Annotated in this window: 39 protein-coding genes, 2 pseudogenes and 2 riboswitches (2 of these 43 only partly in view); of the genes and pseudogenes, 24 read left to right on the forward strand and 17 right to left on the reverse strand. The window is 67.3% G+C overall.

Annotation, left to right across the window (positions count from 1 at the left end; all coding sequences use genetic code 11):
* Positions 1-773 carry the 3' portion of an exonuclease domain-containing protein gene (locus ASE88_RS03945; RefSeq protein WP_055876269.1) on the forward strand. It extends 94 nt beyond the left edge of the window, so the window shows 773 of its 867 coding nt (coding positions 95-867); the start codon falls outside the window, past its left edge; the stop codon is at positions 771-773.
* 72 nt (positions 774-845) lie between these two features.
* Here ASE88_RS03945 and putA read toward each other — a convergent pair whose 3' ends face one another.
* Entirely contained in the window at positions 846-4454 is a 3609-nt protein-coding gene (gene putA, locus ASE88_RS03950) for a trifunctional transcriptional regulator/proline dehydrogenase/L-glutamate gamma-semialdehyde dehydrogenase (protein WP_056475600.1), read from the reverse strand.
* A 117-nt stretch (positions 4455-4571) separates the two neighbouring features.
* Here putA and ASE88_RS03955 point away from each other — a divergent pair, with 117 nt between their 5' ends.
* Positions 4572-5045, forward strand: coding sequence for an Lrp/AsnC family transcriptional regulator (locus tag ASE88_RS03955; protein ID WP_056475603.1), 474 nt, complete (start codon positions 4572-4574; stop codon positions 5043-5045).
* Between the two features lie 41 nt (positions 5046-5086).
* Here ASE88_RS03955 and ASE88_RS03960 read toward each other — a convergent pair whose 3' ends face one another.
* From ASE88_RS03960 to ASE88_RS03980, 5 genes are all read right to left on the reverse strand, one after another.
* On the reverse strand, positions 5087-5884 hold the full coding sequence (locus tag ASE88_RS03960; RefSeq protein WP_055876278.1) for a formate/nitrite transporter family protein: 798 nt from the start codon (positions 5882-5884) through the stop codon (positions 5087-5089).
* Positions 5881-8250, reverse strand: coding sequence for an FdhF/YdeP family oxidoreductase (locus tag ASE88_RS03965; RefSeq protein ID WP_056475606.1), 2370 nt, complete (start codon positions 8248-8250; stop codon positions 5881-5883). Before ASE88_RS03965 ends, ASE88_RS03960 begins: the two co-directional genes overlap by 4 nt.
* Before the next feature lie 166 nt (positions 8251-8416).
* Positions 8417-9460, reverse strand: a complete 1044-nt coding sequence (locus ASE88_RS03970) for a rod shape-determining protein (protein WP_055876284.1) — start codon at positions 9458-9460, stop codon at positions 8417-8419.
* Between the two features lie 173 nt (positions 9461-9633).
* Positions 9634-12081 carry a TonB-dependent receptor plug domain-containing protein gene (locus ASE88_RS03975; protein ID WP_056475609.1) on the reverse strand — a complete coding sequence of 816 codons (2448 nt, stop codon included), beginning with the start codon at positions 12079-12081 and terminating at the stop codon, positions 9634-9636.
* 65 nt (positions 12082-12146) lie between these two features.
* Positions 12147-12941 carry a gamma-glutamyl-gamma-aminobutyrate hydrolase family protein gene (locus tag ASE88_RS03980; protein WP_321163395.1) on the reverse strand — a complete coding sequence of 265 codons (795 nt, stop codon included), beginning with the start codon at positions 12939-12941 and terminating at the stop codon, positions 12147-12149.
* A gap of 617 nt (positions 12942-13558) precedes the next feature.
* Here ASE88_RS03980 and ASE88_RS19365 point away from each other — a divergent pair.
* Together ASE88_RS19365 and ASE88_RS19830 are read left to right on the forward strand one after the other, a co-directional pair.
* Positions 13559-14005, forward strand: a pseudogene (locus tag ASE88_RS19365) (glycoside hydrolase family 3 N-terminal domain-containing protein); the annotation flags it as partial.
* 10 nt (positions 14006-14015) lie between these two features.
* Positions 14016-14102, forward strand: a pseudogene (locus tag ASE88_RS19830) (hypothetical protein); the annotation flags it as partial.
* A gap of 166 nt (positions 14103-14268) precedes the next feature.
* On the opposite strand, the gene ASE88_RS03990 reads toward ASE88_RS19830, so the two are convergent.
* Both ASE88_RS03990 and ASE88_RS03995 read right to left on the reverse strand, forming a co-directional pair.
* The gene (locus ASE88_RS03990) at positions 14269-15936 is read right to left on the reverse strand and encodes an MFS transporter (RefSeq protein ID WP_056475616.1); all 1668 of its coding nucleotides are present in this window, start codon (positions 15934-15936) and stop codon (positions 14269-14271) included.
* Positions 15937-15985: 49 nt separating this feature from the next.
* Entirely contained in the window at positions 15986-17443 is a 1458-nt protein-coding gene (locus tag ASE88_RS03995; protein WP_056475619.1) for a DcaP family trimeric outer membrane transporter, read from the reverse strand.
* 145 nt (positions 17444-17588) lie between these two features.
* Here ASE88_RS03995 and acs point away from each other — a divergent pair, with 145 nt between their 5' ends.
* Positions 17589-19544, forward strand: a complete 1956-nt coding sequence (gene acs / locus ASE88_RS04000; RefSeq protein WP_056475621.1) for an acetate--CoA ligase — start codon at positions 17589-17591, stop codon at positions 19542-19544.
* Positions 19541-20164 carry a response regulator transcription factor gene (locus ASE88_RS04005; protein WP_056475624.1) on the forward strand — a complete coding sequence of 208 codons (624 nt, stop codon included), beginning with the start codon at positions 19541-19543 and terminating at the stop codon, positions 20162-20164. The genes acs and ASE88_RS04005 overlap by 4 nt, the downstream gene beginning before the upstream one ends.
* 256 nt (positions 20165-20420) lie before the next feature.
* Here the strand turns inward: ASE88_RS04005 and ASE88_RS04010 are convergent, their stop codons facing one another.
* The 5 genes from ASE88_RS04010 to ASE88_RS04030 form a co-directional block, all read right to left on the reverse strand.
* Positions 20421-23738: a PAS-domain containing protein gene (locus ASE88_RS04010; protein ID WP_056475626.1), complete on the reverse strand. Its 3318-nt coding sequence runs from the start codon at positions 23736-23738 to the stop codon at positions 20421-20423.
* A gap of 205 nt (positions 23739-23943) precedes the next feature.
* Positions 23944-26292 (reverse strand): xanthine dehydrogenase family protein molybdopterin-binding subunit, encoded by a 2349-nt coding sequence (locus ASE88_RS04015; protein WP_056475629.1) that lies wholly within the window; start codon positions 26290-26292, stop codon positions 23944-23946.
* Complete coding sequence (locus ASE88_RS04020) at positions 26289-27275, reverse strand: FAD binding domain-containing protein (protein ID WP_056475632.1); 987 nt, start codon at positions 27273-27275, stop codon at positions 26289-26291. The genes ASE88_RS04015 and ASE88_RS04020 overlap by 4 nt, the downstream gene beginning before the upstream one ends.
* Positions 27272-27778 (reverse strand): 2Fe-2S iron-sulfur cluster-binding protein, encoded by a 507-nt coding sequence (locus ASE88_RS04025; protein ID WP_056475635.1) that lies wholly within the window; start codon positions 27776-27778, stop codon positions 27272-27274. The genes ASE88_RS04020 and ASE88_RS04025 overlap by 4 nt, the downstream gene beginning before the upstream one ends.
* A gap of 167 nt (positions 27779-27945) precedes the next feature.
* A complete protein-coding gene (locus ASE88_RS04030) occupies positions 27946-30012 on the reverse strand; it encodes a catalase (RefSeq protein WP_056475637.1) in 2067 nt (688 codons plus the stop codon).
* A 165-nt stretch (positions 30013-30177) separates the two neighbouring features.
* Here ASE88_RS04030 and ASE88_RS04035 point away from each other — a divergent pair, with 165 nt between their 5' ends.
* The 10 genes from ASE88_RS04035 (at position 30178) to cobJ (ending at position 43325) form a co-directional block, all read left to right on the forward strand.
* The gene (locus ASE88_RS04035) at positions 30178-30624 is read left to right on the forward strand and encodes a hypothetical protein (RefSeq protein ID WP_056475639.1); all 447 of its coding nucleotides are present in this window, start codon (positions 30178-30180) and stop codon (positions 30622-30624) included.
* 120 nt (positions 30625-30744) lie between these two features.
* Complete coding sequence (locus ASE88_RS04040; RefSeq protein WP_082466187.1) at positions 30745-32772, forward strand: TonB-dependent receptor; 2028 nt, start codon at positions 30745-30747, stop codon at positions 32770-32772.
* Positions 32773-32810: 38 nt separating this feature from the next.
* Positions 32811-33929 (forward strand): PepSY-associated TM helix domain-containing protein, encoded by a 1119-nt coding sequence (locus tag ASE88_RS04045; RefSeq protein ID WP_200910141.1) that lies wholly within the window; start codon positions 32811-32813, stop codon positions 33927-33929.
* A 30-nt stretch (positions 33930-33959) separates the two neighbouring features.
* Positions 33960-34179, forward strand: a riboswitch (cobalamin riboswitch).
* A gap of 250 nt (positions 34180-34429) precedes the next feature.
* Positions 34430-35419, forward strand: a complete 990-nt coding sequence (locus tag ASE88_RS04050; protein WP_055877191.1) for a HoxN/HupN/NixA family nickel/cobalt transporter — start codon at positions 34430-34432, stop codon at positions 35417-35419.
* A gap of 55 nt (positions 35420-35474) precedes the next feature.
* A riboswitch (cobalamin riboswitch) is annotated at positions 35475-35692 on the forward strand.
* A 103-nt stretch (positions 35693-35795) separates the two neighbouring features.
* Complete coding sequence (cobW, locus tag ASE88_RS04055) at positions 35796-36845, forward strand: cobalamin biosynthesis protein CobW (protein ID WP_056475647.1); 1050 nt, start codon at positions 35796-35798, stop codon at positions 36843-36845.
* 9 nt (positions 36846-36854) lie between these two features.
* Positions 36855-40085 carry a cobaltochelatase subunit CobN gene (gene cobN / locus ASE88_RS04060; RefSeq protein WP_056475650.1) on the forward strand — a complete coding sequence of 1077 codons (3231 nt, stop codon included), beginning with the start codon at positions 36855-36857 and terminating at the stop codon, positions 40083-40085.
* Entirely contained in the window at positions 40082-41215 is a 1134-nt protein-coding gene (locus ASE88_RS04065) for a cobalamin biosynthesis protein CobG (RefSeq protein WP_056475655.1), read from the forward strand. Before cobN ends, ASE88_RS04065 begins: the two co-directional genes overlap by 4 nt.
* Positions 41216-41845, forward strand: a complete 630-nt coding sequence (locus ASE88_RS04070; RefSeq protein WP_056475659.1) for a precorrin-8X methylmutase — start codon at positions 41216-41218, stop codon at positions 41843-41845. It abuts the gene before it with no gap.
* Positions 41842-42579, forward strand: coding sequence for a precorrin-2 C(20)-methyltransferase (gene cobI, locus ASE88_RS04075; protein WP_056475662.1), 738 nt, complete (start codon positions 41842-41844; stop codon positions 42577-42579). Before ASE88_RS04070 ends, cobI begins: the two co-directional genes overlap by 4 nt.
* Positions 42576-43325 carry a precorrin-3B C(17)-methyltransferase gene (cobJ, locus tag ASE88_RS04080; protein ID WP_055876341.1) on the forward strand — a complete coding sequence of 250 codons (750 nt, stop codon included), beginning with the start codon at positions 42576-42578 and terminating at the stop codon, positions 43323-43325. Before cobI ends, cobJ begins: the two co-directional genes overlap by 4 nt.
* On the opposite strand, the gene ASE88_RS04085 is transcribed toward cobJ, so the two are convergent.
* Positions 43301-44050 carry a cobalt-precorrin-6A reductase gene (locus ASE88_RS04085; protein WP_056475665.1) on the reverse strand — a complete coding sequence of 250 codons (750 nt, stop codon included), beginning with the start codon at positions 44048-44050 and terminating at the stop codon, positions 43301-43303. The genes cobJ and ASE88_RS04085 overlap by 25 nt on opposite strands.
* Here ASE88_RS04085 and ASE88_RS04090 point away from each other — a divergent pair.
* From ASE88_RS04090 to bluB, 7 genes are read left to right on the forward strand one after another with little or no spacing between them, the layout of a single operon-like run.
* The gene (locus ASE88_RS04090) at positions 44049-45248 is read left to right on the forward strand and encodes a bifunctional cobalt-precorrin-7 (C(5))-methyltransferase/cobalt-precorrin-6B (C(15))-methyltransferase (RefSeq protein WP_056475667.1); all 1200 of its coding nucleotides are present in this window, start codon (positions 44049-44051) and stop codon (positions 45246-45248) included. The genes ASE88_RS04085 and ASE88_RS04090 overlap by 2 nt on opposite strands.
* Positions 45245-45622 (forward strand): cobalamin biosynthesis protein, encoded by a 378-nt coding sequence (locus ASE88_RS04095; protein WP_056475670.1) that lies wholly within the window; start codon positions 45245-45247, stop codon positions 45620-45622. Before ASE88_RS04090 ends, ASE88_RS04095 begins: the two co-directional genes overlap by 4 nt.
* Positions 45619-46404 (forward strand): precorrin-4 C(11)-methyltransferase, encoded by a 786-nt coding sequence (gene cobM, locus ASE88_RS04100; protein ID WP_056475673.1) that lies wholly within the window; start codon positions 45619-45621, stop codon positions 46402-46404. The genes ASE88_RS04095 and cobM overlap by 4 nt, the downstream gene beginning before the upstream one ends.
* Positions 46401-47708: a cobyrinate a,c-diamide synthase gene (locus ASE88_RS04105; RefSeq protein ID WP_056475676.1), complete on the forward strand. Its 1308-nt coding sequence runs from the start codon at positions 46401-46403 to the stop codon at positions 47706-47708. The genes cobM and ASE88_RS04105 overlap by 4 nt, the downstream gene beginning before the upstream one ends.
* Complete coding sequence (gene cobA / locus ASE88_RS04110; RefSeq protein ID WP_056475679.1) at positions 47705-48424, forward strand: uroporphyrinogen-III C-methyltransferase; 720 nt, start codon at positions 47705-47707, stop codon at positions 48422-48424. Before ASE88_RS04105 ends, cobA begins: the two co-directional genes overlap by 4 nt.
* Entirely contained in the window at positions 48421-49182 is a 762-nt protein-coding gene (gene cobF, locus ASE88_RS04115) for a precorrin-6A synthase (deacetylating) (RefSeq protein WP_056475681.1), read from the forward strand. Before cobA ends, cobF begins: the two co-directional genes overlap by 4 nt.
* Positions 49179-49829 (forward strand): 5,6-dimethylbenzimidazole synthase, encoded by a 651-nt coding sequence (gene bluB, locus ASE88_RS04120; RefSeq protein ID WP_056475683.1) that lies wholly within the window; start codon positions 49179-49181, stop codon positions 49827-49829. The genes cobF and bluB overlap by 4 nt, the downstream gene beginning before the upstream one ends.
* Before the next feature lie 27 nt (positions 49830-49856).
* Here bluB and ASE88_RS04125 read toward each other — a convergent pair whose 3' ends face one another.
* From ASE88_RS04125 to ASE88_RS04135, 3 genes are all read right to left on the reverse strand, one after another.
* Positions 49857-52154 (reverse strand): TonB-dependent receptor, encoded by a 2298-nt coding sequence (locus ASE88_RS04125; RefSeq protein WP_082466189.1) that lies wholly within the window; start codon positions 52152-52154, stop codon positions 49857-49859.
* Between the two features lie 166 nt (positions 52155-52320).
* Positions 52321-53445: a nucleoside hydrolase gene (locus ASE88_RS04130; RefSeq protein ID WP_082466191.1), complete on the reverse strand. Its 1125-nt coding sequence runs from the start codon at positions 53443-53445 to the stop codon at positions 52321-52323.
* 103 nt (positions 53446-53548) lie between these two features.
* Positions 53549-55711 (reverse strand): ATP-binding protein, encoded by a 2163-nt coding sequence (locus ASE88_RS04135; RefSeq protein ID WP_056475686.1) that lies wholly within the window; start codon positions 55709-55711, stop codon positions 53549-53551.
* Positions 55712-55851: 140 nt separating this feature from the next.
* Here ASE88_RS04135 and htpG point away from each other — a divergent pair, with 140 nt between their 5' ends.
* Positions 55852-57671 carry the 5' portion of a molecular chaperone HtpG gene (gene htpG, locus ASE88_RS04140; protein WP_082466193.1) on the forward strand. Its footprint extends 127 nt past the window's final position, so 1820 of the gene's 1947 nt are visible here — the first part of the coding sequence; it begins with the start codon at positions 55852-55854; the stop codon falls past the right edge of the window.

Consider the following 57671-nt stretch of genomic DNA (forward strand, 5'->3'; position numbering starts at 1 on the left):
TCTGCCAGATCGGGATCGTGGGTTTCAAGGGCGGGCGCGAGATCTTCGAATATGAAACGCTGATCGACCCGCGTGACGTGTTCGAGGTGTTCAACACACGGATCCACGGAATTGCCGCGCATCACGTCGTCGGCCGACCGACCTTTGCCGATGTCCACGCGACCGTCCACGGCCATTTGTCGGGGCGGACGACGGTCGCGCATTCCTATTTCGACAAAGGCGCGCTGGCCGCCGCCTGCCGCGTTCATGACCGCGCGATGATCGAGACGACCTGGCTCGACAGCGTGCGCGTTGCCAAGCGCGCCTGGCCCGATCTCGAAAGCCACCGGCTCGGGCTGCTCGCGCGATATCTCGGGATCGCGCACAAGCATCACGACGCGCTGAGCGATGCGCGCGCAGCAGGCTGGGTGATCGTCAAGGCGAGCGAACATACCGGGCTGTCGCTCCACGACTGGCTCGCCCCGCCCCGCGTCGCCGGCGCTGCGCCGCGCGCCGCGCCCGACGGTCCGCTGAAGGAGGACCGCGTCGTAATTTTGGGCGAGCCGCGCGATGGCCGGCTTGCGCACATCGCCGCCGGGCTCGGCGCGCGCGTGATGACCGGGGTCGGCAGCTCGACGACGCTGCTGGTGGTCGCCGGTCGCGAGCCGTTCGGCCGCGCGACCCGCTCGAGCGTCGCTTACCTGCGGGCGCAAGCGCTGCGGGCAGAGGGTGCACCGATCCGGATCATCGCCAGCGATGCGCTGAAGGCGATCGCCGCCAGCCGCTCCGCGTAATCCTCCCCCGCCACGGGGGAGAGTTTCGATCGCGCTTGATGCCAATCGGCTCGCTGGCTCAGGCCATCGCCATCAGGCCATCGCCATCAGGCTCGCATTGCCCCCGGCGGCGGTGGTGTTGATCGAGGTCGATACCTCCTCGACCAGCCAGTCGAGGCGATAGCCTGCGCCACCGGCCTGCGTCAGGACAATCGGCCCAGGCAGCGCGGCAATCGCCTGGTTGAGACTGCGAACGCGCGCGGCATCGCCCTCGATCAGTGCGCCCGCATACGGCCCGGCGGCAGCCCAATCGTCCGTCCAGCGCACCCGGGCGGCGACCGGCTTTGGCAGATCGAGCGCGAGCGCTGAAGCCCCACCAACGACGAGATCGTTACCCGTCGCAAGCCCTGCGGCCAGTTGGGCGATCAAACCCTCCCGCGTCTCGGGCAGCAGCAGCACAGTCCCGCGCGGATGAATCGCGTACAGGTTGGTCTCGCCGACCGGCCCAGCCAGTTCGGTCGTGCCCCCCAGCGACGACGCGCGCGCGCGGTCCCGCACCATCGCCGCCGCAGCCGTGTCGCCGGCATCGTCGAGCCAGGATGCCAGTGCGCCGACTGCGGCGTCACCCGATCCGGGCGTCCCGACATCCGCTCCCGTCACCAGCCGTCCGAGATACAACGGCCCGCCCGCCTTCGGCCCAGTCCCCGACAGCCCACGCCCACCGAATGGCTGGACGCCGACCACCGCGCCGATCACGTTGCGATTGATGTACAGATTGCCGGCTCGGACCAGCCCGGTGACGAACGCGATCGTCTCGTCGAGCCGCGTGTGCAGCCCGAACGTCAGGCCGTATCCGGTCGCGTTGATCCGGTCGATCAGCGTTCCGAGCTCCGCGCGCCGGAAGCGGATGACGTGCAGCACCGGCCCGAACACTTCGCGCTCCAGATCGGCAAGATCGTCGAGCTCGATGATCGTCGGCGACACGAACGTCCCATGCGTCGTGTCACCTACGGGCGCGATCTGCTCGACCGGGCGGCCGAGCGATCGCATCCGCGCGATATGCCCTTCGATCATGGTCTTGGCCTCGGCCGAGATCACCGGGCCGATATCGGTCGCCAGCGTATCGGTCCGGCCGATCCGTAACTCGCGCAGGGCGCCCTTCAGCATCGCCAACGTCCGGTCGGCGACGTCCTCCTGCAAGCACAGGATGCGAAGTGCCGAACAGCGCTGGCCGGCGCTGTCGAACGCCGATGCCACCACGTCCGCGACCACCTGTTCGGCCAGCGCCGAGGAATCGACGATCATCGCATTCTGGCCACCGGTCTCGGCCACCAGCGGGATCGGCGCACCGGCGGGCGATACCCGCTTGGCGAGTTCGGCCTGGATCAGCCGCGCGACGTCGGTCGAGCCCGTGAACATCACGCCCATCGTCTCGGGCGCAGCGACCAGCGCCGCGCCGACCGCGCCGTCCCCCGCCACCAGATGCAGCACGTCAGCCGGGATCCCGGCATCGTGGAGGATCGCGACACCCTGCGCGGCGATCAGCGGCGTTTCCTCGGCGGGCTTGGCCAGCACCGCATTGCCGGCGACCAGCGCGGCGGCGACCTGGCCGGCGAAGATCGCGAGTGGGAAGTTCCACGGGCTGATGCACGTCACCACCCCGAGCGGACGTTGCCCCGGCGGCAGCACGCGCGCCTGTTGCGCATAATAGCGCAGGAAATCGATCGCCTCACGCACCTCGGCGACAGCGTTGGCGAGCGACTTGCCCGCCTCGCGCATGACGAGCGGCAGCAATGCGGGCATCCGTGCTTGCATGAGGTCGGCCGCCCGGTCCAGGCACGCCGCGCGCTCCGTCACCGTCACCGCAGCCCAGCGCGGCGCGGCCTCGGCCGCCGTCCGCGCCAGTGCCAGCACAGCATCCGGCAAGACTTCGCGCACGGTGCCGACGACGTCGCGATGATCCGCCGGGTTCAGCACCGGCCGCGGTTCGCCGTCGGTCCCGGCCTGCACCGGCGCCAGCGCCCCGCGGAACGTGTCACTCAAGGTCGCCAGCACGCCCTCGTCGCTCGCATCGAGTCCGTCGGAGTTGCGACGCGTCCCGTACAGGTCGCGCGGCAAGGCGATCACCGGATGGGGCGCGCCCGGCACCGGCATCGCGCGAACCGTCGCGACCGGGTCCGCGACAAGCTCGGCGATCCCCACCGCCGGGTCCGCGATCCGGTTGACGAACGACGAGTTCGCGCCGTTCTCGAGCAGCCGCCGGACGAGATAGGCGAGCAGCGTTTCGTGCGTTCCGACCGGCGCGTAGATCCGACACGGCCGGTTCAGCCGATTGCCGCCGACGACCTCCTCGTACAGCGGCTCGCCCATCCCGTAGAGGCACTGGAACTCGTAATCGCCGATCGCGAACGCGGGCCCGGCCATCGCGTGGATGGTCGCGAGCGTCTGCGCATTGTGCGTCGCAAATTGCGGGAACACCGCATCCCCCGCCGTCAGCAGCTTACGCGCGCAGGCGAGATAGGCGACGTCGGTGTGGACCTTGCGCGTGTAGACCGGGAAGTCGGCGAGCCCGTCGACCTGCGCGCGTTTGATCTCCGCGTCCCAATAGGCGCCCTTGACCAGTCGGACCATGATCCGCCGGTCGGCACGCCGCGCGAGATCGACGATCCAGTCGAGCACGAACGGGCAGCGCTTGCCATAGGCCTGCACGACGAAGCCAAGCCCGTTCCAGCCACGCAGATCGGGGTCGGTCGCCAGGCTTTCGAGCAGGTCGAGCGACAGTTCGAGACGATCCGCCTCCTCCGCGTCGATGTTCAGGCCGATATCGTAGCGCTTCGCCAACAGCGCGAGCGCCTTCACGTCGGGCAGCAGTTCGGCCATCACGCGGTCCGCCTGCGACCGGGCATAGCGTGGGTGCAGCGCGGACAGCTTGATCGATATTCCCGGCCCGCCATAGATCCCGCGCCCCGCCGACGCCTTGCCGATGGCATGGATCGCCGCAACGTAATCGCCATGATAGCGCCGCGCATCCTCCGCCGTCGTCGCCGCCTCGCCAAGCATGTCATAGCTGTACTGGAAACCCTCCGCCTCGGGACCACGCGCATGCTTGAGCGCTTCACCGATGGTCTGCCCGGCGACGAATTGTTCGCCCATCATCCGCATCGCCATCGCCACGCCGCCACGGATGACGGGCTCGCCCGCGCGCGCGATCAACCGGGTGAGCGCCGCGCCAAGCCCCTTGTCGTCGACGCTCCCGGTCAGCTTGCCCGTCAAGGCCAACCCCCAGGTCGCCGCATTGACGAACAAGGAGCGTCCTTCCGCCAGATGCGATTTCCAATCGCCGCCTGCGATCTTGTCACGGATCAACGCGTCACGCGTCTCCGCATCCGGAATCCGCAGCATCGCCTCGGCCAGGCACATCAGCGCGACGCCTTCCTGGCTCGACAGCGCATATTCCTGGACGATCCCCTCGACCCCGCCGCCGCGCTTTTTCGCCCGCAGCGCGGTGATCAACGCGGACGCGGTGCGCATCGCCTCTGCTGCCGTCGCGTCGTCGAGCGTCGCCTGATCGAGCAGCGGCGCAAGGCATTCAGCTTCCGGGCGACGATAGGCGGCGGTGATCGAGCGGCGCAGGGCGCTCTGATCGCGGATCGGCGGAGCGAAGTCGGCAAAGAGCGGGGGAAGCGAAGAAGTGTGCGACATGCGGCGAGCCTCGTCTAGAACCTGACCAGATCGTAGCATGGACGCGCATGGCGATCCGCCTTATCGATCGCCAAGTAACAGTTCGACCGACCATTTTTCTAGGTCAGGAGAGGCAGAATGGCTAACAGGATCGATCATATTGGTGGGATCGACCAGTTCGACAAGCGGATGATCGATCTGCTGCGCGACGATGGCCGGATGTCGGTTGCCGAGCTCGCGCGGCGGGTCGGCCTGTCCAAGACACCGTGCCAGGTCCGGCTGAAACGCCTGCTCGACCAAGGGTATATCCGCGGGTTCCGGGCGGTGCTCGATCCGGTCAAGCTCGGGCTCGATCATATCGCCTTCACCGAGGTCAAGCTGTCCGACACGCGGGAGGCCGCGCTCGACGCGTTCCGCCGTGCAGTGCTCGCGATCCGTGAAGTCGAGGAATGTCACATGATCGCCAGCAGCTTCGATTACCTGCTCAAAGTCCGCACGCCCGATATTCGCCGCTATCGCGAGGTGCTGGGCGAGCGGATATCGAGCCTGCCGCATGTCGCGAGCACATCGACCTTCGTCGCGATGGAAACGATCCGCGACGGCGCCATGTGATCTGAGCCGCGACGTCCTCCCCTATCAGGAGGGGGATCGCATCAACCACGATTGGCGGGCGCGACGGCCGCGTCGGTCTTCGACGCCGCGAGATAGCCGCCGACGACGAAGACCAGCGCGCCGATCGTGTTGCCGACCGTCACGATCGCGAGGTTGCGAACCATGCCCGCAAGATCGATCGACGATTGCGGCACCAGCAGGCCGAGCGTGAGGGCGGTCATATTCGCGACCGAATGCTCGAACCCTGCAGCGACGAACGCGAGCAGGATCCAGGCCATCGCGATGCACTTGGCGGCATCGCCCGTCATCCGCGCCGCGGTCCAGATCGCGAGGCAGACCAGCCAGTTGCAGAGGATCGCGCGGGCCAGCAGCGCGGTCGCGTCGACCGATACCTTGTGCAGCACATACGCGTGGAACATCGAATCGGCGTTGGCGAAAATCGCGCCGCCACCGCCTGCGGCGAACACCAGCGACAATATGACGCCGCCGACGAGATTGCCGATCCACACCACGACCGCCAGCTTAAGGGCGTCCGCGATCGTAATGGTCCGTCGCGCGAGGCCAAAGCCGATATACATCACATAGCCGGTGAACAGCTCCGCGCCCGCAAACACCGTCAGGATCAGCCCGAGCCCGAAGGTCGCGCCCATCACCAACGGGCGGACGCCGGGTTCGAGCCCCGACGCAGTGCTGAGCGCGAGGATCATCGCGATGCCGATATACGTGCCCGCCAGAATAGCGCCCGCAAAGAAACCCGCAGGCGAGCGCCGCAATGCTTCCGCCTTGGTGGCGGCGAGGGTCGCGTAGGTGTCGATGGTCGACGAATACCCGGTGCTCATGCGTGGACTTCGCTCTCGTGGCCGACGATCCCCGCGCGCACCACGCCGCGATCCGACCCCAGGTCGGCAGCGGCGGGACGGACGGTCACCGGGATGGATTTATAGGAGGGAGTAAAACTCTGCGGATCGTGATCCTCGAGCGCGATCAACGGCTGCGTCTCGGGGTAATAGGAGGCGACGCAGCCATCGGGCAGCGCATAGCGGACCAGCATCAGCTTCTGGACGACGCGGTCGGCCCGCGCGAACTGGAGGGCCGTCGCGATATCGACGACATCGCCTTCCTTGTGCCCGAGCCGCGCCATGTCGCGCTCGTTCATGAACAGGATATCGCGGCGCCCGAACACGCCGCGATAGCGATCGTCGAGGCTGTAGACGGTGGTGTTGTACTGGTCGTGCGCGCGCAGCGTGGTCAGACGCAGCACGGTCGGATCGCCCGCACCCTCATCCTCCGCGACGCCCTTGGTGACGAGGAAGTTGGCCTTGCCGCTGTCGGTGTTCCACTGCCGCATCGCCGCGGAATTGGGCAGGTGGAAGCCGCCCTGCTTGCGGATGCGCGCGTTGTAATCGGCGAACGCCGGGAACACCGCCTCGATCTTGTCGCGGATCAGGCTGTAGTCGCCGACATACGCGTCCCAGTCGATCGCGACCGGCGAGCCCCTGAAAGCCAGCGTCGCCTTGGCGATCTCGCCGACGATCCAGATCTCGGACTTCACATTGTCGCCTGGCGGCATCAGGAAGCCGCGCGAGGCGTGGACCATCGACATCGAATCCTCGACAGTCACCGATTGCTGGCCGGTCGCCTGCATGTCGAGTTCGGTCCGGCCGAGGCACGGCAGGATGTAGGTCGACCTGGCCATCAACAGCATCGTGCGGTTGAGCTTGGTCGTGATGTGGACCGCCAGATCGAGATTGCGGAACCCTTCCGCACACGCCTGCGGATCGGACGAGGCGATGGCGAGATTGCCACCGAGGCACACGATCGCCTTGGCGTCGCCATCGCGCATCGCCGCGATGCTCTCGACGACGGAATGACCATGCTCGCGCGGCGGTTCGAACCCGAACACGTCGCGCATCGCGTCGAGCAACACCGGCATCGGCCGCTCGGTGATCCCGACGGTACGGTCGCCCTGCACGTTGCTGTGCCCGCGTAAGGGGCAGATGCCCGCGCCCGGCTTGCCCATGTTGCCGCGCAACAGGAGCAGGTTGGCGATCTGCTGGACGTTGGTAGTGCCGGTGCGGTGCTGCGTAACGCCCATCCCGTAGCAGCAGATCGTCGACTTCGACTTCGAATAGGCGAGCGCCACCTCTTCCAGATCGCTGCGCGAAAGGCCGCTGGAGCGCTCGATATCCGCCCACTCGCTGGTCGCCAGGTCGGCGATATAGTCGTCGAGCCCGGCGGTATGCTCGGCAATGAACGCATGATCCAGCGCGGGTTCGCCGCCCGACTGCTTGGCGGCGTCATCGAGCGCCACCAGCGCCTTGGCGATGCCCTTCAGCGCGGCCGCGTCGCCGCCGACCTTCACCTGATAATAGCTGCTGGCGATCGGGGTCGCCGACATCGTCGCCATCTCGACCACCGACTGCGGCGATTCGAAGCGCTCGAGCGAGCGTTCCTTGAGCGGGTTGAAGACGATGATCTTGCCGCCGCGCTTCGACACCTCACGCAGCGTCGCCATCATCCGCGGATGGTTGGTACCGGGGTTGTGACCGATCGACAGGATCAGGTCGGCGTGGTCGAAATCCTCGAGGCTGACGGTCCCCTTGCCGATCCCGATCGACTTCGGCAGCCCGACCGAGGTCGCCTCGTGGCACATGTTCGAGCAGTCGGGGAAGTTGTTGGTACCGTACAACCGGACAAACAGCTGGAACAGGAACGCCGCCTCGTTCGAGCAGCGCCCGGAGGTGTAGAATTCGGCCTGGTTCGGGTTCGGCACGGCAGAGAGCCCTGCGCCGATCTCGCGCATCGCCTCCGCCCAGCTCACGACCTCGTAATGATCGGTGGCGGCATTGTAGCGAAGCGGCTCGGTGACGCGGCCCTGGTCCTCGATCCAGTGATCGCTCTGCTGCCAGATGTCCGACACGCTGTGCTTGGCGAAGAAGTCCGCGCCGATCGTCTTCGCGGTCGATTCCCACGCGACCGCCTTGGCGCCGTTCTCGCAGAATTCGAACGACGAGGTGTGTTTCGGGTCGGGCCAAGCGCAGCTCGGGCAATCGAAGCCGTCGGGCTGGTTCGACTTGAGCAGAGTCTGGCCGCCGCGCACGACGATCTGCTGCGCCTTCAACGAGGCGGCGACCGCCTTCAACGCGCCCCAGCCCCCTGCCGGGCCGGTATAGTCCGCAATGCCCTCTGGACGTTTGGTCGCCAAGTCGCTTCTCCCGGTGTCAGTCGTGCGTTCGACAGTAGGTCAGAGACGCATACGTACCTGTGCCCTACGACCATCCCCCAGCCGCGCTAAAGCGAAATTCTCCCATTGCGTGATCGCGATATTTCGTAAGTGCTCTCGCGACTTACGGCGCAGCCATCGACGCGCATCAGACTTCGGTCATGACGCCCTGATAGATCGGCTCTTCCATCGCGCGGCCCGCGCCGATCGCGACGCAGGTCAGCGCGTTCTCCGCGACGATAACCGGCAGCCCCGTAGCCTCCGAAAGCACCTCGTCGATCCGCGCCAGCAGCGAGCCACCGCCGGTCATCACGATACCCTGATCGCAGATGTCCGCGGCCAGTTCGGGTTCGGTCTTCTCGAGCGCGGTCAGCACGGTTTCGACGATCTGGCCGATCAGGTCGCCCAGCGATGCGGCGATGTCGGCCTGCGTCACCTCGATCTCGCGCGGCACGCCGGCGCGCAGGTCGCGCCCCTTCACGCGCATCATCTCGCCGACGCCGTCCTCGGGCATCCGCGCCATCCCGACTGCCAGCTTGACTCGCTCGGCGGTCGCCTCACCGATCATCAGGTTATGCTTGCGTCGGATCATCGAGGCGATCGCATCGTCCATCTTGTCGCCGCCGACCCGCGCCGACGTGCTGTAGGCAAGCCCGCGCAACGACAGCACCGCGACCTCGGTGGTGCCGCCGCCGATATCGACGACCATCGCGCCGACTGGCTCGGTCACTGGCAGCCCGGCGCCGATCGCCGCCGCCATCGGCTCCTCGATCAGGAAGACCTTGCGTGCGCCCGCGTTGGACGCGGCCTGGCGGATCGCGCGACGCTCGACCAGCGTCGCGCCCGACGGGATGCAGATCGCGATCTCGGGATAGCGCGGCATGCGGCTGTGCCCGCCATGCGCCTTGTCGATGAAGAACTTGATCATCTGCTCCGCGACGTCGAGATCGGCGATCACGCCGTCGCGCATCGGCCGGATCGTCTCGATCCCGTCGGGGGTCTTGCCCATCATCAGCTTGGCCTCGGCGCCGACTGCGCGGACCTGCTTCACGCCGCCGCGCGTCTCGATGGCGACCACCGACGGTTCGTTGAGCACGATCCCCTGCCCGCGCAGATAGACGACGGTGTTCACCGTGCCGAGATCGATCGCCATGTCGCTGGAGGGGCGGCTGAACAGGCGGGGAAGACGCATATGCTGGCACAGTCTGCAACGACGCCGCGCCGCGGGACGCGATCGGCTTGTCCGCGACGCGCTGACGCGGCGATACGATCCGCGTCAATCGCTCTGCGTCCGGACGGGCGATCCGAACGATATCCCGTCCCGATCCTCCCCCGCCACGGGGAGGATCGCCGAACGTCTGCGGACTACCAGCTCAGGCCAGCGCGCGCGTAGAGATAGCGGCCGTTGAACCCGAACGGCGAGTAGTAAGGGAAGCCGATGACCCCGGTGCTGTTGTTCGCCGGGATAGTCGCGTCGGGATAGACGTCGAACAGGTTGCTGACGCCGAACCCGAACTGTGCGCCCCTGGTCGCCTGATAGCGCAGTTCGAGATCGGTGATGACGTGCTTGCCGCTGCGGACGTCGGCGGCCTGCGTCGTACCCGGCTGGTTGACGTCGCCATAATAGGTCACGCGCGCGAGCGCGCCGAACTGGTCGAGCGACCAGTCGATCGACCCGGTCACCTTCTCGCCGGGGGTGCCGTCTTCGAGCGTCAGGATGCGGCTGCGTGCGAACAGCGTCGGCGCGGGATTGAGCGTCGATGTCGAGGTCGGCACGCGCGTCACCTTCGTGTCGTTGACGTTGCCCGCGATCGTGAAGTCGAACGTGCCCACCGCATCGGTCGGCATGCGGTAATGCGCAACGGCGTCGATACCCTTGGTCGTGGAAGCCAGACCGTTCAGGAAGAACCGCGCGGCGGTGGCGCCAGAGCCCGCCAACAGGGTGGCGATCTGCGCGTTGACGGCGGCCGACTGGGTCGACGAGGTCGTGATATTCTCCGACAGGCCGATCTGGTTGCGGATACGGATGCGGTATGCATCGACGGTCAGATCGAACCCGCCGAACCGGAATACGGTCCCGACCGAAAGATTGGTCGACTTTTCCGGCTCCAGCGGCAATCCGCCGAGCCGGGTCGCGACCGGGCTGATCGACGGGAAGGTGCCGGTCTGAATCGGATTGCTGTTCTGGATGACGGTCGCGATCGAGGTAAAATACTGTTGTTGCAGTGCGGGTGCACGGAAGCCGGTCGAGGCGGTGCCGCGCAACGCGAACCAACGCGCAAAATCATAGCGGGCGGAGATCTTGCCGGTCGCGGTCGAGCCGAAATCGGAATAGTCCTCGCCGCGTCCAGCCAGGCCGACCAGGAACTTGTCGGTCACCTGCGTCTCGACATCGAGATAGACACTGCCGTTGCGACGGCTGCGCTCGATCGCGTTGGCGGGCGAGAAGCCGCCAAACCCTTGCGCGCCCGGCGCAGCGGTCGTGGCGGCGCCCGTCACCGTCCCGGCCGTGGGATAGCCGTAGGACGCAAGCTCGCCCGACTGTATCTTGAACCCTTCTCGGCGTCCTTCGAGACCGAACGCAACGTTGACACCCTGCAACAGGTCGAACTTGCGATCGACGTCGAGCCCGACGATGTACTGGTCGTAGATCAGCGCGCCATCGGAGAAGTCCCGCGGCGTGGCACTGCCAAACGCGTAATTGGCCGAATTGAGCGTGCGGAAGCCGATCTTGTTGCGACCGTAGCTGGCGTTCAGATCGACGTTCCAGTCGGCGACGACGCCCTTGATGCCGACCGCCGAATTGATGTCGCGCGACTTAGTATTGATCAGCGGCAGGAAGCCGTCCCGGTAACCGGCCAGCGCCGTCGTCGCGCTCGCCAGACGTGGAAACGCCGCGCTGCGCGTGTCGCGATCCTGATAGCCAAGCCAGCCATACAGCTTCCACGTCCCCGTCAGTGTCGTGCCGGCATTGGCGAAGATGCTGTACTGTTCGACCGCCGGATCACCGAAACGGCCCGTGACGCGTTGCCCCGCGACGCGCGGATCGAAATCGGCGCGATTGGTCGCCTGACGGTTCAGATATTCGCCCGAAATCGTCAGGAAGCCGTCTTCGCCGAATCCGAGCCCCTGCCAGCCGGAGACGGTGACGGCATGCTCGCCGGTCCTGCTGCGACTGCCGAGCGCGGTATCGATATCGGTGTTGTAGAAGCCGTAATTGACCGTCGCGCCGCCGCCCGACCGCGCGTCCCGCAGGCGGAGGTTGACGACCCCGGCGATCGCATCGGAGCCATATTGCGCCGATGCACCATCCCGGAGCACTTCGATCCGGTCGAGCGCGACGGTCGGAATGGTGTTCAGATCGACCGCTGCCGAGCCACGCCCGACCGAACCACCGACATTGAGCAGCGCCGACGTATGGCCGCGCACGCCGTTGACCAGCACGAGCGTCTGGTCGGGCGACAGGCCGCGCAACGTCGCCGGGCGGATCGCATCGGTGCCATCGACCGCAGAGGGGCGCGGGAAGTCGATCGAGGGCGCGATCGCCGCGAGCGCTGCGCCAAGCTCGGTGGTTCCCTGGCGCTGAAGCGCGGCCGAGCTCAGCACGTCGACCGGCGACGCACTGTCGAGCCGGGACCGGCCGACCGCGCGCGTTCCGGTGACGATGATGTCGTCCTGGGTGTCGGGCATTGCGGCCGCGGCAGGGGGGTTGGCAGCGGGTTCGGCCGGTACGGTCTGGGCGAAAGCCGAGTGCGCGCCGACAAAGGCAATGGTCGACGCGGCGAGCGCCAACGCGGTACGATAGGCAGTCATGTCATGGTCCCTGATAGTGGATCGTTCGGCGACGATCTTGGTGCAAGTAAAACGAACGGACGCGCTCAATGGTCCCGACGGGTCCCGAGCGATTGCCCGACGAGCGAGAAAAAGGCCTGGCCGGACGCGCTTGCGGCGACGTTCCATTCGGGATGCCATTGCACCGCCAGAACGTCGCCGCCGCACGGCCGCGCAGAGAACGCCTCGACCAGACCGTCCGACGTCGCCCGCGCCTCGATGCTGAGCCCGGATCCCAGCCGGTCGATCCCCTGGCGATGCACCGAGGTGACCGACAGGCTGCGCCGTGCCGTGACCGTCGCGAGCATCCCACCCGCCTGAAGGTCGACGTCGTGGACATGGTCGAACAGCGTTTCATACGCAGTCGCGTCTTCGGTGGCGCGGTGGTGTCCGGCGTTGAGCGTATCGGTCAGCGTTCCGCCGAACAGCACGTTGAGTTCCTGCAATCCGCGACAGATCCCGAACACCGGCCGCCCGGCTTCGATCATCCGCCCCGCCAGCTCCATCGCCACCGCATCGCGGTCGAGATCGAGCGCATCACCCGCCGCATCGGTTTTGCCATAGCGAGCGCCGGCGACGTTGGATCGCGATCCGGTCATCAGCAGCGCGTCGAGCCGCCCCGCCAGCGCGCGCGTGTCCATTGCGTCCGCGACGGCGGGCACCAGAAGCACGGTCGCGCCGGCATACCGGACCAGCGGCTCGACGAACCGCGTCGCGACCGCCTGGATCGGGCGATCGGTGATCTCGTTACAGCATAATACGCCGATCACCGGCTTGATCGGCCCGTCATCGCTCCGGCAGCACGCAAACCGCATCATCCGTGCCCGATGTCGTTCGTCCATCGCCTCTGCATCGACCCCGCCTTTCGCCATCAATATCTATCAATCGCATGGGATATTGGAGCGTTTTAACCTTTGGCCCGCGCAAAAATTGATTGTTCGTGCCGTGACGACGGCGCGTCGCAAGGGCTTGGTCAAATAAGTTAGGGGTTTGCCGACGATCCGGATGGATTTCGGGTTCGGGGGTAGATACAGTAGGACGTGCAGCGGACCCGGCTTAAGATTGATGGCGGGGGTCTGACGATGGCGGGGGTGCCGAAGTCGCAAGGTCGTCGCGCGCCTCAGCCTCGAAGGCCAGCACGACGTCACGTTCGTCGCTACGACCCGTCTTGCCCTCACCGGCTGCCACGCGCATCCTACGACCGCAGACGATCGCCGTATCACCGCAGCGCTATCGACCTATATCGACGCGCATCGCGAAATCTCGGCAGAAGTACGCAAATGTTTCGCACATCGCTAGCGACACCCGGTAGCGGAACGGCCAAGGTACGGGCCGACATCGCATATCGTCCGGGGGAATGATGATGCAGTCAGTTTTGCCAGCGTCACGATCGCACTGCTGCTGTAATCGGTGGCAACGCCGGTAGCGCAACGTGGCGCCTCCGTGTCGGGCGCCGTCGCAAATCCATTTCGACGGTATCGCCGTCAGCGACGGGAACGGCCACGGCCAGGTCGACGGCTGTCCGAACGAGAGCGGCGCGGCCGCGATCAACGCCGGGCTCGACATGGTCATATATTCTTGCAGCGGCTGGAAGCCGCTCGATGCCAACACGCTCAGACAGGCGCAGTCGGGCGAGATCCCCGCCGCGCGCCTCGACGACGCGGTCCGCAGAATCCTGTGCTTGAAGATCCACGCGGGCAGTTTCGATCGCGGTCGCGCGTCGTCGCGCGCGCTCGTGGGCAAGATGACCCTGATCGGTGCCGCCGGCCACCGCGCAATTGCCCGGCGCGCCGTTCGCGAATCGATGGTGTTGCTCAAGAACGAAGGCGGGTTTCTCCCGCCGAAACCGTCGGCCACCATCCCCGTCGCGGGTGGCAACACGGGCAATATCCCGCGACAGGCCGGTCGCGATCGGCATGGTCTGCACCGACGGCAAGCCGGTCACCGTCCCGATCACCAGGACACTCGCTACGGCCAAGGCCGGCGACTGGCGGCAGGTGATCGTCCCGCGGCAATGCTTCGTCAAGCGCGGCATCGAAATGGCGCAGGTCACCGCGCCCGCTCGACGTCGTCGCGGTCGTGCTTCGACCCTGACGCCCAGAACGCTTCGGGCCCGAGGCGCCCCTAAGCGCCTCGGGCCCGATCAGATCTCGTCGGGACTGCTGTCGCTCAGCTGTGCAGCGACCGGCGGAACGTCTCGGGCAGGAACACCAGCCCGACCAGCGCGGTCACCGCGCAGGCGAGGATCGGATACCAGAGCCCGTAATAGATGTCCCCGGTTGCCGCGACCATCGCGAACGCCGCGGTCGGCAGGAACCCGCCGAACCAGCCGTTGCCGATATGATAGGGCAGCGACATCGACGTGTAGCGGATCTTGGTCGGGAACAGCTCGACCAGCAGCGCCGCGATCGGCCCGTAGACCATCGTCACGTACAGCACGAGGATGACGAGGATCGCGATGACCAGCGGCTTGTTGATCTGCGCCGGATCCGCCTTTTCGGGGTAGCCGACCGCGGTCAGTGCGGTCTTCACCTCGGTACCGAACGCCTTGATCGCCGCGGCCTTGTCAGGGCCCGACACGACCGCCGGGTTGACGACCGGGATCGTCGCGCCACCGATATGGATTTGCGCGACGGTGCCGGCAGGCGCGATGACGTTGGCATAGGAGATGCCCGCCTTCGCCAGATACGCCTTGGCGATGTCGCACGAGCTGCTGTCGAACTTGTTCTTGCCGACCGGATCGAACTGGACCGAGCATTCGTCGGGATTGGCGACGACGCTCACCGGCGAATTGGCCTGCGCCGCATAGAGTGCTGGGTTAGCCGCCTTCGACAGTGCGTGGAACAGCGGCATGTAGGTCAGCGCGGCGAGCGCACAGCCGGTCAGGATGATCCACTTGCGCCCGACCTTGTCGGACAGCCAGCCGAAGAAAATGAACGCCGGCGTCGCGATCAGCAGCGCGATCGCGATCAGGATGTTGGTGGTCGGCCCGTCAACGCGCAGGTTCTTCTCGAGGAAGAACAACGCGTAGAACTGGCTGGTGTAGAACACGACGCCCTGACCGACGACCGCCCCGAACAGCGCGATCAGCACGATCTTCAAATTGCTCCACTGCCCGAACGCTTCGGTCAGCGGTGCCTTCGACGTCTTGCCCTCGTCCTTCATCTTCTGGAACACCGGGCTCTCTTCGAGCTGCATGCGGATCCACAGCGACACCGCGAGCAGCGCGATCGAGACGATGAACGGGATCCGCCAGCCCCAGGCGGCGAACGCCTCTTCGCCGACCAGCGTGCGCACGCCGATCACGATCAGCAGCGCCGCGAACAACCCGAGCGACGCGGTGGTCTGGATGAAGCTGGTGAACAGCCCGCGCTTCCTGTCGGGCGCATGCTCGGCGACATAGGTCGCGGCACCACCATATTCGCCGCCGAGCGCGAGGCCCTGCAACAGCCGCAGCACGACCAGTGCGATCGGCGCAGCAACGCCGACCGACGCGTAGCTCGGCAGCAGGCCGACCAGGAACGTCGACAGACCCATGATCGCCATCGTCACGAGGAACGTGTTCTTGCGCCCGACGACATCGCCGATCCGCCCGAACACGAGTGCGCCGAACGGCCGCACCGCAAACCCGGCCGCGAACGCCGCGAGCGCGAAGATGAACCCGGTCGTCTCGTTGACGCCCGAGAAGAACTGCGCGGTGATGATCGTCGCGAGCAGGCCGTAGAGATAGAAATCATACCATTCGAACACCGCGCCCAGCGACGACGCGATGATGATCAGCGGCTGGCTCTGCTTCACGTGACCAAGGGGCGAAGCATCCCCTGTTGTCGTCGCCATGGCGGTATCCTCTCAGATAGATGGGTGGGGATTCTGCAGCGTTGGGCCGTCAGAACCCGTATTTGAATGCGAATTCGAGGCGGTCGAGCGCGCCGGTGTCACCCGAGACCAGCTCGCGGACGGCGTGGCGATATTCCACGCCGATGTCGAAGCCTTTGCCCGGCGACCAGAACAGGTTGCCAGCACCTCCATAGGACTTGGCACTGGCCAACCCCGTGACGATCACGCCGGCCGGATAATCAGCGGACTGGTAGCTGCCCATGAGCGTCGAGTGGATCGCATCGGTCCAGCCGATCCTCAGCGCCGCGAAGCCCGCGAAATTGTCGATCCGCTCGAGCTGCGTTGCGGTGCCGCCGAAGATCGCGTCGGGGACGTATCCCAATCCTAGATACCGGCCGATGCCCTGCCCGTAGGTCGCCATGAAGCGCAGGTCGTGACGCTTGCCGATCGGAATCTTGCCCGACCCCGAAACACCCCACCCGAAGGCGGTATCGCCGCTGCCCAGCGTATCGATGCGCAGTTCGCGCGCGACACCCGCCAGCGCGAAATCGCCGAATGTCGATTTCCAGTTCAACCGCGCCACCACGTCGGGCAGGCGGTCGTCGTCCGTATCGACCAGTGCCGCGTTGGCCGGCAGCGCCGTTTCCGTTTCGGGGTTTTCGGCCGCGACCTGCAACGTCAGCCCGGATCGCAAGGGGATGGAATAGCGGACCATCGCCTGCCGGTTGAACACGGTGCCGTCCAGCGGTCCGACGAAGTCCGTCGTCTCCGGCAGCACGCCGATGTTCTGGAAAGTCGACCATTCCTGCCCGACCAGCAGGTTGCCATATTCGATAAAGCCGCGGCGGAAGGTCGGCGTATAGGGATTGGTCGCACGCTGCGCGCCGACCGGTGCCGTCGCGAGCGCGAAATCGAACTCCACCAGCGTCTTGATGTCGGTGCCGTTCATCGGGGTCGCGGTGCTGAACTGCAGGCGGGTCTGACGCGCGGACAGCAACAGGTCCTGGCTGGAGAACCCGCCGCCGACCGGAATTTGCTGCGGCAGGAAGAACTCCTTGCCCAGTCCACCGACCGCGACCTCGCCATCGCTGTAACGGCTGGCAATGACGTTGAGACGAACGAAGCCGCCCAGCTTGACCGTCGTGTTGCCGACGCGAAAACCGTCGGTCGGTGCCGAATTTGCCGCGACAGGCTTGGCCTGCGTCACATTGGTCGCGCCGGGCGATCTGCCTGGCGACGCGGGTGCCGCGCTCATCGAAGACGCGGTCATGGGATTGGTGTTCATGGGAGCCGGGTTCGTGGACGTCGGGGCGATCGGCGTCGCAGCCGTCGCGCGCGCCGCGGTCAACTCGCCGCGCAGATCCTGCACCGCCGCTTCGAGCGCCTTCAACCGCGTCTCGAGCTCGATCTCGCGCGCCGTCTGGGCCTGTGCCATGCCCGGTACCAGCGCGGTACTGCCAAGCAATGCCGTGAAAGCCAGTCGCGTCCTGAACGCCATCCGTGTCATCCCCGTCTCCGTGCTCTTCCACTGGTCTTGCGCGTGGAATAAGCGTTGTGATCATGGCGCACCGCGCGCGCCTGGCCATCCCTGACTTTGGTGCGGGATGATCTGCCCGACACGACCGCGTATAGCGCGGCAAAAGGAGAGCCAGATGACCGAGGCAAGCTATCCCGTCCCCGCGGAATGGGCGAAGGACGCCCTGATCGACGCCGCCGCCTATGACCGGATGTATGCCGAGGCCGCGACCGATCCCGACGCGTTCTGGGCCAAGGAAGCCAAGCGCCTCGACTGGATCGTCGCCCCGACCAAGATCAAGGACACGTCGTTCGACGAGAGCGATTTCCGCATCCGCTGGTTTGCGGACGGCCAGCTCAACGTCGCCGCCAACTGCGTCGATCGCCACGCCGACGCCCGCCCCGACGCGACCGCGATCCTCTGGGAAGGCGACAACCCGGACGAATCCCGCAAGATCAGCTATGCCGAGCTGCGCGACGAGGTCTCGAAGCTTGCCAACTGCCTGAAGTCACGCGGCGTCAAAAAGGGTGACCGCGTCACGATCTACCTGCCGATGATTCCCGAGGCGGCGTTCGCGATGCTCGCCTGCGCGCGGATCGGCGCGATCCACTCGGTCGTCTTCGGCGGCTTCTCGCCCGAGAGCCTGTGCAACCGCATCCACGACTGCGACAGCCGTGTCGTCATCACCGCCGACGAAGGCCTGCGCGGGGGCAAGACCGTGCCGCTCAAGGCCAATGTCGACGCCGCGCTCGACCACGGCGATCTCGGCGTCGAGGCGGTCATCGTCGTCCGCCGCACCGGTGGCACGGTCACGATGACCGAAGGCCGCGACTGCTGGTATCACGACTGCGTCGCCGACCAGTCGACCGACTGCGCGCCCGAACCGATGAACGCCGAGGACCCGCTGTTCATCCTCTACACCAGCGGCTCAACCGGCCAGCCCAAGGGCGTGCTCCACACCAGCGGCGGCTATCTGGTCTGGGCGTCGATGACCCACGAATACGTCTTCAACTACCGACCGGGTGAGATCTTCTGGTGCGCCGCCGACGTCGGCTGGGTCACCGGCCACACCTATTCGCTCTACGGAGCGCTCGCGAACGGCGCGACGACGGTGATGTTCGAGGGCGTGCCCAACTATCCCGATCACAGCCGCTTCTGGCAGATCGTCGACAAATACCAGGTCAACATCCTCTACACCGCGCCGACCGCACTGCGGTCGCTGATGCGCGAGGGCGACGACTGGGTGACCCGCACCAGCCGCAAGTCGCTCCGCCTGCTCGGTTCGGTCGGCGAACCGATCAATCCGGAGGCGTGGAACTGGTATCACAATGTCGTCGGGGACGGCCGCTGCCCGATCGTCGATACCTGGTGGCAGACAGAAACCGGCGGCCACATGATCAGCCCCCTCCCCGGCGCGACCGCGCTGAAACCCGGCAGCGCAACGAAGCCGCTGTTCGGCGTTATGCCCGAGCTGGTCGATGCGGACGGCAAGGTCCTCGACGGAGCGGTCGAGGGCAATCTCGTCATCGCCGACAGCTGGCCCGGCCAGATGCGCACCGTGTGGAACGATCACGATCGCTTCTTCCAGACCTATTTCTCGACCTATCCCGGCAAGTATTTCACCGGCGACGGCTGCCGTCGTGACGAAGACGGCTATTACTGGATCACCGGCCGCGTCGACGACGTCATCAACGTCAGCGGCCACCGGATGGGCACCGCCGAGGTCGAGAGCGCGCTCGTCGCGCATTCGAAGGTCGCCGAAGCCGCGGTCGTCGGCATGCCGCACGATCTGAAGGGGCAGGGCATCTACGCGTATGTGACGCTCAACGCGAACGCCGAGCCGAGCGCGGACCTCCGCAAGGAACTCGTCCAGTGGGTCCGCCGCGAGATCGGCCCGATCGCGACGCCGGATATCCTCCAGTTCGCGCCCGCGCTCCCCAAGACGCGCTCGGGCAAGATCATGCGCCGCATCCTGCGCAAGATCGCGGAGAACCAGCTCGACCAGCTCGGCGACACCTCGACGCTCGCCGATCCCGCGGTGGTCGACGCCTTGATCGCAGGCCGCGAGGAGGCCACACTCGTCCCGGCATGACCCGCACAATCCTCATCGCGGACGATCACCCGCTGTTCCGCCAGGCGCTCAAGCTGGCGGTCAGCCGCGCCGCGCCCGACGCGGAGGTGATCGAGGCGGGGCAGCTGTGCGAGGCGGTGGACGCGGTGCGCACGGCGGCGCGGCTGGACCTGATCCTGCTCGACCTGCGGATGCCGGGGTCGGAAGGGTTCGCAGGCGTCGCGCTGCTTAATGCCGAACGGCCCGATACGCCGATCCTGGTGATCTCCTCGGCAGACGCGGCCGAAGCGGCACCGCGTGCGCGGGCTTATGGTGCTGTGGGTTTCGTTTCGAAAACCGCAGACCTCGCAACGCTGGAAGACGCCGTCGCTCGCGCACTGGCCGGCGACCGCGACGCGCCGATCGAGGGCACGCCGGTCGACGACATGGCCGCGCGCGTCGCGAGCCTGACGCCGACCGAACTGAGGGTCCTGCTCGGCGTGCTCGCCGGTCGCCTGAACAAGCAGGTGGCGTTCGATCTCGGCATCTCCGAAGGTACGGTAAAGGGCCACATGACCGCGATCCTGCGCAAGCTCGGGGTGCAGAACCGGACTCAGGCGGTGCTGGCGGCGCGGGCGATGGACATCCACTTCGCGGATTAAAAGCGCTCCACCCGCACCCTGTCCGTCATCCTGACGAAAGTCAGGACCTGGCGCCACACTCGCTGAGGGCGGTATCCTGGATCCTGATTTCCGTCAGGATGACGTGTCGGATCGCCCCCGCACGACCCTTCCCTGCCAGGAGGAGTCGGCGCCGGAGGCGTCGGAGGGGGGGAGGATACGCAACGGCCGTTTCCCTTTCCGCCCCTCCGTCAGGCATACGCCTGCCACATCCCCCCGGCGGGGGAGGATCGCAGGTTCAACTCCCCCGCGCCGCCGCAGCCGCCGCCGCATTCTCGATGAACCGCCACAAATCCGCCGGCACCACCGGCTTCGTCAGCACCACCAGCGCAGTGCATCGCGGATCATCCGCAATGCCGCGGTCCGCGGTCACCAGCGCGATTGTCGGCGCGGGCGTCATCGCCTGCAACCGCGCGATCACGTCCAGCCCGTCGTCCGCCTCGTCGAGATGATAGTCGACCAGCGCGACATCGGGCTCCTCGTCCGCCGCCAGCTCGAGCGCCGCGGCGATCGTCCGCGCCAGTAGCGGCACGCACCGCCGCGCACGCAACGCCGCGTCGAGCGCCGCCAATATCGTCACGTCATTGTCGAGGCATAGCACGCGCAGGCCCGGCATTAGCGCGCGTGTGGCGGTCGGCGTCGGCAGCGGTACGTCAAGCCCCGCAGGCGCAATCGGCACGCGCACTGCAAATGTCGTCCCTTGCCCCGGCGCCGACCGCAATTCCACGGCCGCCCCCAGCAAGCGCGCGATCCGCCGGACGATCGCTAGTCCCAGACCGACACCGCCACCCGCGCTCCCCTTGCTTTCGAGCCGCTCGAACTCCTCGAAGATCCGCTCGCGGTCCGCCGCGGCGATGCCGGGCCCGTTGTCACGCACCTCGATCAACACATCATCGCCCCGCCGCCGCGCACCGATCCAGATCCGCCCGTCTGCGGAATAGCGCACCGCGTTCGACAGGAAGTTCTGCAGGATCGACCGCAGCAGCGAGCGATCGGTCGCGACGCTGAACGAACCGGGATGCGACGCCAGTACCAGTCCCCGCTCGCCTGCAAGCGGCCGGAACTGCGTCGCCAGTTCCTCGATCAGCGAGCCGAGCGCAAACCGCTCGACCTTAGGCACCACGCCTCCCGCATCGAGCCGCGACACGTCGAGCAGCGCGCGCAACAACGTGTCCGCCGATCCGATCGCGCCGTCGATCGCGCGCACCAGCTCCGCCTGATGCGGCGCCTTGCCCTCGTCGAGCGCCGCGCAGAACAGCCGCGCGGCATGCAATGGCTGCAGCAGATCGTGGCTCGCCGCCGCCAGGAAGCGCGTCTTGTCGCGCGTCGCGGTCTCCGCCACCGCGCGCGCCTCGCCGAGCATCGCGTTCGACTGCGCCAAATCCTGAGTCCGCGCTGCCACCCGCGCCTCGAGATCGGCCTGCGCCGCTTTCTCCGCGGTGATGTCGGTGAAGCTCTGCACGTACCCGCCGCCCGGCATCGGCCGCCCGACCATCTTGATCCACCGCCCCGACGGCCGTTGCCGCTCGAAACTATGCGGCGTTCCGCGCGCAAGATGCCCCATCCGCCGACCGACATGCGCCGCGATGTCGCCGACCCCCTCGCGCTCGGCATTGTAGCGGATCAGGTCGGCGATCGAGCGCCCGACCACGACATAGCCCTCGGGATAGTCGAACATCTCGACATAACGCGGATTCCACGCGACCAGCCGCAGGTCCGCATCGATCACGCTGACCCCCGGATCGATCGTCTCCAGCGTCGCCGAAAGCAGCGTCCGCGAGAACCGCAGCGAGCGCCCGCGCTGGTCGAGCAGCCGGACCACGTCGCTGACGTCGATCGCCGATCCGGCAATGCTCGACGCGACGATCTTGCGCGCCGAGGGTGCGCCGATCACGCCCGCGATCAACCGCTCGGCGGTGCGCGCCGCGGGTCCGTCGATCGGTGCGCGCAGATCGGGTGACGCCACGCCTATCGCCTCCGCCTCGCCTTCGCCGACGAACCGCGCGACCAGCATCCGCAACTCGCCGAGCGTGGTGACATGGTCGAGCGCGCTGTTCCCGCGATGCCGTTCGATCACATGCAGCCCGGCCATCAGCGTGACGTTGACGCCCAGGCTCCACACCGTGCCGTTGACCAAAGGCGAGCCGATCCGCCAGCCAAGCAACGCGTCGGGATCGAGCCACCCTTGCGTGAAGTGCGCCAGGGCCGGACCGACGCCCTCGCCGATCGACGGCAGCAACAGGCAGTAGATCCAGACGACCACGCCACCGATCAGCCCGGCGCGCGCCGCGCTATGGTTGGCGAAGTTCCACCCGACCGTCGCGATCAGCGCAGGCGCGAACTGCGCGACGCCCGCAAACGCGATCAGCCCGATCGACGCCAGCGGCAGGTCCGCGCCGAGGCTGCGGCCATACACCAGCGCGACCGCGACGATCGCCGCGATAATGACGCGCCGCACGCGCAGCATCCGCCGGCCCAGCTCGCCCTCGCCCGCCTCGCCGTGCCGCCGGAGCAGCATAGGCGCGAGCAGGTCGTTGGCCGCCATCGTCGACAGCGCGATCGTCTCGACCACCACCATCGCCGTCGCCGCCGAGAACCCGCCGAGGAACGCGAGCAGCGCGACCAGATTTTCGCCACGCTGCAACGGCACCGTCAGCACGTAGAGATCGGGCTCGGCATCGCCCGGCAACAGCGTCATCCCCGCCAGCGCCAGCGGCAGCACCAGCAGCGATATTGCAACCATGTAGGCGATGAACGGCCAGCGCCCCCGCGCCACCGCGTCGGGCCCGCGCGCCTCGATCACGCCCACATAGAATTGCCGCGGCAGGCACAGGATCGCGAGCGCCGACAACAATGTCCGCACCCAGAAGTCGGACGTCAGCGCGCCCCAGGTGAAACCGGACCGAAGTCTGGCCAAAGGTGCCGCCAGCGTCGCGGCGGGCACGTCGACGAGTATCGCCAACGTCACCACGCCGAGCACGACGAAGCAGAGCAGCTTGATCAGCGATTCCGCCGCGATCGCCGCCACCACGCCCGGGTTGCGCCCCGCCACCTCGTACCGTCGCGCACCGAACAGGATCGCGAACACCGCCAGCAGCAACGCGACGAAGGTGCCGACCTCCGCCGAACTCCCGACGCCCGCGATCGCGCCGAAGCTGAGCGTGACCGAGCGCAACTGGAGCGCGATATAGGGCACCGACGCGAGCAACGCCGTCCCCGCGACGATCGCCGCGGTTCCCCGGCTGCGCCCATAGCGCGCGGAGACGAAGTCCGAGATCGAGCTCGACCCCTCCTCGCGCGCCAGCCGGACCAGCCGCGCAAGGAACTTGGGCGCCAGCAGGAACACCAGCGCCGGCCCGAGATAGATGGCGAGATAGTCCCAGCCACGCGTCGCCGCGGTGCCGACCCCGCCAAAGAACGTCCAGCTGCTGCAATAGACCGCCAGCGACAGCGGATATGCGATCTGTCCGAGGCGCCGCGACAGGCCCCGCCGGTCCACCACCCACGCAATCCCGAACAGCGTCGCGCCGTACCCGAGAATGGCGAAGATGATCATCGGACGGGTGATGGAGGCGCTCCGGTCTGGCGCCGCAGCGCAGGGTAGCGGAAGACATAGCGCCAATCCGGGCGGGCCGCGACCATGCGATGCGCGACGCCAGGCCGGAGTCGATTGTCGAGCCGGGTCGAGACGGTCCCCGCTTAGCCTATGCCATCGCCGCTACCGTCGTCCCGCTGGCCGGACGAGCCGCCACGGCCTGGTATCACAACAGCTTGTCGAGCGTGATCGGCAGGTCGCGCACGCGCTTGCCGCAGGCGTTGTAGACCGCGTTGGCCACCGCTGCCGCCACGCCGGTGATGCCGATCTCGCCGATCCCGTGCGCGCCCATCGGCGTGTGCGGGTCGGCGATGTCGGTCCAGATCACATCGATCTCGGGCACGTCGAGATGCACCGGGATGTGATATTCGGCGAGACTGGGGTTCATGATCCGGCCGTTGCGTTCGTCGAACTGCGTCTCCTCCATCAACGCCATGCCGAGCCCCATGATGATCCCGCCGCGAAACTGGCTCCGCGCCGTCTTTGGATTCAGAATGCGCCCGGTATCGAACGACCCGAGAAAGCGGCTGACGCGCGTTTCCCCGGTAACGCTGTTGACGCGCACCTCGCAGAACATCGCGCCGTAGGAATGCATCGACCAGTGCATCAGTTCGAGCGGCTGTGACGCCTCCTGCGTGACCGTGACGCTGTCGCGCTGCGCCCGCGCCAGGATCGACGCATAGCTTTCGCGCCGCGACGGATCGTCGAGCTTGGCGAGCCCCGCATCGTCGCTGCCGACCTCATCGGCGGAGAGGCCGGCGAGCGGCGAGTCGTTGCCCGCGAGCTTGAGCAGTTCCGCCACCAGCGCGTTATGCGCGGCGATCACCGCCGCGCCGATCGCCGCGGTCTGCTGCGAGCCACCGGCGAGGATCGCGCCGGGAATGATCGAATCGCCATAGCGAACCTCGACCGCATCCATCGGCAGTCCGAGCCGCTCGGCCGCGACCATCGCCGTCGTCGTCGCGGTGCCCATCCCCATCTCCTGTGCGGAGACTTCGACGATCGCGGTGATGGGGGCGTCCGCCGATAACGACGACAGCGTGATACGCGCAGCCCCGCCGGGCATCCGGTAATAGGGGTAGGTGGCGGTCGCACAGCCCATCCCAATCAGCCACTCGCCCTCGCGGCGCGTACCCGGCTCGGTCGGGCGCTGGTCCCATCCGAACGCCTCCGCCCCGGCGCGCCACGCCTCGACGATATTCCGCGACGAGAAGGGCAGATCCGAGAGCGGATCGGTCTCGGGCTCGTTACGCACGCGAAGGTCGATCGGATCGATCCCCAGCTCCACTGCGAGTTCGTCGATCCCCGACTCCAGCGCGAACGTGCCCACAGACTCGCCTGGTGCGCGCATGAACGTGTTGGCCAGCATGTTCAGCCGGACGACGTCGACGGACAGCGTCACGCTATCGGCGGCATAGCCCGATTTGGAGCCGACGATAAACGGCTCTGGCATGTCGTTGTGCGGCGTGGTCGCGGTGGTGCCCGCGTGGATCATCGCCTGGAAATGCCCGTCTACCGCCGCGCCGATTGCCACGCGCTGTTCGGTCAGCGTGCGCCCGCCGACGATCCGGTAGACGCCCTCGCGGCTCAGCGCGATCCGCACCGGCCGCGTCGCCAGCTTCGCCGCCGCCGCGCCGAGGATCTGGTGGTCCCAAAGGCACTTGCCCCCAAACCCCCCGCCCACATAGGGCGACAGGACGTGCACCTGGTCGGCGGCCAGGTCGAAGACGTCGGCGATCGTCGCCGCCGCCGCGGTCACCAGCTGGCTCGCGTCGTGGATCGTCAGGCGGTCGCCTTCCCACACCACGGTCGCGGCATGCGGCTCGATCGCGTTGTGGCTGTGGCGCGGTGTCCGGTACACGTTGTCGACCGCGTGCGGCGCCGCCTTCAGCGCGGCCTCGGCATCGCCGACCTCGACCTTCAGTGCCTGCCCCATGAACGCACCGGGTTCGGTGCCCGCGGCCTTGGCCTCGGCGAACGACGTCAGCGCCGGCTCGGCGGCATAGTCGGCGACGACCAGCGAGGCGGCGTGATCCGCCTGCTCCTGCGTGTCGGCGAGCACGACGGCGATCGGCTGGCCATTCCAGTGGATCCGGTCGTCCTGCATGATCGGCAGGTCGGCAGGCGCTGCCGCGGTCGGCGACGACCCGAACACCGCGGGCGTGTTCATCCGGGGCGCATTGCGGTGGGTCATCACCAGCACGACGCCCGGCGCGGCCTCGGCGGCGTCGGTGTCGAGCGTCGCGATCCGGCCGCGCGGTATCGTGGAATAAGTGAGCGCGGCATAGACCATGCCCGCCAGCGGCACTTCGGCTGCAAAGCGCGCGGCACCCTGCACCTTCGCCGCCCCGTCCAGCCGCGAGACGGGCGTCCCGATCAGGCCGTGCTGGCGGCGGATCAGCGGATCGGGAACGCCGCCCGGGATCCAGCTGTCGGGCGCCAGCGGTACCAGTTTCTCCATCGCGCCCTGCACCGCGCCCTGCACAACACCCTTGACGCTATCGACGATGCTCATGCGTGTGCTCCTGCAAGATCGCCCAGCACGGCGACAAGGGTTCGCTTGACGAGTTCAATCTTGAACCCGTTGTCGCGCAGCGGGTGGGCGTCCGCGAGTTCGGCCAGCGCCGCCTCGCCGAACAGCGCGTCGCTTGGCACCGCCCCGCGCAGGACCGCTTCGGCCTTCAGTGCGCGCCACGGCTTGTGCGCCACACCGCCCAGCGCGATCCGGACGTCGCCGATCCGTCCGTCATCGACGCGCAACGCCGCTGCCACCGACACCAGCGCAAACGCATAGCTCGCCCGGTCGCGCACCTTGCGATACGTCGAATGCCGCGCGAGCGGCAGAGCCGGCAGGCTGATCGCGGTGATCAGCTCGCCCGGCGCCAGCACCGTATCCTGGTCGGGACGGTCACCCGGCAGCCGGTGGAGATCGCCGAAGGGCAGCGTCCGCGCGCCACCGACCCCGTCGATATGCACCGTCGCATCGAGCGCGGCGAACGCGACGCACATGTCCGACGGATGCGTCGCCACGCAGGCGGGCGATGCGCCGAGAATGGCATGGATCCGGTTGAACCCCTCGGCGGCATCGCACCCCGCGCCCGGCACGCGCTTGTTGCAGTTCGCACCGTCGGTATCGTAGAAATAGGTGCACCGCGTCCGCTGCAGCAGGTTGCCGCCGACCGTCGCCATGTTGCGGATCTGTGGGGACGCACCCGCCAGGATAGCGCGCGCCAACGCCGGATAGCGGGTCCGCACTACGGGATGCTCGGCAAGCGCGGTATTGCGAACCGCAGCGCCGATCAGCAGTCCGCCATCAGCGGTGTCCTCGATCTCGGCGGACAGGCCGGTGACGTCGACCACCCGATCGGGACGCGCGATCGTCTCGCGCATCAGATCGACCAGGTTGGTGCCGCCCCCCAGATAAGCGGTCGCCGGCTCCGCACCGAGCCGGATCGCATCGGCAACGCCGTCGGCACGGGCATAAGTAAACGGCGTCATGCCACGCGCTCCGCGTCGAGGGTTTGTGTGATCGCGTCGATGATGCCGTTATGCGCGCCGCAGCGGCACAGATTGCCGCTCATCCGCTCCTGAAGCTCCTCGCGGGTCAGCGTGACGAATGCGGACAGATCCGCGGTGACGTTGCTCGGCAGCCCGCGTTTTGCCTCGCTGGCCATGCCGATCGCCGAGCAGATCTGCCCCGGCGTGCAATAGCCGCACTGGAACCCGTCATGATCGATGAACGCCTGCTGCAGCGAGTGCAGCACGCCATCGGTCGCAAGGCCCTCGATCGTGGTGATTCTCCGCCCGGTATATTGCACCGCCAGTGCGAGGCAGGACACGATCCGCTCGCCATCGACAAGCACGGTACACGCCCCGCACGCGCCCTGGTTGCAGCCCTTCTTGGTGCCGGTCAGATCGAGATGCTCGCGCAGGAAATCGAGCAGCGAGACACGCGGATCGGCGGGCGGGTCGGCCGTGATCCCGTTGATGATCATCGACATCGCGATCTCCTGTAGCGTGTATCTCGTGAGTATGGTCGGTCTATCCGAAGCCGCGTGTCGCCACCATAGCGCCGTCACCCCCGCCGATGCGACGAGACAAAAAAATACCGGAGGCGCATCGACTGCGCCCCCGGTCATTCTTGTCCACGCCGGATTTGAACCGGCGATCAGGCCAGCGTGCGGACGCTGGCTTCGCGGTCCCAATAGCGCTTGGTGCCGGCGGTCGCGATCTGGCCGAGATCGACGACACCGGCATCGGGCTCGACGCCAGCCTTGTCGAGCAACGGCGCGGCAGCGGCATTTGCCGCGACCGCCTTGAGATGCCCGAACGCGTCCATGACCCACTGGACGGCTGCACCTTCCTTGAGCAGCGCCTTGCAGCCCTCTTCCGAAAGCACCACCGCGACGGCGTCGAAGATTTGCGAGGGGCTGCCGGCAAGCTGCCCGTGCGCCTTCTTCTTGCTGCCATCGGCGAGCTTGGCACCGCCGACCTTGGGCGCGACGAGAACGGCCTTGCCGCCGGCCGCCTCGACCGACTTGACGACCGCATCGATCTCGCCGCCGTCGGATCCGTCCGAGATCAGGATACCGACCTGGCGACCCTCGAGCGTCTCCTTCATCGACTTCTGGATCGACAGCGCGTCGCTGGCTGGCATGTCGACCGGCTCGCGATAGGCGGGGTTCGCCGCGGGCAACTCGATACCGAGACCGTCAGCGATGCGCTTGGCCAATTCCTCGTTCACGTTGCGCAGGTTGGCGACTGTGCGCTCCTGAACATGGGCGAGGCCAACCTTCGACAATTCGAACGTGAACGCCGATGCGATATGCGCCTTTTCATTGTCCGTCGCAGATACCCAGAACAGCCGCGCCTGACTGTAGTGATCGCCGAACAGTTCGGCGCGCATCCGCAGCTTCTCGCCCTGCTCGTCCGCACCGGTCGGGTTGGTCGTAGTGACGAACCCGTTCTGCGACTCGCGCGGACCACCGTCCTCGCCGACGACCGAGAGGCTGTTGGGCTCATAGTTCGCCCGACCCTTCGGCACCTTGGTCTGCATCATCCCGTCGCGCTGGAAGTTCTGTGCGTTGTTGCGCGGCGCATTGACCGGGATCTGGTGGAAGTTTGTCGTCCCCAGACGCGACTTCTGCGTGTCGAGATAGCTGAACAGGCGGCCCTGGAGCAGCGGATCGTTCGAGAAATCGATCCCCGGCACGACATTGGTCGGCAGGAACGCAACCTGCTCGGTCTCGGCGAAGAAATTGTCCGGGTTCCGGTCGAGCACCATCCGGCCGATGATCCGGACGGGCACGTCCTCCTCGGGGATCAGCTTGGTCGAATCGAGCACATCATAGGGCTGCGCTTCGGCAAAAGCCTTGTCGAACACCTGGATGCCCAGCTCCCACTCGGGGAAGTCGCCGGTATCGATCGCTTCCCACAGGTCGCGACGATGATAGTCGTTGTCGGCGGCCTGAAGCTTGAGCGTCTCGTCCCAGATCGTCGACTGAAGACCGAGCTTCGGCTTCCAGTGGAACTTCACGAAGCTCGACTTGCCTTCGTCGTTGACGAGCTGGAACGTGTGGACGCCAAAGCCTTCCATCATGCGCAGCGAGCGCGGCAGCGTGCGGTCCGACATGGCCCACATCTGCATGTGCGTCGATTCCGGCGTCAGCGAGGCCCAGTCCCAGAATGTGTCATGCGCCGAACCAGCCTGCGGATAGGCGCGGTCTGCTTCCATCTTCACCGAATGGATCAGGTCGGGGAACTTGATCGCGTCCTGGATGAAGAACACGGGAATGTTGTTGCCGACGAGATCCCAGTTGCCCTCGGTCGTATAGAACTTGACCGCGAACCCGCGAACGTCGCGCGGCGTGTCCACCGAGCCTGCACCGCCGGCCACGGTCGAGAAGCGCGTGAACAGCTCGGTCTTGGTGCCCTTCTTGAACACCGCCGCCTTGGTCAGGTCGGAGATATCGTCGGTCGCCTCGAAATAGCCATGCGCGCCCGAACCGCGGGCGTGGACGATCCGCTCGGGGATGCGCTCGTGATCGAAGTGGAAGATCTTCTCGCGCAACACGAAGTCTTCGAGCAGCGTTGGGCCGCGCACGCCGGATTTCAGGCTGTTCTGGTTGTCGGAGACGGGTACGCCGTGGTTCGTCGTAAGGACGGGCACATCGCCACCGGCGCGCTGGTGTGTTTCGCCACCATTGCCGGGATTGCGCTCTGCGGGGTCGCTCATTGCAAATCCTTGTCAGTAATCAGAGTTCCAAATAGTGAACGATCTTGGTCTGCGGCTGGGTCCCACGCGCGCGAAAGAATTAGGGGTCCTTGCGCAAGCTGGCGGGCGGGGCGGTGGACGGGATGTCTCAGTGACACCGCCAGCAATGCGGTCTACGCGTGCGCCGTGTTCGCGATACGCCGCCTCTTCCGGTCCTGCCCGTTGCTCGTGCGCTGGCTGTGCGTGGCGGCGTTGGCGATGAAGCTGCTGGTGCCGACGGGGTACATGATCGCGAACCACAGCGGCCATATCGCGATCACGCTGTGTCCGGGCGTTGCTCCCACGACCGCCACGTCTGGCGGCATGCACATGACGACACCCGACCATGCCATGTCCGGCCATGCGATGCCGGACCATGATCCGTCCACCAGCCACGGCAAGACAGAGCTTCCCTGCGCATTCTCGGGGCTGTCGGCGCAGGCGCTGGCCAGCGTCGATGCGATCCTGCTGATCGCGGCGATCGCGTTCGTCGTGGCGATTGGCGTGCGCCCGATCCGTCCCCCCGTCCACCCCAGCGCGCCGCATCTGCGTCCGCCGCTGCGGGGCCCACCGACCTTGCTTTCGACCGTCTGATCCGAACCGCGCGTCGCTGGGAGCGCGGTTCGCCACCTCTGTCGACGCGCGTCTGTGTGGCCGCGCGCCTGTCGAAAGCCACTTATAATGTTTGCTACTCCGCCTCCGTTCCGGGCGGCGATGGCCATTGCCCTCGCCGTTCCCGCCTGCGTCGTCGCCTCGCCCGCCATCGCGCAGACCCCCGCCCCCGCCCCCTCCTTCACCGGGGCCGAGTCCGATACGCGCTTCGTGATCGGCGAGGTCGTGGTGACCGCGCGCAGCATGGCGCGCTCGACCGAAACCATCCTGACCTCGGTCGACATGCTCGGCGGCGATATCGCGCAACGCCAGTCGGTCGACAATGCGTGGGAGCTGTTCGCGCGCCTGCCCGGCGTCGTGCTGACCGATTTCAACCAGGGGACCACATCCGGCCGCTTCTCGATCCGCGGGTTCAACGGCGAAGGCGAGATCAACGCGGTCAAGCTGACGATCGACGGCATACCCAGCAACGACAATGCCGGCGGCATGACCGGTATTGACATGATCTCGCCGCTCGACGTCGCCGGGATCGAACTGGTCCGCGGCACGTCCGACCCTCGCTGGGGGCTGAACAATATCGCCGGCAACGCCAATATCCTGACGCGGATCGGCGGCAATTATCTCGACGCGCGTCTGATCGGCGGTGCGTTCGGGACGATCGACGCACAGGCCTCGGCCGGACTCGAGCGCGGCGGGTTCAGCCAGAACTACCTGCTCGGCTACCGGCGGACCGATGCATATCGCGACCATGCCGATCTTGATCGGCTGAACCTCGCGGGAAAATGGTTCTATGATGTCGGCCCCACCCGGATCGGCGCCATCGTCCGCCACTCGGTCGCGCACGCGCAGGAGCCCGGCTATCTGACCGATGCCGACGCCGATACCGACCGCACCCGATCCTATGCGGTGTCGGCAACCGATGGCGGCACGCGACGGATCGGCCAGTACAGCCTGCATCTCGACGCCGATCTCGCCGACCCGCTCGCGCTCAGCGTCAAGGGCTATGCCAACAGCCTGCACGACGATCGCTACGTCCGCTTCTCCGCAACCGTCCCGCAACAGCGCCGGCTGACCGAGGAATGGCAATATGGCGCGACCGCCGCGCTCCACTACCACCCCCGCGTAGAGTTTTTCCACGCGCTGATGCTCGAGGCGGGCGGCGACGTGCAGGTGCAGGACAACAGGAGCCTGCGCTGGCTGACCGACCGGCGCACATTAACCAGCCAGACGCGCAACCAGGATTTCGGGCTGACGGTCTATGGCGGCTATATCCAGGCGGTGATCGAGCCGACCGACTGGATCAAGATCACCCCCGCCTGGCGGATCGACCGCGTCGAGGGCCATTTCGCCAATCGCCTGACGGGCACGACCGCGCCGATCAACGACTATGGCACGATCAGCCAGCCCAAGCTGAGCGTCGCGATCACGCCCGTGACCGGCGTCACCGCCTATGCCAATTACGGACGCACCTTCCAGATCGGCGCTGGCTCGGCCTCGTATCTGGTGCCGCCACGGACGACTGACGTCGCACCCTCGATCAACAAAGGCTATGAAGCGGGCATCAAGCTGACCAGCGGGCGCTGGCTCGAAGCGCGCGTCGCACTGTGGCAGCAGACCGCGAGCGGCGAGCTGAAGCGGCGGCTGAACGATCCCTCCGGCGATGTCGACAATCTCGGCCGGACGCGGCGCCGCGGTATCGATCTGCAGCTCGATCTGAAGCCGGTCCGTACCGTCGCGCTGTGGGGCAGCTATTCGCACCAGACCGCGCGGATCGTCACGCCCGAGCCGGCAACCCCGTCGCAGGCGGGCAACGCGATCGACCATGTCCCGCAGAACGTCTTCTCGGGCGGGCTCGACGTCACGCCCGGCCCCAAGGTCAGGCTATCCTTATGGGGTAACGGCCAGTCGAGCTACGAACTCGATCCCGCCAACACGCAGGGCCGCTACGGCGAGTATGTCGTCCTCAATGCCGAGGTCGCGTACAAGCTGACGCCGAAGATCGAGGTCTCCGCGCAACTCAAGAATCTCGCGAACGAGCGCTACGAGTATGTCTGGTACGACGGTACGCAGCGGCTCCACGCACCTGCCGATCCGCGCTCGCTGTTCGGTGCGGTCCGGTTGACGCTCTGATGCCGCGCCGACCGCCACTTCGCGCCATCGTGCGGCGCGTGCATCTCTGGCTCGGTCTGTTGATCGGCGCGCTGTTCGCGTTCGCGGGGCTGACCGGTAGCATACTCGTCTTCTATCCTGAGATCGACGCGGCGCTGAACCCGGCGCTGAACCCGGCGTTGCACGCGGTGCCGGACGGTGAGCGCGCGCCCTCCTGGCAGGCGATCGTCGACACGCTCCACCGCGAGCATCCCACTCGCACCGGCGCATGGCGGATCGAGGTGACCGGGGATGGCGGCGCGGTCCCGGTGCGCTATTATCAGCCAAGGGAAACCGCGGGCCACGATTTCGCGCCGTTCCTCGTCTGGGTCGATCCGGTCCGCCTGACCACGATCCGCACCGGATTCTGGGGCGATACGGTCGTCACCTGGATCTACGATCTCCATTACCGGCTGCTGCTGGAGAAGCCCGGTGGCGTCGTCATGGGAATCGCAGGCATCGTCATGCTCGGGCTGATCGCCAGCGGGATCTGGGCATGGTGGCCGCGCCCCGGCAGCTGGTGGCGCGCACTGCGCTTCAAGCACGACGCCGCGCCGCTCCGCCGTCTGTATGACTGGCACAAGCTGATTGGTCTGGGCGGCGCGCTCCTCGTGCTCGTCGTCACCGCTACCGGGGTGATGCTCGACCTACCCGATCAGACCCGGTTCGTGATCGCGCGCGCCTCGCCGCTCTACCGGACGCCGCCGCTGGCCGTGGTGGCACGCGGCGCGCCCCTGGCGATCGATCGCTTGGTCGCCATAGCCGAACACGTCTTCCCCGGGGCCGCGCTCGCCTGGATCGAGACTCCCGCCTCGCGGACCGGCGCCACGCGGATCAACCTCGCGCAGGACGGCGAGCCCAGCCGCCGTTTCCCGCGCACCAATGTCTGGCTCGATCCCTATACCGGCGCCGTCCTCGCGACGCGCGACGGTCTTGCCGATACAGGCGGCGACGTCGTGATGAACTGGCTCCACCCGCTCCACGGCGGCGAGGCGCTGGGGCTGACGGGGCGCATCCTCGCCTTCGTCGCTGGCCTCGTTCCGATCGCGCTGTTCGCGACCGGGGTGCTGCGGTGGCACCGCCGCCGCCAGCGCCGCGCGTCGCAAAGGACGATTGGCACTCGGGACGAACCCCGCTAGCACGACGCGCGAGCAGCCGGTTCGACCGGAGGCTCGCTAGATCGCGTCGGTGCCCTTCGGGGCTTGAAGGGGAATGCGGTGCGGAGGGTTCGCCATCCAATGCCGCAGCTGTCCCTGCAACTGTAAGCGGCGAGCGAAACGCACACGCCCTTCGCGACGAGGGGCAGCCACTGGGTCGACGACCTGGGAAGGTGTGGCGTGGAGCCGAGACCCGCGAGCCAGGAGACCTGCCGGCGTCTGGTCGCTCTCGTCCCGGCCCAGGGGGTGGCCGAGGCACGGTGAACGCCGTCTGAGCGACGACCTTGTGGCGGGGGCCGCATCGACGACGCGCGTCGGCCGCTCATGGCGTCCGGTCTTCCTGCGTCCCGGCCGCATGCGGCAGGTCCCCGTCCTCGTCGGACGCCGGGGAGTTCTGCATGACGACGATGACGATCGATAAGCCCGCCAAGAAGACGTCCGGCAAGCCGGCACGGATGGCCACGCGCAAACGCATCGGCTGGATGTTCGCAAGCCTGGTCGCGGCCAATATCACCGCCTGGGGCTGGGCGTTCTCGCTGTTCCATGCGCAGCCGCTGATGCTCGGCACCGCGTTGCTCGCCTGGGGGCTGGGCCTGCGCCACGCAGTCGATGCGGATCATATCGCCGCGATCGACAATGTGACGCGCAAGCTCATGCAGGACGGCCAGCGCCCGATCACGGTCGGCTTCTGGTTCGCGATCGGCCATTCGGGGATCGTGCTGATCGCCGCGGTCGCCATCGCACTCACCGCCAGCGCACTGGCGCAGTTCGAGGCGTTCAAACAGGTCGGCGGCGTGATCGCCACCGTCATCTCCGCGGTGTTCCTGTTCACGATCGCGGCGATGAACCTCGTCATCCTGCGCTCGGTCTGGCGGACCTTCGGCCATGTCCGCAGCGGCGGCGTCTATGTCGAGGAAGACCTCGATCTGCTGCTCGGCAACCGCGGCCTGCTGGCGCGCCTATTCCGGCCGATGTTCCGGCTCGTTACGCGCAGCTGGCATATGGCGCCGCTCGGATTCCTGTTCGGGCTCGGCTTCGATACCGCAACCGAGGTCGCGATCCTCGGCCTGTCCGCAAGCCAGGCCGCGGACGGTCTGTCGATCGGCACCATCCTCGTGCTCCCGATCCTGTTCGCGACGGGCATGGCGCTGGTCGACACGGCGGACGGTGTCGTCATGCTCGGCGCGTATGAATGGGCGTTCGTGAAGCCGATCCGCAAGCTCTACTACAACATCACGATCACGCTGATCTCGGCAATCGTCGCGATCGCGATCGGCGGGATCGAGACGCTGGCGCTGCTGGGTGCCAAGCTCGGCCTGTCGGGGGGCGTGTGGGACCTGGCGGCCGCGCTGGGCGAGAATTTCAACGGCCTCGGCTTTGCGATCATCGGCCTGTTCGTGTTGTGCTGGGTGCTGAGCTTTGCGATCTATCGCTGGAAACGCTTCGACGAGATCGAGGTCGTGCACGGATAGCTGGCGGCCCGGTGAAAAGTCCTTTAGGTCCCACCCCGAGGCTCGGTTTTACCGAACTTCAACAGATCGCGCCGGTGCCCTTCGGGGCTTGAAAGGGAATGCGGTGCGGGAGGATGTCCTCCCAATGCCGCGGCTGTCCCTGCAACTGTAAGCGGTGAGCGAGACGCACAGGCCCTTCGCGAGGAGGGAAGCCACTGGGTCCAAGACCTGGGAAGGCGTGTGTCGAGCTTTGACCCGTGAGCCAGGAGACCTGCCAGCGTAACGGTCGCTCTTGCCTTGATCCAGGGGATGGTCGCGGCACGGTACTCCGTCTGAGCGACGAACGCGTGCGGCCGAAAGGTCGTGCGTGCCTGCGTATGCTCGAAGGAGAACAAGAATGTCGGACCGCTCGCCCACTTTGGCAAAAGTCCCCGTCACCATCGTCACCGGCTTTCTCGGCGCGGGCAAGACGACGCTCATCAGCCACCTGATCCGTAACGCGGGCGGCCGCCGGCTGGCGGTCGTGGTGAACGAATTCGGCACGCTCGGCATCGATGGCGACATCCTCAAGGGTTGCGCGATCCCCGATTGCCCCGCGGAGAACGTCGTCGAACTGGCCAATGGCTGCATCTGCTGCACCGTCGCCGACGATTTCATCCCGACCGTCGAGACTTTGCTCGCACTCGACCCGCGCCCGGATCACATCCTGATCGAGACGTCGGGCCTCGCGCTCCCCAAGCCGCTGCTTAAGGCGTTCGACTGGCCCGCGATCCGCTCGCGCATCACCGTCGACGGCGTCATCGCGCTTGCCGATGCGGAGGCGGTCGCCGCCGGCCGGTTCGCGCCCGACATCGCCGCGCTCGATGCGCAGCGCGCGGCCGATCCGAGCGTCGATCACGAGACGCCGCTCTCGGAAGTGTTCGAGGACCAGCTCGCCTGCGCCGATCTCGTCCTGCTCACCAAGGTCGATCTCGCCGGTCCCGAGGGCGTCGCCAAGGCGCGGGCGGTCATCGCCGCCGAGTCCGCCCGCCCGCTTCCGGTGATCGACCTGACCGACGGCATCATCGACCCGCGCGTGATCCTCGGCCTGAACGCCGCTGCCGAGGACGACATCGCCGCCCGCCCCTCGCATCACGACGGCGAGGACGATCACGAGCATGACGATTTCGACAGCGTCGTCGTCGCGCTGGGCGAGATCGCCGATCCGGCCGAGCTTGCCGCCAGGATCGAGGCGCTCGCCCGCAGCGCCGACATCCTGCGCGTGAAGGGCTATGCCGCGGTCATCGGCAAGCCGATGCGCCTGCTCGTCCAGGCAGTCGGCGCACGCGTCCGCACGCAATATGACCGCCCCTGGCGCGCCGACGAGCCCCGCCGCACGCAACTGGTGGTCATCGCCGAGCATGATCGCATCGACGAGGCCCGCATCAAGGCCGCGCTGGACGCCTGAGGCGCCACGATGCACGTCGTCTTCCGCGAGACCCACGGGCTGGAGGAGAACGCGGTCCCGCAGGATCTCGCGCAATCCCCCGCAGACCTCGTCGTCCTGTCCTTTTCCGACGGCGACCTCGGCGCGTTCGCCGCGGGCTGGCGGCGTGCGGACGCCGCCGGGCGTCGCCTGCCGTCGCTGCGGCTCGCGAACCTGGCGGCGCTCCAGCACCCGCTGTCGGTCGATACCTATGTCGAGCAGACGCTGGCGGGCGCGAAGGGGATCCTGATCCGGCTGATCGGCGGGCGCTCCTATTGGAGTTACGGCCTGCAACAGGTCGAACATCTCGCGCGGGAAAAAGGCATCGCGCTGGCGGTCTTGGCCGCGGACGGCCGGATCGATGCGCGGCTCGATGCCGCCTCGACGATCCCGCTCTCGACGCTTCGCCACCTCGCGAAGCTGTGCGATACCGGCGGCGCGGTCGCGGCGCACGCGGCGCTGGCGCAGTTCGCGCTCGCCGCGGGCTGCTATGCCGGCCCGGTCGCCGGGGTCCGCGCGATCGCCGATGTGGGGGGATGGCAGCCGCAGGACGGCGTGACCTGCCCCGCCGCGTTCGCGCTGACCGCGAAGCGCCCGCGCGTGCTGATCGTCTTCTACCGTTCGTATCTCACCGCGGCCGATCTCCACCCGATCGAGGCGCTCCACGCCGCACTGACCGGACGGGGCTTCGACGTGATCGGGCTGTTCGCGCCCTCGCTGAAAGCGCCCGACGCAGCCGGCTGGCTGGCGCGCTGGGTGGGCCCGCTGGCGCCGGCTGCGATCGTCAACGCCACCGCCTTCTCCGCGCGCGGGGCGACCGAAGCCACGCCGCTCGACGGCGCCGAAGTCCCGGTGTTCCAGATCGCGCTGGCGACCTCCGACCGCGCCGCCTGGGCGGGCGCGAAGCGCGGCCTGTCGCCCGCCGACCTCGCCATGCACGTCGTCCTGCCCGAAGTGGACGGCCGCGTGTTTGCCGGCGTCGCCAGCTTCAAGGAAGCCGCAGCCCGGGACGGCGATCTCGAATATACCCGCCGCGAACACCGCGCCGACCCGGACCGCATCGCCGCCATCGCCGCGCGGATCGCAGCGTGGACCAGCCTCGCCAGCAGGCCCGTTGCCGATCACCGCATCGCGATCGTCCTGTCGACCTACCCCGGCAAGGCGTACCAGATGGCGCACGCCGTCGGGCTCGACGCGCTGGCGTCGACGCACGCGATCCTCGCCGATCTCACCGCCGCCGGCTATGCGATCACGCCCGACGACCGCGACCTTGCGACGTCGCGGATCTGCTGGCCGCTTGCCGCGTATCGGACCGCGCTTGAAAAGCTCCCGGCAGAGCTCCGCCAGGAGCTTCACGACGTCTGGGGCGAGCCTGGCGAAGACTTCGCCTTCACCGCGATCGACCAGGGCGGCGCGCTGATCGCGCTGCAACCCGAACGCGGTCGCAGCGAGCACCGCGCGGACGAATATCACGATCTCTCACGCTGTCCTTCGCACGCCTATGTCGCCTTCTACCTCTGGCTGCGCGCCCGCGGGGTCGACGCGCTCGTCCATGTCGGCGCGCACGGCACGCTCGAATGGCTGCCCGGCAAGTCGGTCGCGCTGTCCGACGGGTGCTGGCCCGAGGCGCTGACCGCGGCCATGCCCGTGATCTACCCGTTCATCGTCAACGATCCCGGCGAAGCCGCGCAGGCCAAACGCCGCATCGGCGCGGTCACGCTCGGCCATGTCCCACCGCCGCTCGAACGGACGCGCACCGGCGCCGGGCTTGGCCGCCTCGAAGCGTTGCTCGACGAATTCTCCAACGCCGACGGCCTCGATCCCGCGCGGCGCGACCGGCTGCAGCGCGACATTCGCGACGAAGCGACCGCTACCGGCCTCGCCGCGACGCTGGGGCTCGACGATGCGCAGTCGCCAGCGGACGCGATCACGCGCATCGACACGTTCGTGTGCGACGTGAAGGAGAGCCAATATGGCGACGGCCTGCACATCTACGGCCGCGGCGAGCACGGGGCGGCGGAAAGCGCCGGCTTGCTGTCGGCGCTCCAGGGGAAGCGTGTCGCGTCGGGTCCGTCCGGTTCGCCGTGGCGCGGTCGATCCGACGTCGTCCCGACCGGCCGCAACCTGTACACCACCGATCCGCGCGCCGTTCCTTCGCGCGCCGCGCATCGCCAGGGCGTGACGCTCGCCGACGAACTCGTCCGCCGCCATTTGCAGGACCATGGCGACTATCCCCGCACGCTCGTCGTCGACCTCTGGGCGTCGGCGACGATGCGCACCGCGGGCGAGGAGTTCGCGATGGCGCTCCATCTGCTCGGCGCGGAGCCCGTCTGGGACATGCAGTCCGACCGCGTGACGGGCGTCGAGATCCTCCCGCTCGCCACGTTCGACCGGCCCCGCATCGACGTCACGCTGCGCATATCCGGGCTGTTCCGCGACGCCTTCCCGACGCTGTGCACGATGTTCGGCCAGACCGTACGCGGGCTCGGCGCACGCGACGAGCCCGCGGACTGGAACCCGTTCGTCGGCAAACCGTCGACGCCGCGCGTCTATGGTCCCGAACCAGGCCGCTACGGCCTGAGCATGGGCGACGCCGCGGAAACCTACACGCCCGAGGCGCGCCTCGATGCCGGCAAGGCGTGGCTGTCGGCCTCCGCCCACGCGTTCGACGACGGCAACGACACCTTCGACCCTATCGGCATCCGCGACCGCGTTGCCGCGGCCGACGCCTTCGTCCACGTGCAGGACTTGCCCGAGACCGACCTGCTCCTCGCGGCAGACTATGCCGCGCACGAAGCGGGCTTCGCCGCCGCGCAATCGGTCGCAGGCGGAAACGCCACGCTCTACCATCTCGACGCGCGCGACCCGAGCCAGGCCAGGGCCCGCCCGCTGAAGGAAGAGATCGCCCGCGTCGTCCACGCCCGCGCGCATCCCGGCTGGGTGGATGGCATGATGCGCCACGGCTTTCGCGGCGGTGCGGAGATCGCCGCGACGCTCGACCATCTCGGCGCGTTCGCGCATCTAGCCGGCGCGGTCCGCCCCGAACTGATCGACCTTTATCACGATGCGACGCTCGGCCGTGACGACGTCCGGGCGTTCCTTGCACAGGCCAACCCCGAAGCGCTCGGGGCCATGCAGGCGCGCTTTGCCGCGCTCCACGCCGCCGGTCTCTGGCCGACGCGCCGCAACTCGATCCTCGCGCAGCTCGAGCTGCCGGCATGAGCGCGTTCGTCGTCAAGGGCTGGTGCCCCGATGCGTGGCGCCCGATGATGGCCGGCGATGGCCTGCTCGTCCGCATCCGCCCGCCGCTGAGCCGCCTGACCCGGGCTCAGATCATCGGCCTGTGCGCCGCCGCAGCGCGCCACGGCATGGGCCAGATCGACGTCACCAGCCGCGCCAACCTCCAGATCCGGGGCGTTTCTGACGACGAATGGCGCCCGTTGATCGACGCCATGCTCGAACTCGGCCTGATCGACCCCGATCCGACGCGTGAGGCCCGCGCCAACATCCTCGTCGCCCCCGATTGGCGCGAAGGCGACGACACGCACCGCATCGCCTCCGAATTGCGCGCCCGACTGCACGAGCTGCCGGAGCTCCCCGGCAAGGTCGGCTTCGCGATTGACGCCGGCACCGCGCCGATGCTCGCGGACGCACCCGCGGACTTCCGCATCGAACGCGCCGCGAGCGGCCACCTGATCCTCCGCGCCGACGGCCGGGACCGGGGCACGCCGCTATCGCCCGGCACCGAAGTCGACCAGCTGATCGCGCTCGCCTGCTGGTTCGGCGAAACCGGCGGCACCGCCAGCGGCCGCATGGCGCGTCATCACGCACCGCTGCCCGAATGGGCCGCCGCGACGATCCCCCCCGCGGCTTGCGCACCGCGGCTAGAGCCCGGCCCGCACGCGCTCGGCCTGCCCTTCGGTCGCATCGAAGCATCGGCGCTGACCCACCTGCTCGAGGCCGAGCCCGCGATCCGCGCGATCCGCCTGACGCCTTGGCATATCGCGATCCTCGAAACGGAGTCGCCGCTCGCGGCTACACCCGATCCCGCCGCCTTCATTACCACGCCGTCCACCGCGCTGCTCCGCACCGACGCCTGTGTCGGCGCGCCCGCCTGCCCTCAGGCCACGGTCGAGACCCGCAACCTCGCCCGCCGCCTCGCGCCCCACGTCGCCGGCCGCCTCCACGTTTCCGGGTGCGCCAAGGGGTGCGCGCGGGCGACCACTGCGGACGTCACGCTGACGGGTCGCGACGGCCGCTACGACCTCGCGTTCGACGCGCGCGCCGGCGCCCCCCCTTCCCGCGCGGGGCTCGATACCGCGCAGATCCTCGCTCAGTTCGGAGCCGCCTGAATGCCGTACGCCTATGAAACCGACGGCGCGGCGATCTATCGCCAGTCGTTCGCGATGATCCGCGCAGAAGCCGATCTCGCCCGGTTTTCACCCGAAGAAGAGCCGGTCGCCGTCCGCATGATCCACGCCGCCGGGCTGGTCGGCCTCGCGAAACATATCCGGTTCTCGCCGACCTTCGCGGTCGATGCGCGCCGCGCGCTCCAGGCGGGCGCCCCGATTCTCTGCGACGCGCGGATGGTCACCGAAGGCATCACACGTGCCAGATTGCCTGCGGACAACCGCATCTTATGCACGCTGCACGCCCCCGAGACCCCCGACCTCGCACGCGCGATGGGCAACACGCGATCGGCCGCCGCGCTCGAATTCTGGCGCCCGCACCTCGCCGGCGCGGTCGTCGCGATCGGCAACGCGCCGACCGCGCTGTTCCACCTGCTCAACATGCTCGAGGACCCGGATTGCCCGCGCCCCGCCGCGATTATCGGCTGCCCGGTCGGCTTTGTCGGCGCGGTCGAATCGAAGGCGGCGCTCTGGACCGACCAGCCCGTCCCCTGCGTCGTCGTCGAGGGCCGGATGGGTGGCAGCGCGATCACCGTGGCGGCGATCAATGCGCTGGCGAGCGGCACCGAATGACCGCGATGCGACCGGGTGGCATGATCCACGGCGTCGGGCTGGGCCCAGGCGCGCAGGACCTGATGAGCGTCCGTTCGGATCGGCTCGTCCGGACTGCGCGCCACGTCGCCTATTTTCGCAAGGCCGGGCGACCTGGGCAAGCACGCAAGATCGTCGACGGCATGCTCCGCGCGGACGTAATCGAATTCCCGATGGAATATCCGGTGACAACCGAAATTCCGGTTTCGGACCCACGCTACAATGATTGCCTGTCGGCGTTCTACAGCCGCTGCATCGACCATCTCGCGTCCCTCGCGCGCGCGGGCGAGGATGTCGTCGTGCTCTGCGAAGGCGATCCGTTCTTCTACGGCTCGTTCATGCACCTCTATACGCGCCTCCAGACGATCGCGCCGGTCGCGGTCGTCCCCGGCATCACCGGGATGTCGGGCGCATGGACCGCGAGCGGCGCGCCGATCACCTGGGGCGACGACGTTCTCACGGTGCTGATGGGCACGCTCCCCGAGGAGGATCTGGTCCGCCGCATCCGCGACACCGACGCGCTGGTGGTGATGAAGATCGGCCGCCACCTCGACAAGCTCCGCCGGGCGGTCGCCGCTGCCGGGCGCGAGGACGAGGCATGGCTGGTCGAATACGCTGCGATGGCAGATCAGCGGGTCACGCGGCTGTGCGATGCCGACGCGATCACGCCCTATTTCTCGATCCTGCTGATCCACGGCCAGGGGCGGCGCCCATGACCGGCTGGCTCGTCATCGCCGGCCTCGGCCCCGGCGATACCGCGCTCGTGACGCCGGAGGTCACCGCCGCGCTCGCCGATGCGACCGACGTCATCGGCTACATCCCCTATGTCGCGCGGGTCGCGCCGCGCGACGGCCTCACGCTTCACCCGAGCGACAACCGCGTCGAACTCGACCGCGCCGCGCACGCGCTCCAACTCGCGGCGGAGGGCCACCGCGTGGTCGTCGTATCCTCTGGCGATCCAGGCGTGTTCGCGATGGCCGCGGCGGTGTTCGAGGCGCTCGAAGCCGGCCCGCCCGAATGGCGCGCGCTCGACATCCGCGTCCTCCCCGGCATCACAGCAATGCTTGCCGCCAGCGCGCGCGTCGGCGCGCCACTCGGCCATGATTTCTGCGCGATCAACCTGTCTGACAATCTCAAGCCCTGGCCACTTATCGAGCGCCGCGTACGTCTCGCCGCCGACGCGGACTTCGCGATCGCCTTCTACAACCCTCGCTCCAAGGCACGTCCCGACGCGCTGATCCGTGTTTTCGAGATTCTCCGTGCGACCTGCTGCGACGAGCGCCCGGTCCTGTTTGCCCGCGCCGTCTCCACGCCTGAAGAAACGCTCCGCATCATCCCGCTACCGGAGGCGCGCGCGGAGATGGCCGACATGCGGACGATGATCATCATCGGTTCCAGTCTCACCCGGATCATCGAGCGTCCGTCAGGCCCACTCCTCTACACGCCGCGATCGGCAGCATGATCGAGCCAGTGCAGCACGTCCTCGGCCGCATGCACCTCGAGCCGAGGCGGCGGGACCGGCCGTGCGATCATGATCACCGGCAGCCCAAGCGCGCGCGCCGCAACGATCTTGGCCTGCGCGCCAGTGCCACCGGCATTCTTGCAGACCATGATCTCGATCCCGTGCGCTCCCATCAAACAGCGCTCATCCTCGACATCGAAAGGTCCGCGATCGACGACCAGATGATGACGCGGCAATCCCGGCGGACGATCGGGCGTATCGACGAACCGCAGCAGATAGTCATGCTGCGGCTGGACCGAGAACGCATCGACGTGCATCCGTCCGAGCGCGAGCATCACGCGCCGCGACGGTCCAGCCAGCGCCGCGACCGCAGCGTCGATATCGGCCAGCATCGTCCACCGATCGCCCGCGACGGGCGTCCAGGCCGGTCGCGTCAACGCGATGTAAGCGACGCCAGTATGTGCCGCGGCGATGACGGCGGTCGCGCTCATCCGCGCCGCGAACGGGTGCGTTGCGTCGACCAGATGCGTCACCGCGTGATCGCGCAAATATCCGACCAGCCCGTCGAGACCGCCAAAGCCACCGATCCGTACCGGGATCGGCTGCACCTTCGGGCTCGCCACACGCCCGGCATAGCTCAGCACCGCCGCTGTTCCGCGCGCCGCCAGCAATGCCGCGAGCCCGCTCGCTTCGGTCGTGCCCCCCAACACCAGGACGTTCGACATGGCTGATACTCCCTGGCTAACGATCGTCGGAATAGGCGAAGACGGCGCGGCCGGCCTGTCCGCATCGGCAAAGGCGGCGCTTGCGGACGCCGACGTCGTGAGCGGCGCCACCCGGCATCTGGCGCTGCTCCCTCGACTTACGGGCGAGGTCGTCCCGTGGCCAGTCCCGTTCGATGCGGGCATCCCCGGCCTGCTCGGTCACCGTGGCCGGAAAACCGTCATGCTCGTGTCCGGCGATCCGTTCTGGTTCGGCGCGGGCACGTCCATCACCCGCCATCTCGACGCTTTCGAGTGGATCGCGCACCCTGTGCCATCGACCTTCGCCCTCGCTGCGGCACGGCTCGGCTGGCCGCTCGACGACACCGCCTGCCTCGGGCTCCATGCCGCGCCACTCGCACGACTCCGCCGACACATCGCCCCAACCCGCCATGCCCTCGTCCTCGTTCGCGACGGCGAAGCAGTTGCCGCACTGGCACGCTATCTGACCGACCTCGGCTTCGGCGGATCGCGGCTGCACATCCTCGAAGCGCTCGGCGGCCCCCGCGAACGGGTTCGCGAGATGACCGCCGCTGGTCGCGCCTTCGGCGATATCGCACATCCGGTGGCCGTCGGCATAGCCTTCGCAGGCACTGGCGCGGTTCTGCCCCAGGCGTCGGGCCTGCCCGATGCATGGTTCGAGCATGACGGCCAGATCACCAAACGCCCGATCCGCGCCCTGACGCTGTCCGCGCTCGCACCAAAACCGGGCGAAACGCTGTGGGATATTGGCGCTGGCTCCGGCTCGATCGGCATCGAATGGCTGCTCGCCCACCCGTCGACGCAAGCTACCGCGTTCGAAGCCGATCCCGTTAGGGCCGCCCGCATCCAAGGCAATGCCGCCGCGCTTGGTGCCGACCGCCTGCGGATCGTTGAAGGCCGTGCGCTTGACGTCCTCGAGGGCCAAGCCGAGCCCGATGCGATCTTCATCGGCGGCGGGCTGTCGGATGCTCTGCTTGAACGGCTCTGGTCGGAGCGCGGGCCCGGCACCCGCCTGATCGCCAACGCCGTCACGCTCGAGTCCGAGGCGCTGCTGATCCGTTGGCAGGGTATGAAGGGCGGCACGCTCATGCGCATCGATCTTTCCGAGGCCGTGCCGCTCGGCACGCGGCGCGGCTGGCGAGCGAGCTATCCCGTCATGCACTGGAGCGTGGTGCTATGATCGTCGCCGGCTTTGGATTTCGCGGCGCGGCGAACCTCGCCGCGCTGCGGGCCGCGCTAGCCCGGGCGCAGGCTGGGCACCCTCCGGTGATGGCGCTGGCGGCGCCGGACGACAAGCTCGCATTGGTCGCGGCGCTCGCCGAAGCGATGGCCGTGCCCGCGATCGCGGTATGGCCTGACGCCTTGCAAGCCCTGCGAACACCGACCCAGTCGATTGCCAGCCTGTCCGCGCGCGCGACCGGCAGTGTCGCCGAAGCATGTGCGCTTGCCGCCGCCGGCCCGGGCGCGCAGTTGCTGGCACACCGCCATATCTCCCCCGATCGGATGGCGACCTGCGCCATTGCTCGATCGGGCGCCGAAGGACTCGACACATGACCGTCCATTTCATCGGGGCAGGCCCCGGTGCGCCAGACCTGCTCACACTGCGCGGGCGCGATCGCATCGCGGGATCGCCGGTCTGCCTCTACGCCGGGTCGCTGATCCCGGCGGCGATGCTTGATCATTGTCCGCCCGGCGCGCGGATCGTAAACACCGCAACCTTGTCGCTCGACGCGATCATCACCGAGATCGTCGCCGCGCACGATGCCGGCCACGACGTCGCGCGGCTTCATTCGGGAGACCTGTCGATCTGGTCAGCGATGGGCGAGCAGCTCCGGCGCCTGCGCTCGCTCGGCATCCCCTTCACGATCACCCCGGGCGTCCCCGCCTTCGCCGCCGCCGCCGCCGCGCTGGAGGTCGAACTGACGCTTCCCGAACTCGTGCAGTCGGTGGTGCTGACCCGCACGCCAGGCCGCGCCAGCGCGATGCCGCCCGCCGAGACGCTGACCGCGTTCGCCGCCACCGGCGCGACGCTCGCAATCCATCTATCGGTCCACAATCTTGCCAAGGTGGTGGCAGATGTGACGCCGCACTACGGTTCGGGCTGCCCAGTGGCGATCGTCTGGCGTGCGAGCTGGCCCGACCAGCAGATCGCGCGCGCCACGCTCGCGACGATTGCGGAGGTGATAGCAGACAAGCCCGACCGCACCGCGCTGATCCTCGTCGGTCAAGCACTTGGCGCACGAGACTTTGCGGAGAGCAGCCTCTACGCGGCGGGGTACGACCGCCGCTTCCGACCGCAATCGGCAGACTCGAAGTTCGCAGGACAAAACGTATGACCCCAGGTCTACTGATCGCCGCCCCCGCCTCGGGCACCGGAAAGACCACCGTCGTGCTCGGACTGCTTCGCGCGCTTCGCGACGACGGTCTTGCGGTCCAGCCGTTCAAGAGCGGGCCGGACTATATCGATCCCGCGTTCCACCGCGCCGCCAGTGGCCGCGCGTCGTTCAACCTCGACAGCTGGTCGATGGCAGCGGCGATGCTCGACACGCTCGCCGCCAAAGCCGACGACGCCGACTTCGCGCTCGCCGAAGGCTCGATGGGGCTGTTCGACGGCGTCGCGAAGGTTGGTGCGACCGGCAACGGTGCCAGCGCCGATATCGCCCGCCGGATGGCATGGCCGATCGTGCTGGTGATCGACGTCTCGGGCCAGGCACAGTCCGCCGCCGCCACCGCGCTTGGGTTCAGCCGCTACGATCCCAGCGTGTCGATCGCAGGGGTTATCCTCAACCGCGTCGCCAGCCCACGTCACGAACGGCTGGCGCGCAGCGGCATGGAGGCGGTCGGGATCCGCGTGTTCGGCTCGCTCCCCCGGCGCGGCGACCTCAAACTGCCGGAACGCCATCTCGGACTGGTGCAGGCGGCCGAGCATCCCGACCTCGACGCGCGGATCGACGAATATGCGACGTTCCTGCGCGCGCATGTCGACATAGCCGCGCTGCGCGATGCTGCAACGGCCGTCGCGCGCAAACCCGACGCTCAGACCTGGATCCGACCGCCGGCCCAGCGGATTGCGCTCGCCCAAGACGCAGCCTTCTCGTTCACCTACGCACATGTCCTCGACGGCTGGCGCAATGCCGGTGCTGAAATCCTGCCGTTCTCCCCGCTCGCCGACGAAACCCCCGCCGCGGACGCCGACCTGGTCTGGCTCCCCGGCGGCTATCCCGAGCTCCACGCCGGCAAACTTGCCGCCGCCGCCACGTTCCGCGCGGGGCTCGCCGAGCACGCGCGCACGCGCCCCGTCCACGGCGAGTGCGGCGGCTATATGACGCTTGGCGAAGGCTTGATCGACGCCGATGGCACGCGTCACCAGATGGCGGGACTGCTCGGCCTCGTGACCAGCTACGCGCAGCGGAAGATGCATCTCGGCTATCGCCACGCGACGCTGCACGCGTCGATGGGCAGCTTCGCGGCGGGGGCAGCACTCACCGGACACGAATTCCATTACTCGACGATCATCGAGCAACCCGATGCGCCACTCGCACACGTGACCGATGCGGAGGGCAATGCGGTCCCCGAAACCGGCTCGTATCGCAATCGAGTCACCGGTAGCTTCTTCCACATGATCGCCGCCGCCTCGTGACCGGGTTCGTCTCGTTCGTCGGGTCGGGACCGGGCGATCCCGAACTGCTGACGCTGAAGGCGGTCGCGCGGCTACAGGCGGCGGATGCGGTGCTGTTCGACGATCTGTCGTCCGCGGTGCTTGGACACACACGCGCCGGGGCAGATCTGGTCGCGGTCGGCAAGCGTGCCGGGCGTCCCTCGCCAACCCAGGCGCATGTCTCGCACTTGCTGGTCGAGTACGCGCAGTCGGGTATCCGCGTGGTACGCCTCAAGTCTGGCGACGCGGGCATCTTCGGTCGCCTCGAGGAGGAGATCGTAGCGCTCCGTGCCGCGGGTATCCCGTTCGAGATCATTCCCGGCATCAGCGCGGCGAGTGCCGCCGCCGCCGCCGCCAATATCCCGCTCACCCGGCGCCTGAGCGCCCGCCGCGTCCAGTTCTTGACCGGCCACGACATCACCGGGGACCTGCCCGAACAGCGCAACATGACCGCGCTTGCCGATCCCGACGCGACCACGGTCGTGTTCATGCCCAAGCGCACCTTCCCCGCGCTGGCCGCCTCGCTGATCGCGCACGGCCTGTCGCCCGATACGCCTGCGCTGATCGCCGAGAATGTCGGCCACCCCGACCAGTCGCTGACCCGATCGACGGTCGCCGAGCTGGCCATTCGGTTGCAGGCTGGCTTCTCCGGCAAGCCGGCGCTCATCCTGTATGGTCCGCTGATGGACGCCGAATGATCGACCTCCAGCTGATCGGAATCGGCACCGGCAACCCCGATCACCTCACGCGCGCGGCGATCGCCGCAATGAATTCCGCTGACCTGATCCTCCTCCCGCGTAAGGGCGATGCGAAGTCCGACCTGATCGATCTGCGCCGGACGATCTGCGCCGACGTGTTGACCAACGCGATACACGTCGTCGAATTCGACCTCCCCGAGCGCGACTTCGACGCGTCCTATCTTGACGCCGTCGACCGATGGCACGACGCGATCGCCACCGCCTGGGCCGACCAGATCACGCGGCATCTTCCGAACGGCGGCTGCCTCGCGCTGCTCGTCTGGGGCGATCCTTCGCTCTATGACAGCACGCTGCGGATCGCCGCTCGGCTGCGTGCGGACGGCCTGCCGATGACGGTGACGGTCGTCCCCGGCATCACCAGCCTCCAGGTGCTGACCGCCGCCCATTCGATCCCGCTCAACGACCTCGCCGCCCCCGTGCTCATCACGACCGGCCGACGCCTGCGCGAGGGCGGCTGGCCCGACGGGATCGATACGATCGCGGTGATGCTCGACGGGGCATGCGCGTTTCAAAAGCTGGACCCGGTCGGCGTGACGATCTGGTGGGGAGCCTATCTCGGTATGCCGCACGAAGCGCTCGCCACCGGTCCGTTAGCAGAGGTCGCGGCGCGGATCGTAGGCACGCGCGCAAGGCTGCGGGCCACACACGGCTGGATAATGGACACCTATCTGCTGCGCAGAACGCCGATCTGCGAATGACCGCCGACACGCCGCCGGTGTTCGAGGCCGACTTCGCCACGCAGTTCGACACACTGCTCCGCTGGCGCCGCGACGTCCGCCAATTTCTGCCGAGCCCGATCGCCGACGCCGATCTGGAGGCCTTGTTCGACACCGCTGCGCTGGCGCCGTCGGTCGGCAATGCGCAGCCATGGCGCTTCGTCCGCGTCCGCTCGGCATGCCTGCGCACAGGCCTCACCGATCATGTCGAGGCCGTCAACGCACGCGCGGCCGCGGCGCAGCCCGACGAGGATCGTCGTGCGCGCTATGACAGCCTGAAACTTCATGGCCTCCGCGAAGCCCCCGAGATCGTAGCCGTCTTCTCCGACGAATCGCCGATCGCCGGCCACACGCTCGGCCGCGCGACGATGCACGAGACACTGCGCTATTCCACGGTGATGGCGATCCACACACTGTGGCTCGCCGCCAGACTCCGCGGGATCGGCCTTGGCTGGGTCTCGATCGTCGATCCGACCGCGGTCGCCGCGATGCTCGACGTCCCGCAAGACTGGACGCTGATCGCGGTCCTGTGCCTCGGCTATCCCGAGCATCCGTCAATCGTGCCGGAACTCGAACGACGCGACTGGCAGTGCCGCGAACCCATTGCCGACCGGATCATCGAACGCTGATGCGCCCGACGATCCGCCCCCGTCGGCTCAGAAGGCGACCTTAAACTGGCCGCCGATGATCCGCGGCTCGTTGATCATGCCCGTCAGGTTGTTGAAATCGATCGCGCTGATGCTGCGATACTGGTTGGTGATGTTGCGCACGAACGCGCCGACCTCATACCCCTGCGGCGATTTATAGCCGATCTTCAGACCGCCCTCGAGCGACGACTTGCCCCTGAACTCGACCGCTTCGTACAGGAAGAAGTTGACGCGGCTGCGATACACCCAGTCGGTATAGGCATAGACTTCGCCGCCATTGGCCAGCGGGATCCCGTAGCGCGCGGTCCAGTTGGCGATCCAGCGCGGCGCCTGCGGCAGGTCGTTGCCGTCGATCACTGCAAACCCGTTCACGATCGGATCGCGCACGGTGCAGGTCGCGCAGAACCCCACGCCGATCGAACGATCGCGGATTTCGGTGAAGTTGTAGCTGCCGCTCGCGGTCAGCGACAATTCAGGCACCGGCCGCGCCTCGAACTCGCCCTCGACGCCATAGCCGATTGCCTTGTTCGCGCTGATCAGACGTGCCGAATTGCTGTTGCCGCCGACGGCGGTGATCTGCAGATCCTTGGTGCTGTACCAATAGGCGTCGAGCGAAAAGTTCACCTTTCGATCGAGCAGCGTGCCCTTGAACCCACTCTCGCCCGAGAAGGTCGTCTGCTTGGGCGCGGTGCTCTGGACGCTGCCGAACGTCACGCGGTCCTGGATCGCCGGGCCCTGATAGCCGGTCGCGAGCCGCGTATAGACGTTGATCGCCGGAGTCAGCTCATAGGTCGCGCTCGCGTCCCAGGTCACGTTCGAGCCGCGGACCACCGCGCGTGCCGGCAGCGTGTCGCTGATCCCCGTGCCGGGGATCGGTGCGGTGACCAGGTCGTTGCGATAGTCATGCGAGTAGCGGACGCCCGCGCGCAACGTCAGCACTTCGGTCGGCTTGGCCTCGATGGACGCGAAGGCGCCGTAATTCTCGTTGCGATTGTCGTGGAAAACGTCCTGCGTCAGGTCGGTCGCACGCGATCCGGTGCCGCCGAACGCATAGTCATATTGGTGATAGCGCAGCGTCTGGTGGAAATAATACAGCCCGCCCTGGAGCCGGATGCCGTTCATGTCCTCGCTGGCGTAGCGCAGCTCCTGGCTGAACTCCTTGGGCTTGGTGAGGCCGCCGGTGTTCGAGGGGAACAGCCCGACGCCGATCGCGCCGATCGTCCCGCCGGTGAACGGATAGCTGTTGCCGCCGTCGACATCGCCGGTGCTCTCGACCTTGGCCTGTTCATAGCCGGTGACCGAATAGAAGGTGCCGATGCCGTCGAGATGATAGTCGAGCCGCAGGTTGGTGCCCCATTGCGTCAGGCTCTGGCTGGTATAGCCGTCGAGCGTGGCGTGCTTGGGGTCGAAGCCGGTGTTGAAGTCGTTGGTGCCCGGCTTGAACAGTCCTGCGCGGAAGATACGCGGCGAGCCCGTCAGGTCACGGACGTGCACGTTCAGCAACGCATTGAAATGGCTGCTGGTATAGCCGAGCTGGAAGCGGCCGGCGACGTCGCGATAGCCTTCGAGCTTGCGGTCGGCATTGCCCGTCGTGGAATCGTTGGTGACCCAGTCGTCGCGCGACTGGATCAGGCCCGATGCGCGGAACGCGAAGCCGTTGCCGATCGGCAGATTGATCGCCGCCTCGCCGTTGATCGTGTTGTAGGTCGCCCAGGATCCCGTCGCGTAGCCCGACACCTTGTCCGGGTTCGGCTTGGCGGAATCGATCATCACGACGCCCGCCGGCGTGTTGCGCCCGAACAACGTCCCCTGTGGGCCGCGAAGGACCTCGACGCTCTGCAGATCGAACACGGGGAACGACTTCAGCATCGGATTTTCGAGCGCGACATCGTCATACACCACCGACACCGGCTGTGCGGCGTTCGGATCGAAATCGGTGTTGCCGAGCCCACGGATGTAGAAGCGCGGGAAGGTGCGGCCGAACGACGACTCGACCTGGAGGCTCGGCGTGCGGCCGGCGAGGAACCGGATGTCGAGACCGCTCGAGTTGAGTACGTCGAGCTTCTCGCCGCTGATCGCGGTGACCGCCAGCGGCACGTCCTTCGACGATTCCTGCCGGCGGGTCGCGGTGACGACGATCTCACCTACGCCCTGCTCGGCGACGGGATCGGCGACGGCCTGGCCAGCCGCCACTTGATCCTGCCCCCCCTGATCCTGGGCGGCGGCAGGCGCGGCGAAGACGAGCAGCGGCGCGCTGGCGGCGAGCAGGCGGGCGATGGCAGACGTACGAACGGGCAAGCGAATCATGGATGGTCCCCCCTTGGGTTTCGAACATCCTCCGGCGTCGATCCGTGTGCCCCGGATCTGTCGTGGATCGGTAACACCGCTGTAACGCGCTGCAATAGGCGGGATCAGGCTGGGTGTGCTTTTACCGGCCACCGCGACATCTTTGCCCCACTCCGCGACGGTCGCCTCAGCGCCCGACGCGCCGCATGTAGAACGTGCGCATCGCCGTCTCCATCTTTGCCCGGTCGACGCGCAGCACGACGGTCTGCGCGCGTTCGCCCAGATGTGGCCGGTACGCCTCCTGCCACGACAACGTGTCGCCATATCCCGCGGTCTGGCTGGTGTCGAAATCGATGTAGAGCGTCTCGGCGCGCGTGACGATCGCGGGCTCAAGCCAGACCATCGCCGCGATCTCGTCCCACATCGGAAACCCCGGTTCGAGCCCGCTCTGGAACGTATCGGTGAGCGTGCTGTGCGCAGGCTTCAGGCTGTCGAGGAAGCCCCGAGTCCACTGCGTCCCGGTCGACGGATCGATCGGGACCATCGTGACCTTCGGCCAGGCACCATGCGCCATGATCCGCGCCGCCTCGGGATCCCAGCGGATGTTGAACTCACGCCGCGGCGTGTCGAGAAAACCACGCGCGAACGCAGCGGCTGCCGGCGTGTCGAGCGCCTGCTGCGGGCTGAGACTGCCCCCCATATACACCAGCTCCTTCACGTTCGCGGCAAAGCTCGGGTCGAGGCTTTGCGCGATCGCGATGTTGGTCATCGGCCCGGTCGCGAACAGCGTAATCTCGTGCGGATGCGCGCGCACCATCCGGACGAGAAACGCCGCGGCGATCTCGCTGCTGGGCTTGATGACGGGATTGCCGATCGACAGGCTCGGCACGACCGCGGGCGACGGCACGCCCACTCCCGACCCGAGCGCAACCGCCGGCGCTGGGTCGGTCCAGGGTCCCTTGAACTCGAGGCGGCCGTACAGCCCCTCCCACCGCGCGGTCGCGGCTTCGTTGTTGAGCAGCGGATAGGTCGCACCGGGCACCACAGGGACATCGGACCGGTTAAGGATCTCGACCGTCCGCAACGCATACGCTGTGGCGGTATCGCGCCATACCGATCCGCTGGTCGTGGTAATCCCCAGCACATCGACGTCGGGCGCCTGCAGCAGCAGCGCCGGCACGCCATTCAACCCGACGACGTCATCGTCGATCAGCACCAGCCGCCTGGCCGGCGCCACCTTTGCGATCGACGCCGCCGGCGCGGTAAGCACAACGATCGTGCAAAGGCAAAGGGCGGCAACGAAACGACGCATCGGGCTATTCCTGACTATGGACCCGTCCCGTCCGATGGAACGGTCCGCACCTTGGCCGTCTTTCTCGGCCGGTCAGCGACAATCCGTCAACCGAGCATATCTCCTAGCTCGTCGCGGCATTGACGCGCGCGGCGAACTCGGCGGCGGTAAACGGCTTGGTCAGCACCTGCATTCCGTGCGCCAATTGCCCAGCGCCGACCGCGGCGTTGGCGGCATAACCGGTGACGAACAGCACCGGCAGGTCGGCGCGGATGTCCCGGCATGCATCGGCAACTTGGCGGCCGTTCAGTCCACCGGGCAGCCCGACATCGGTGATCAACAGATCGATCCGCTCGGTCTGACTGGCCGCGTACTGCATTGCGTGGAGTCCCGCTGGGCCATCTTCGACCGCGATCGTGCGATAGCCCATATCGCCGAGAATGTCGGTAATCAGCGCGCGCACCGCGGGTTCGTCCTCGACGACGAGCACGGTCTTGTCATGCAGCGCGTCGGGCTCGACGAGCGTAGCCGACATCGCGTCGTCAGAGGTTTCGATCGGCGCTGCGACGCCCAGATACCGCGGCAAATAGAGACAGACGGTCGTGCCCGCGCCGACCGCAGAGCGAATCCGCACCTGCCCGCCAGATTGTCGGATGAAGCCATAGATCATCGAGAGGCCGAGCCCGGTACCCTGCCCGATCGGCTTGGTCGTGAAGAACGGTTCGAACACGCGCGCGATCACCGCGTCGGACATGCCGGTGCCGGTGTCTGTGACAGCCATCGTCACGTAATCGCCCGGCGGCAGATCCTCGACCGTCGCGCTGGCGTCGAGGGTGACGTTGCTCGCCGCGATCGTGAGCCGCCCGCCTTCAGGCATCGCGTCGCGCGCGTTGATGCACAGGTTGAGCAGCGCATTCTCGAGTTGCGGCGCATCCGCGAGCACCTCCCAGAGATCGGCCGCGGTCGCGACCTGCACCGCGATCGCCGGGCCCAGCGTGCGGTCGATGATGTCCGTCATCCCAGCAATCAGCGCGGCCGCATCGACTGACTTCGGCGCTAGCGTCTGACGCCGCGAGAACGCGAGCAGACGCTGCGTCAAGGCCGCTGCGCGCGTCGCGCCCGACTGCGCCATCTCGAAATAGCGATCGAGCTGATCGTAGCGGCCTTGCTGCAGACGCAGCTTCAGCAGTTCCAGTCCACCGCTAACTGCGGTCAGCAGATTGTTGAAATCATGCGCCAATCCGCCGGTCAATTGGCCGACGGCCTCCATCTTCTGACTCTGCCGCAACGCCTCGCGAACCTGCTCGAGTTCTTCGTCTGCCCGCACGCGGGCAGTAACGTCCGTAACGACCTGGAACGCGCCGATCCGCGCGCCGGACTCGTCGTACAACGTGTTGAACTTAATCTGATAATGGCTGCGCGGCGTGCCGAATGCTGCAGTCGTCGTGAATTCCTCGCCGGCCAGCGCGCGCGACCAGATTGCTTCGACCCCGGCGCGTTCCTTAGAACCTTCGCCGAGAACATCGAGGAGGTGGTCGCCCACTTTGGGTATCACACCGAAAATCCGCAAAAATTCGGCGGCGCCCGCCTGATTCAACGCGAGCCACCGATAGTCCGGCCCGACGACGTGGACGAACGCGTCGGTCGTCTCGAAGATGCTGGCGAACAGGTTCCGCTCGGCGGTGCGCTCTTCGACGCGGCGTTCGAGAGTCTCGTTGAGCGCACGCACTTCTGTCAGCGCCGCGGTCAGATCCGCCTGGCTCTGCGCCAGCGCTGCATCGGACAGCACCCGCGCAGTCGTCTCGTTGGTGAAGATGAACAGCCCGGCGACACCACCATCGCGATCGAGGATGCGCGAGTAGGAGAAGCTCCACCACGTATCCTCAGCCCCGCGATCGGTCGCCAGCTTCCACGGCAGATCGACATAGCGCGTACTGTTTCCCGCCAACGCCGCGTCAATGATCGGCGTCGCCTGATCGAGCCCATCAGCCCAGACCCGATCGAACCGCTCGCCCATCGCCCACGGCAAGCGCGGGCCAAGCAGGGGAAAATACGCGTCGTTGAAGAAAAAGAAGAGCTCCGGCCCCCAGCACAGGATCATCGATTCGGGTGAGTTGAGCACCAGGCTGAGCGCGGTACACAGCGCGTCCGACCAGCCCGACGGATCGCCGAGCGGGTGCGCATGCCAATCGCGTGCGCGGATCATTGCCGCCGCCTCGCCGCCCCCGTTCAGAAACTCGGCCGTCGAAAACTCGTGGCCGTGCGGTGAGTTGGAGGACGTCGTCATGCTTTAGCCCATAATCGCGAAACCCGGCGCTGGGGAGTGCGATCGTGGCGCAATCGACTGCCAAACCCGTCTCCCCTTGAAATCATTTCGGTGCCCGTCCAACTCCCGATCATAAATTCCAGCGAAAGCCGTTCCGCATCATGACCACCGACACGCCGATCGAACCCGAAACGCACGCTCCTGCCCCTGCCCCTGCCCCTGCCCCTGCTGCAACGCACGCGTTCGAGGCGGACGTCGCGCGCTTGCTGCACATGATGGTCCACTCGGTCTATTCGGATAAGACCGTATTCCTGCGCGAACTGATCTCGAACGCCGCCGATGCGTGCGAAAAGCTGCGCTATGAAGCGTTGAGTGCGCCCGAATTGATGGCCGACGAGTCCCGCACGCAGATCACGATAACGCTCGATCCCAGTGCGCGCACGCTGACGGTCGAGGACAATGGCATCGGCATGACCGCCGACGACATGGCCGAGGCGCTCGGTACGATAGCACGCTCGGGCACGAAGGCGTTCATGGACCGGATCGCCGCCAGCAGCGGCAGCGCAAATACCGGCAGCGATGGCGCACAGCTCATCGGCCAGTTTGGCGTCGGCTTCTACTCCGTGTTCATGGTTGCCGAAACAGTCGACGTCGTTTCGCGCCGCGCCGGCGCCGACACCGCGTCGGTCTGGTCGTCGGACGGGCTGGGTACCTACAGGATCGCGATCGTCGATACCGCGGACGCACCGCCGCGTGGGACCCGGGTCGTTCTTCACCTGCTCGAAGACGCGACGACGTTCACCGACCGCTACACCGTTGAGCGGCTGATAAAGGACCAGTCAGGGCATGTCCCCGTCCCCATCGTCATGCGCGAGACCCCCGATGCCGAGCCCGTCGAAATCGCCGATGGCGCAGCCTTGTGGACCAAGCCCAAGACCGACATCACGCCCGAGGACTATGCCGATTTCTATCGCAGCGTCTCCGGCCAGTTCGACGAACCTGCGGTAACACTCCACTACCGTGCAGAAGGCTTGCATGAATATTCGGTGCTCGCGTTCGTGCCGGGCGCCAAACCGTTCGACCTGTTCGATCCCGACCGCAACGGCCGGATGAAGCTGTACGTCAAGCGAGTCTTCATCACCGACGATGCCGAGGTCCTGCCGCGTTATCTCCGCTTCATGCGCGGGCTCGTCGATTCGTCCGATCTGCCGCTTAACGTCTCGCGCGAGATGATCCAGGAAAGCCCGATGCTCGCCGCGATCCGCAAGGGCGTGACCGGGCGCGTGCTCGGCGAACTCGACAAGCTCGCGACCCGCGATCCAGAAGCGTATGCGAAGATCTGGGAGAATTTCGGCGCGGTCCTGAAGGAGGGGCTCTACGAAGACTTTGAACGCCGCGATACGCTGCTCAAGCTCGCCCGTTTCAAAACCACCACGTCGGCCGGTGCATGGCGTTCGGTCGCGGACTATGTCGCGGCGATGAAGGAGAACCAGACCGCGATCTATTATGCGGTCGGCACCGACCTCGACCGCCTCGAAGCCTCGCCACAACTCGAAGGGTTCCGTGCGCGCGGGATCGAAGTGCTGCTGCTACCGGACTCGGTCGACGGATTCTGGGTGACGGCAGGAATCGATCATGACGGCAAACCCTTCAAGTCGGTCACGCAGGGCGCCGCCGATCTTGGGCTGATCCCACTCGTCGATGGCGCGGCCGCACCGACCGCGGACGCCACACCCGAAGTCGCGGACTTCATCACCTTCGTGAAGACCACGCTCGGCGACGCGGTATCCGACGTTCGCGCGTCCGAACGGCTCACCGACAGCGCGGTCTGCCTCGTCGCTGCGGACAGCGGGATGGACCGTCAGCTTGAACGCATCCTGGCGGCAAGCGGTCAGGCGATGCCCGCCGCCAAGCCGGTGCTCGAGATCAACCCGCGCTCGGCGTTGATCGCCAAGCTGGCGGCGCTGGGCGGGGACGAGGC

The sequence above is a fragment of the Sphingomonas sp. Leaf38 genome (assembly GCF_001421825.1).
Taxonomy (GTDB): Bacteria; Pseudomonadota; Alphaproteobacteria; order Sphingomonadales; family Sphingomonadaceae; genus Sphingomonas.

What these genes read in the sequence shown, in the direction of transcription:
- ASE88_RS04085 (WP_056475665.1), bottom strand. Translation starts at nt 44,050, where the DNA reads ATGTCGAACGTCCTGGTGTTGGGGGGCACGACCGAAGCGAGCGGGCTC.
- ASE88_RS03955 (WP_056475603.1), top strand. Translation starts at nt 4,572, where the DNA reads ATGGCTAACAGGATCGATCATATTGGTGGGATCGACCAGTTCGACAAG.
- acs (WP_056475621.1), top strand. Translation starts at nt 17,589, where the DNA reads ATGACCGAGGCAAGCTATCCCGTCCCCGCGGAATGGGCGAAGGACGCC.
- ASE88_RS04095 (WP_056475670.1), top strand. Translation starts at nt 45,245, where the DNA reads ATGATCGTCGCCGGCTTTGGATTTCGCGGCGCGGCGAACCTCGCCGCG.
- ASE88_RS04135 (WP_056475686.1), bottom strand. Translation starts at nt 55,711, where the DNA reads ATGACGACGTCCTCCAACTCACCGCACGGCCACGAGTTTTCGACGGCC.
- cobJ (WP_055876341.1), top strand. Translation starts at nt 42,576, where the DNA reads ATGACCGGCTGGCTCGTCATCGCCGGCCTCGGCCCCGGCGATACCGCG.
- cobM (WP_056475673.1), top strand. Translation starts at nt 45,619, where the DNA reads ATGACCGTCCATTTCATCGGGGCAGGCCCCGGTGCGCCAGACCTGCTC.
- ASE88_RS04030 (WP_056475637.1), bottom strand. Translation starts at nt 30,012, where the DNA reads ATGAGCGACCCCGCAGAGCGCAATCCCGGCAATGGTGGCGAAACACAC.
- ASE88_RS04025 (WP_056475635.1), bottom strand. Translation starts at nt 27,778, where the DNA reads ATGTCGATGATCATCAACGGGATCACGGCCGACCCGCCCGCCGATCCG.
- cobN (WP_056475650.1), top strand. Translation starts at nt 36,855, where the DNA reads ATGCACGTCGTCTTCCGCGAGACCCACGGGCTGGAGGAGAACGCGGTC.
- bluB (WP_056475683.1), top strand. Translation starts at nt 49,179, where the DNA reads ATGACCGCCGACACGCCGCCGGTGTTCGAGGCCGACTTCGCCACGCAG.
- ASE88_RS04015 (WP_056475629.1), bottom strand. Translation starts at nt 26,292, where the DNA reads ATGAGCATCGTCGATAGCGTCAAGGGTGTTGTGCAGGGCGCGGTGCAG.
- ASE88_RS04050 (WP_055877191.1), top strand. Translation starts at nt 34,430, where the DNA reads ATGTTCGCAAGCCTGGTCGCGGCCAATATCACCGCCTGGGGCTGGGCG.
- ASE88_RS04090 (WP_056475667.1), top strand. Translation starts at nt 44,049, where the DNA reads ATGGCTGATACTCCCTGGCTAACGATCGTCGGAATAGGCGAAGACGGC.
- ASE88_RS04070 (WP_056475659.1), top strand. Translation starts at nt 41,216, where the DNA reads ATGCCGTACGCCTATGAAACCGACGGCGCGGCGATCTATCGCCAGTCG.
- ASE88_RS03980 (WP_321163395.1), bottom strand. Translation starts at nt 12,941, where the DNA reads ATGGACGAACGACATCGGGCACGGATGATGCGGTTTGCGTGCTGCCGG.
- cobI (WP_056475662.1), top strand. Translation starts at nt 41,842, where the DNA reads ATGACCGCGATGCGACCGGGTGGCATGATCCACGGCGTCGGGCTGGGC.
- ASE88_RS04125 (WP_082466189.1), bottom strand. Translation starts at nt 52,154, where the DNA reads ATGATTCGCTTGCCCGTTCGTACGTCTGCCATCGCCCGCCTGCTCGCC.
- ASE88_RS03990 (WP_056475616.1), bottom strand. Translation starts at nt 15,936, where the DNA reads ATGGCGACGACAACAGGGGATGCTTCGCCCCTTGGTCACGTGAAGCAG.
- ASE88_RS04005 (WP_056475624.1), top strand. Translation starts at nt 19,541, where the DNA reads ATGACCCGCACAATCCTCATCGCGGACGATCACCCGCTGTTCCGCCAG.
- ASE88_RS04010 (WP_056475626.1), bottom strand. Translation starts at nt 23,738, where the DNA reads ATGATCATCTTCGCCATTCTCGGGTACGGCGCGACGCTGTTCGGGATT.
- putA (WP_056475600.1), bottom strand. Translation starts at nt 4,454, where the DNA reads ATGTCGCACACTTCTTCGCTTCCCCCGCTCTTTGCCGACTTCGCTCCG.
- cobW (WP_056475647.1), top strand. Translation starts at nt 35,796, where the DNA reads ATGTCGGACCGCTCGCCCACTTTGGCAAAAGTCCCCGTCACCATCGTC.
- ASE88_RS04020 (WP_056475632.1), bottom strand. Translation starts at nt 27,275, where the DNA reads ATGACGCCGTTTACTTATGCCCGTGCCGACGGCGTTGCCGATGCGATC.
- ASE88_RS03970 (WP_055876284.1), bottom strand. Translation starts at nt 9,460, where the DNA reads ATGCGTCTTCCCCGCCTGTTCAGCCGCCCCTCCAGCGACATGGCGATC.
- ASE88_RS04040 (WP_082466187.1), top strand. Translation starts at nt 30,745, where the DNA reads ATGGCCATTGCCCTCGCCGTTCCCGCCTGCGTCGTCGCCTCGCCCGCC.
- cobF (WP_056475681.1), top strand. Translation starts at nt 48,421, where the DNA reads ATGATCGACCTCCAGCTGATCGGAATCGGCACCGGCAACCCCGATCAC.
- ASE88_RS03995 (WP_056475619.1), bottom strand. Translation starts at nt 17,443, where the DNA reads ATGACACGGATGGCGTTCAGGACGCGACTGGCTTTCACGGCATTGCTT.
- ASE88_RS03960 (WP_055876278.1), bottom strand. Translation starts at nt 5,884, where the DNA reads ATGAGCACCGGGTATTCGTCGACCATCGACACCTACGCGACCCTCGCC.
- ASE88_RS04130 (WP_082466191.1), bottom strand. Translation starts at nt 53,445, where the DNA reads ATGCGTCGTTTCGTTGCCGCCCTTTGCCTTTGCACGATCGTTGTGCTT.
- ASE88_RS03975 (WP_056475609.1), bottom strand. Translation starts at nt 12,081, where the DNA reads ATGACTGCCTATCGTACCGCGTTGGCGCTCGCCGCGTCGACCATTGCC.
- ASE88_RS04065 (WP_056475655.1), top strand. Translation starts at nt 40,082, where the DNA reads ATGAGCGCGTTCGTCGTCAAGGGCTGGTGCCCCGATGCGTGGCGCCCG.
- ASE88_RS04105 (WP_056475676.1), top strand. Translation starts at nt 46,401, where the DNA reads ATGACCCCAGGTCTACTGATCGCCGCCCCCGCCTCGGGCACCGGAAAG.